Source organism: Leclercia sp. 119287 (assembly GCF_009734485.1).
Taxonomy (GTDB): Bacteria; Pseudomonadota; Gammaproteobacteria; order Enterobacterales; family Enterobacteriaceae; genus Enterobacter; species Enterobacter adecarboxylatus_C.
Genome location: NZ_CP046445.1, coordinates 1,667,616 through 1,725,286, shown reverse-complemented (window position 1 = coordinate 1,725,286; position 57,671 = coordinate 1,667,616). Strand labels below are relative to the sequence as shown.

Genomic DNA, 57,671 nt, shown 5'->3' with positions numbered 1-57,671 from the left:
CTTAATTGTGATCACCGGGGTGCTGTTTTTTGCGTTTCGCAATGTGCAGTACGCGCACGCCACCATGTTTATTACCCTGCTGGTGCTGCTCTGTTTCAACCTGCTTGGGGAAGGCTTTGAAGTAGCACTGCCGCGCATCATTGATACCCTGATCGGCTGCGCCATTGCCTGGGCTGCGGTGAGCTTTATCTGGCCGGACTGGCGGTTCCGTAATCTGCCGCGGGTACTCGATCAGGCGATGAATGCCAACTGCCGGTATCTGGACGCCATTCTCGAGCAGTATCACCAGGGCCGCGATAACCGCCTGGCGTATCGCATAGCCCGACGTGACGCCTATAATCGCGATGCAGAACTGGCTTCGGTGGTCTCGAATATGTCCACCGAGCCGCGAGCGACAGCGGAAACGCGGGAAGTCGCGTTCCGTCTGTTGTGCCTGAATCATACCTTTACCAGCTATATTTCGGCACTGGGCGCGCATCGCGAGCGGCTGACCAGTCCAGCCATCCTGGCCCTGCTTGATGACGCCGTTTGCTACGTGGATGATGCGCTTCATCAACGTCCGGCGGATGAACCTCGTGTTCAGCAGGCCCTGACCGAACTGGCGCAACGCATTTCGCATATTGAACCGGGTGCCGAGAGCAAAGCGCCGCTGGTGCTGCAGCAAATCGGTCTGCTTATCGCGTTGCTACCAGAAATATGTCGTTTACAGCAGCACGTTAATCAACTGCCGGAGTGAGTGCTGTTATCCACCGGCAGCCTTTTGTACCACTCCACCAGCTCCCGGCGCCTTGTCTCCGGGAGCGCAGCTTCATGCAATCCGACGATCGCCCCTTCCAGTGCGAACAGCACTTTGTAGCTCAGGTGCCTGTTAAGCTCTCTGATCTTCAGCCAGCACTGCTCGGCCCCGAGGGCGCGTAACGCCTCTTCGTTGGCGATGCCCGCCTCGTTCAGCAGGATCTCAAGCTGAAAGGTGAGATTGGGTAAATCTTTCAACCTGTCGCGCTTGTACCGTTCCCGGCGTTCCCGCCGCGCGGCCTCAAGCGCAAATGAGGAGAGCTGCAGGAGCTTATCCCGATCCTGCCAGAGCGCCTCATCGACGCGATAATAATTCAACAATACTGCGCGCCCCCGCTTCACCAGCGTTAAGTAAGAGGAGGCATTTTTGACGCAATACTGTGCGCTCTCTTCGCAAGCGCGCAGGTATAACTCCCCGTCTGACACCATCGCAAAGACCGCGTCATCCACCGCCAGAGTGTATCCACCAAACAGGGCACGATGCTCAACATCACCGAGAGGAGAAAGATATTTTGTTGATTGATAGATCCGCTCGTAAGATAACTTTTTCATGATATTTCCCTTGTAAATCATGGAGTAAAATTAAAGTTGTTTGTTAACGGATCCGTTAGCCAAAAAATAGGTAACTTACGATCGAACGGCAAGATGATTTTTCAATCCGCCTGAATAACAAACCAAATTTGCGAGGCGCTTTCAGAAAATGAGGTTGATCTTTAGACGCACAGCGGTTACTGTATATCCATACAGTAACTACAGGGCTGGATTGATTATGTACTCTTCAGGCTATGCAAACCGTTCAACAACTTTCTCTTCTTCCGCTGGTAAAAGTGCACGGAGTTCCGCTGCGTATATGTCCACCGGGTTGATTAGTGAAGTGCTTTACCGTGAAGACCAGCCCATGATGACGCAGCTGTTATTGCTGCCCCTGTTACAGCAGCTGGGTCAACAGTCTCGCTGGCAGCTGTGGCTGACGCCGCAACAGAAGTTGAGCCGGGAATGGGTGCAGTCCGCAGGCTTACCGCTGACTAAAGTGATGCAGGTTAGCCAGATGGATCCCTGCCATACTGTAGAATCGATGGTGAGAGCACTGCGTACCGGGAATTACAGCGTGGTGATTGGCTGGTTTACGGAAGAATTAACCGAAACGGAGCAACATCGTCTGGCTGAAGCGGCCGAAGAAGGTAATGCACTCGGCTTTATTATGCGTCCCGTTCGGATGAATGCTCTGGGCAACGGACACCTTTCTGGGCTAAAAATTCACTCGAATTTGTATCACTAAGTAAAAATAAGAGTTTTCCTGGAATTTATTTTGCAGGCTCTGTACGCCATTGGTTCCCTTTCTAAAAGCCGCGACAAGTCTTGTCTGCCGCGGCTTCCTCCAGTTTAGCATGCCCAAATCTTCGCCATAAATGTTAAATATTGTGTATACAAAACTTTTTTTTTCATATGCCTGACGGAGTTCACACTTGTAAGTTTTCAGGTACGTTGTAGACTTTACATCGCCAGGGGTGCTCGGCCTAAACCGAAGATATCGGTAGCTTTACTCTTTGTCCCCGCCCCCCGGTGAAGGATTTAACCGTGACTCTCATTGAGATTCTCATGGCGATTTTTGGATGATAACGAGGCGCAAAAAATGAAAAAGACAGCTATCGCGATTGCAGTGGCACTGGCAGGTTTCGCTACCGTAGCGCAGGCCGCTCCAAAAGATAATACCTGGTATGCAGGTGGTAAACTGGGCTGGTCTCAGTTCCATGACACCGGCTGGTATAACGACGCTCTGAACAACGACGGCCCAACTCACGAAAGCCAGCTGGGCGCAGGCGCGTTCGGTGGTTATCAGGTTAACCCGTACGTTGGTTTCGAAATGGGTTACGACTGGCTGGGCCGTATGCCTTACAAAGGCGACACCATTAACGGCGCATTCAAAGCACAGGGCGTTCAGCTGACTGCTAAACTGGGCTACCCAGTAAATGACGCTGTAGACATCTACACCCGTCTGGGCGGCATGGTATGGCGTGCAGACTCCAGCAACAGCATCGCTGGCGACGACCATGACACTGGCGTATCTCCAGTATTCGCAGGTGGCGTTGAGTGGGCAATGACCCGTGACGTTGCTACCCGTCTGGAATACCAGTGGGTTAACAACATCGGCGACGGCAACACCGTTGGTGTTCGTCCAGACAACGGCATGCTGAGCGTAGGTGTTTCCTACCGTTTCGGCCAGCAGGAAGAAGCAGCGCCAATCGTTGCTCCAGCTCCAGCACCAGCTCCAGAAGTACAGACCAAGCACTTCACTCTGAAGTCTGACGTTCTGTTCAACTTCAACAAAGCAACCCTGAAACCAGAAGGTCAGCAGGCACTGGATCAGCTGTACACCCAGCTGAGCAACCTGGATCCTAAAGACGGTTCCGTTGTGGTTCTGGGCTTCACCGACCGTATCGGTTCTGACGCTTACAACCAGGGTCTGTCCGAGAAACGTGCTCAGTCCGTTGTTGATTACCTGATCTCTAAAGGTATCCCGGCTAACAAGATCTCCCCACGTGGTATGGGCGAATCTAACCCAGTTACCGGTTCTACCTGTGACAACGTGAAACCTCGCGCTGCACTGATCGACTGCCTGGCACCAGATCGTCGCGTAGAGATCGAAGTTAAAGGCATCAAAGACGTTGTAACTCAGCCAGCGGCATAAGTTATCGTCTTATAAAAAAACCCCGCCATGTTGCGGGGTTTTTTATTACCTGAAGAAAAGTAAAACGCTACTTCTTATTGGCGAGCAGCGCCTGGAGATCGGTTTTCAGGGTCGACATCTGGTTGGCGTACTTCTCTTTATGTTCCGCATCTTCAATCAGCTGCACGATAGTCTCAGACAAGGTTTTTCCGCGGCGCTGGGCAAGCCCCGCCAGACGTTGCCAGACCATAAACTCCAGATCGATCGACTTCTTCCGGGTATGCTGGTGCTCAGCATTGAAATGCCGTTTTCGCCGCGCGCGGATGGTCTGCTTCATGCGGTTCAGGAGCGCCGGATTGATGTGTTTATCTATCCAGCCGTTGACCAGAATGGGTTCATTTTCGAGGGTCAGCAATAAATCTACAGCTTCTTTTGCAGCACTGGCTTCGAGGTAGCACGTGATCAATTCCCCTTCACGGTGTTTTTTGACCAGATACTTCCATTTCCAGCCGCTTTCGAGATTTTCCAGTTGTTGGTATTTCATTGCGATCTCAGTGTGACCGTGTAACTGTGTTCAGAATATCAGTTTTTTGGCAATCTGCTGAAAAGAAATCATATCCTGTGACACGCGGTGACGTATTCATCGCTGGAAACGCCCATTCCCTCATGGGCAGAGCCTGCGCCTTACGGTATACTCCATCGTTTTACTTCTGACTAAAAAACATCAACTTTGACCATTACGAAACTTGCATGGCGTGACCTGGTTCCGGATACCGATAGCTATCAGGAACTGTTTGCACAGCCAGATCTCGCGAAAGAACACGAATACATCCTCAGTGACACACAGCCCCGTTTGCATTACGCACTGGAGCAGGTGTTAAGCCCGTGGGCCACCTCACCGTTCATGTTGTTGAAAGCGCCAGACGAAGCGGAGTATCTGAGTCTTCTGGCGGATGCCATGCGGCAGCTGCAACCAGAAACCGGGACGGTCTTTGGGGGTGAGTACAACATTAACGGGCATACTGTTACCTTTGAACCGGCGACCGTACCCGATGGCCGTTTTGCTGTCACAGGCAACATTGTCCCGGCGGGCTGGACAGAAGCTGAACAGCTGTTCGGCTGCCTGCGTCAGTTTAACGGCGAGTTAACCCTGCATCCCGGCATGGTCCATCAGGCCAATGGCGGCGTGCTGCTCATCTCCCTGCGCACCCTTCTGGCACAGCCTCTGCTGTGGATGCGCCTGAAAAACAGCGTCAGCCAGCAGCAGTTTGACTGGGTGGCGTATGATGAGTCGCGCCCTCTTCCGGTTGCAGTGCCTTCTATGCCGCTCTCCCTGAAAGTGGTGCTGATTGGCGATCGCGAAGCGCTGGCCGATTTCCAGGAGATGGAACCCGAACTGGCGGACCAGGTGGTGTACAGCGAGTTTGAAGACAGCACGCAGATCGCGGATGCCGAAGATATGCTGCAATGGCTTCAGTGGGTGCATGCCGTCTGCGAACGTGCGCAGCTTCCAACCCTGGCGGCCGATGCCTGGCCGGTGCTGATCCGCGAAGCAGTGCGTTATACCGGCGATCAGGAGACCCTGCCGCTTTGCCCTCTCTGGCTTGGTAAGCAGCTGCGTGAAGCCGCGGCCATGACCGATGACGGCACCATTACCGGCGAGCAGCTCTCCCAGATGCTGCAGCAGCGTGAGTGGCGCGAAGGCTACCTTGCGGATCGCATGCAGGACGAGATCCTGCTGGAGCAGATCCTGGTCGAAACCGAAGGTGAACGCGTAGGGCAGATCAACGCCCTGTCGGTGATTGAGTTCCCTGGTCATCCGCGCGCCTTTGGCGAACCGTCTCGCATCAGCTGCGTCGTACACATCGGTGACGGTGAGTTTATCGATGTGGAACGTAAAGCCGAGCTCGGCGGGAATATTCATGCCAAGGGCATGATGATCATGCAGGCTTATCTGATGTCGGAACTGCAGCTTGAGCAGCAGATCCCCTTCACCGCCTCCCTGACCTTCGAGCAGTCCTACAGCGAAGTCGATGGCGATAGCGCCTCGATGGCAGAGCTGTGCGCGTTAATCAGCGCCCTGGCCGATGTGCCGGTGAATCAGAGCATTGCCATTACCGGTTCGGTGGATCAGTTTGGTCGCGCGCAGCCGGTCGGCGGGCTGAATGAGAAGATCGAAGGCTTCTTTACCGTTTGCCAGCAGCGCGGGCTGAACGGTAAACAGGGCGTCATTATCCCTCTGCCGAACGTCCGCCATCTTAGCCTCAGCCAGGAACTGCTGACAGCGGTAGAAGAGGAACAATTCACCCTCTGGGCGATCGAAGACATTGCTGATGCGCTACCCTTACTGACAAACCTGGAGTGGGATGCCGAAGGGCAGACGACGCTGATGCACACTATCCAGGAGCGTATTGCGCAGGCAACACAGCAGGAAGCACGTCATCGTTATCCCTGGCCGTTACGCTGGTTGAACTGGTTCACGCCTAACTGATCGGACTTGTTCAGCGTACACGTGTTAGCTATCCTGCGTCCTTCACTAAAATAAGGCATACTGAGAACATGGTAGATAAACGCGAATCCTATACAAAAGAAGATCTTCTTGCCTCTGGTCGCGGTGAACTGTTTGGCGAGAAAGGCCCGCAGTTACCGGCCCCGAACATGCTGATGATGGACCGTGTCGTGAAGATGACGGAAACCGGCGGCAACTTCGATAAGGGTTACGTAGAAGCAGAGCTCGATATCAACCCGGACCTGTGGTTCTTTGGTTGCCACTTTATTGGTGATCCGGTGATGCCAGGCTGCCTGGGTCTGGATGCGATGTGGCAGCTGGTTGGTTTCTACCTCGGCTGGCTGGGTGGCGAAGGTAAAGGCCGCGCCCTGGGCGTTGGTGAAGTGAAATTCACCGGTCAGGTTCTGCCAACCGCGAAAAAAGTTACCTACCGCATTCACTTCAAACGCATTGTTAACCGTCGCCTGATTATGGGCCTGGCGGATGGCGAAGTGCTGGTCGACGGTCGTCTGATCTATACCGCGAATGACCTGAAAGTGGGTCTGTTCCAGGATACTTCCGCATTCTGATTTTAGCTTTTCATAAGCATAAAACGGCGAAACCTCCGCACTGCGGAGGTTTCTTTTTTTAAAGAGACGCTATCAAGCAAGTACTGCCCTGTCTCCGATGGCTTCTCGCCAGCCCCCTAACCATTGCGACCTCTGATTGATGGTCTGATAGGGACACATTTCTTTAGAACGTCCGGCGATGCCAGCCTGATAACCACGTTGATGAGCCCTTTCAAGGCGATCTCGTTTCTGTCTCTTCATGCCTCGTTTCCCTCATTATTTGATCTGGTGGAAAAGAAAACAGTGATTACAAAATGTGCAACCACAGATAACGAATACCCTGATTACCGCTTAGCGTCAATGCGCAAAATTCACGCCAGTGTCATATTTGTGAGCTACTCAAAACTTCATTTGTACAAAAAGTGTGATGCGGCACAAGTAACGACCTGAGGTTAAAACGAAAAAAAAGCCGCAATTAGCGTGACGCTAACTGCGGCCTGGTGCGATGAATTTTACTTATGGCAGACGGGAAATCTCTCTGGCAATGCTGGCGGACTCCTGCGCCCACCCCTGTGCCAGTACTTTCACCATCTCATCGTAGCCATCTTTTTGCTGTTTCAACTCCAGGTGGAAAGGCCGCTTAATCAGCTGGCCCTGATGGTTCAGCAGCCATTCACCGCTGACAATCACCCTGCCATCATAGCGTCCATGGAAGTTGGTCACGTTGACGTTCAGCGTATCCTGATCGCTCCCCAACGGCTGCGACGCCACTACCCATCCCGGCAGCTGGCTACTGAGATTGGCGACCAGCGTGTTGCGCAGCTGCTGATCCAGCGGGCTGGCCCACAGGTTGTTGTTAGCGATGACATACTGCACATCGCTGGTTTGATAAACTACGCCATTACCCGCCAGGTAATCCGGCACCGCCACCTGCTCGACCCACAGCAGACGGTTCCCCTGGCTGGCGATGCTTTGCCCGCCCGCCTGCGCTGCCACAGGCAGCTGGTAATAGCTCTTGTTCTCTGCTGAGCTGCAGGCGGTCAGCAGCGCCACTGTGGCGATCGTTAGCCATTTTTTCATTATTTAGCCCCCTTCGGCTCAGGGTCCTTTTTGTCTTTCGCTTCGAATACCAGCGCGTTGCTCTTCGTGTTCAGCGTCTTCAGCACCGGCTGCAGTTCACGCAGAACCTGATCGAGGCGCTGCATATCTGCCACCATCTTGTTGTACGCCGCTGAGCCCGGCTGGAAGCCCTGCATACTGCGGTTCAGCTCGCGCAGCGTTTTCTGCATGTCCTGAGGCAGCTGCTGCATCGACTGGCTGGCGGTCAGCTTGTTGAGGTTATCCAGGGTAGTCTGCAGACGGCGCATCGTCGCCTGGCTCTCACTGAGCGTGTTGGTGGCCTGTTGGATCATCGGATTGAGCGGCAGATTGTTGATCTTATCCAGGGTCTCCATCAGACGCTGTTGGATCTGCGCCAGACCACTGCTTACGGTCGGGATGATTTTATAGCCCGAAAACTCGCGGATCTCTTTAACCGGCGGCTCTTTCGGGAAGAAGTCCATATCCACGTACAGCGCCCCGGTCACCAGGTTACCGGTTTTGAGCGAGCCGCGCAGGCCACGCTTCATCAACCCGTCGATATGCTGAGCGATATCAGGCGTGTCGCCCACCTGATTAATCAGACGCTCCGGCTCAATGCGGATCAGCACCGGAATACGGTAATCGTCATCCAGCACCTGACGCATGCCCGGCGCAAAGAACGGCACTTTGCCGACGGTACCAAGACGGATGCCGCGGAACTCCACCGGCGCTCCTGGCTGCAGGCCGCGCACAGAGTCCTTGAAGAACATCAGGTAATCGATATGGTCGGTATAGAGCGAATCCTGAATGCTCTTCTGGTCGTCATACAGTCTGAACGCGGTCTTTTGCGCCACCGGCTGGCCCTGATCCATCCCTTCCGGCACGTCAAAGCTAACGCCACCGCCGAACAGCGTGGAGAGTGATCCCATCTCGACGCGCATCCCCGCCGAGGTTAAATCCACGGCGATACCGCTGTCTTTCCAGAAACGGACGTTGCCGGTGACCAGACGATCGTTCGGCGCATTGATAAACAGCTGGTAACTGATGGTGCGTTTTTGCGTGTCAAAGGTGCTGGTTTCAACGGAGCCAACACGATAACCGCGGAACAGCACCGGATCGCCCGGGCTCAGCTGGCCGGCTTTTTTACTGTCGAGGGTCACGCGGATCCCCTTCGCATCCGGCGGCGCCAGCGGTGGAGAGTCCAGCAGCTGATACTGCCCCGGTTGAGATCCCTTTTTCCCCGGCTGCAGTTCGATATAGGCCCCGGACAACAGGGTTCCCAGGCCGCTGATGCCTTCGCGGCCCACCTGCGGTTTCACCACCCAGAACACCGAGTCGCCATGCAGCAGCTTCTCCATGCCGGCGTTGAGGCGGGCTGTGATTTCTACGTGCGTCAGGTCGTCGGTCAGGGTTGCACTCTCAACCACCCCCACATCCACGCTGCGGCTCTTGATGGTCGTTTTACCGCCCTCAATCCCCTCGGCGTTGGTGGTGATTAGCGTCACGACCGGGCCCTGATGGCTGTAATGATAAAACAGGATCCAGGCACCGATCAGCGCGGTCACGATGGGGAAAATCCACACCGGCGACCAGTTTTTGACCTTCTGCACTTTCGCCTCTCCACTCTTATTTTCCATGCTTTTCTTCATCCTCATGGCTCGACTCTGGCTCACGATCCCACGATAAACGCGGATCGAAGGTCATGGCCGCAAACATGGTCATAATCACGACCAATGCAAACATCAGCGCCCCTATTGCGGGGTAAATACTCATAAGCCCGCCTATCCGCACCAGTGCAGAAAGAACGGCAATCACAAACACGTCAATCATTGACCAGCGTCCGACAAACTCGACCACTTCATAAATCAAATGCATCCGCTCGCTATCACGCTTGCCGTGTCCTTTGGCATCCCAACAGAGCCAGGCAATGGCGATCATTTTGAGCGTAGGTACCATGATACTGGCGATAAAAATCACCAGCGCCACCGGATAGGATCCCTCCCCCCAGAGCAGAATTACCCCGGCCATAATGGTCGAGGGCATTTCATCGCCCAGCAGATTGGTGATCATAATCGGCAGGATGTTGGCGGGGAGATAGAGCATGATCGAGGTGACGAGCAGCGCCATCGTCCATTGAAGACTGTTTTTACGCCGCACGTGCCCTTTCGTTTCGCAACGCGGACAGATCTCCTGGTCGGCAGGGAGGATTGCCGTACAGCAGGAGCACAGGCGCAGATTCTGGTGAATCCCCGGCACGCCGACCTTCAATGCCTGCGGCAGCGCAGGCGCTGGGGCGATATCGTCCCATGCCCAGCGGCGGTCCACACACTGAAATGCCCGCAGCTGCAGGACGCAATAAAGACACCAGGGAATAAAGCTGCTGCCAACGCCCACGTCACCGTAGGCCATCAGTTTGACAAAGCTCACCAGGATCCCGGCAAGGAAGATCTCTGCCATCCCCCAGCTTTTTAACTGAAACAGGATCCGCGCCAGCCTGATTTTCAATGCCATGGGCATCTGCACGCGGTTCACGAGCAGCAAGATTACCACCAGGCAAAACGCCGGCACGATCTGGACGAAAAGCATAAAGAAGGTGCCCAGACTGGCGTAATCTTCCGAGAACATTACGCCAGGTATCTCCAGCAAATGCACTTCGCTGGTGATACCGCCCACTTTCATATAGATAAAGGGAAACAGGTTGGAGAGAAACAGCATGAACAGCGCAGCAATAGCATAAGCAGTGGGACGCTGCCGGGGCGCGTCCCACTTCGTTGTCAGCGTTGTCCCGCATCGCGGGCATGCCGCTTTATGTCCATGCTCGAGCGCGGGAAGCGCCACGAGCATATCGCACTGGGAGCATAAAATATGCCGATCGGCATGGTGATGTTCACACATACTGGCTCCATGTTTCACTTATGCGCCGTTTTTCAGAGCCTCAAGATATTCCCAGCGTTCGAATGCCTCTTCCAGCGCCTGCTCAGCCTGTGCCATATCGGCCAGGACTTTTTGCGTATGGTCATGCGGCTGGCTAAAGAATGACGCGTCGGCCACCTGAGCCTGCAAACCTTCCAGACTGGCTTCGAGCTCTTCCAGACGCTGCGGCAAGCCTTCCAGTTCGCGCTGCAGGTTATAGCTTAGTTTGTTACTGCTACGTTTGGCCGTTTCTGCTTTGGTGACAGCAACTTCTGCTTCACTCTTCACTTTTGACTGTTTCGTCGCCAGCGACTGCGCCTGCTGCCCACGGGCATCGTGGTAACCGCCCACATAGCGCCCGATACGCCCCTGGCCTTCGAAGATCCAGCACTCGGTAACGGTGTTGTCCACGAACTGACGATCGTGGCTGACCAACATGACCGTTCCCTGATAACTATCAATCAGTTCTTCAAGAAGTTCCAGCGTTTCGACATCAAGATCGTTCGTCGGTTCATCGAGGATCAGCAGGTTGCTGGGTTTCAGGAACAAACGCGCCAGCAGCAGGCGGTTACGCTCCCCGCCGGAGAGGGCACGAACCGGCGTCATCGCCCGTTTTGGATGGAACAGGAAGTCCTGCAGGTAGCCCAGCACATGGCGCGGTTTCCCGTTCACCATCACTTCCTGCTTACCTTCTGCGAGGTTATCCATCACCGTTTTGTCCGGATCCAGCTCGGCACGGTGCTGGTCGAAGTAGGCCACTTCCAGCTTGGTCCCGCAGTGGATGCGGCCGCTGTCGGCCTTCAGTTGATCCAGCATCAGCTTCAGCAGCGTGGTTTTGCCGCAGCCGTTCGGGCCGATCAGGGCGATTTTATCCCCACGCTGGACCTGGGCGGAGAAGTCTCTCACCAGCACTTTGCCGTCCACCTGGTAGTTGACGTTCTCCATCTCAAAGACGATTTTGCCGGAGCGGCTCGCCTCTTCCACCTGCATTCTGGCGCTGCCCATCACTTCCCGGCGCTCGCTGCGCTCACGGCGCATCGCTTTTAAAGCGCGGACGCGGCCTTCGTTACGGGTACGACGAGCTTTAATCCCCTGACGGATCCACACCTCTTCCTGGGCCAGCTTGCGGTCGAACTCGGCATTTTGCAGCTCTTCTACCCGCAGGTTTTCCTCTTTTTCCAGCAGATAGGTGTCGTAGTCGCCCGGATAGGTCACCAGCTTGCCGCGGTCGAGATCGACGATGCGGGTTGCCATATTGCGAATAAACGAACGGTCATGGGAGATAAAGATAATGGTGCCGCCGAAGGTTTTCAGGAACCCTTCCAGCCAGTCGATGGTTTCGATATCCAGGTGGTTAGTCGGTTCATCGAGCAGCAGCACTTTCGGCCCGCTGACCAGCGCCCGGCCCAGCGCGGCCTTACGCAGCCAGCCGCCGGAGAGGGAGGCCAGCGGCATGTCCGCTTCCAGACCCAGCTGGGCCAGCACTTCGTTGATGCGGTTTTCCAGCTGCCACAGGCCGTGATGATCCAGCAGCTCCTGCAGACGCGCCATCTCGTTGAGGTTTTTAGTGCTCGGGTCGGTCATCACCAGGTGCGAGATCTCGTGGTAGCCCTTCAGGTATTCCGCCTGCTCGGCGATCCCTTCGGCCACAAAATCATAGACGCTGCCCTGCACGTTACGCGGCGGATCCTGTTGCAGACGTGCCACCACCAGGTCCTGCTCGTAAACGATACGCCCGTCATCCAGCCCCTGCTCGCGGTTCAGGATCTTCATCAGGGTCGATTTACCGGCGCCGTTACGGCCTACCAGACAGACACGTTCGTTATCTTCGATATGCAGTTCTGCGTTATCGAGAAGCGGTGCGTCGCTGAATGAGAGCCACGCGCCATGCATGCTAATTAATGACATTTACTTTTCCTTTCAGGCGGCGGTGATCAGCCAGCAGTTGTGGATCTGACGGTTACGGGCAAAATCCTGGGACAGGGTTTTTTGACTGATTTCTTGTGCTTTCAGCCCCAGTTCTTCCAGCCCTTCGTGATCCATGCGGAAGCCGCGCTTGTTGTTCGAGAACATGATGGTGCCGCCTTTACGCAGCATCCGTTTAAGATCCTTCATCAGCGCCAGATGGTCGCGCTGAACGTCAAAAGACTCTTCCATGCGTTTGGAGTTGGAGAAGGTCGGCGGATCGATAAAGATCAGATCGAACTGCTCCTCCGATTCGCGCAGCCAGCCCAGCACGTCGGCCTGCAGCAGACGGTGTGCCCGGCCGGTCAGGCCGTTGAGACGCAGGTTGCGCTCTGCCCACTCCAGATAGGTGCGGGACATGTCCACGGTCGTGGTCGTGCGCGCGCCGCCCAGACCGGCATGCACGCTGGCGCTGCCGGTGTAGGAGAAGAGGTTCAGGAAATCCTTGCCTTTGCTCATCTGGCCCAGCATACGGCGGGCGATACGGTGGTCAAGGAACAGGCCGGTATCGAGGTAATCGGTCAGGTTGACCCACAGGCGCGCGTTATATTCGCCCACTTCGATAAACTCGCCCTTGCTGTTCATCTTCTCGTACTGGTTTTTCCCCTTCTGACGCTCACGCGTTTTCAGGATCAGCTTGTTCGGGGCGATGTTCAGCACGTTGATGGTCGCGGCAATGATATCCAGCATACGCTGACGCGCTTTCTGCGGATCGACGGTTTTTGGCGGGGCGTACTCCTGCACCACCACCCACTCGCCGTAGCGGTCGACCGCGACGTTGTACTCCGGCAGATCGGCGTCATACAGGCGATAGCACTCAATCCCTTCCTGCTTCGCCCATTTTTCAAATTTCTTCAGATTTTTACGCAGACGGTTGGCGTAATCTTCCGCAATGCTGGCCGGTTTGCTGTCGGCTTCTTTCTCGGCCAGATGGTAGTTCTTCTGCACGCAGTCCAGCGGGCCGTTTTTGGCCTTGAACTGACGCTCGGCGCGCAGCTGCAGGCAGCTCAGCAGCTCCGGCGAGGCGCTGAACAGGGAGAGGTTCCAGCCGCCAAACAGATCCTTCATGGTGCGGCCCAGCAGGCTGTGCAGGGCAATCAGCGCCGGCTCGCTGTCCAGACGTTCGCCGTAAGGCGGGTTGCTGATCACCGTCCCGTACGGACCTTTCGGCAGCGGGTTGGTGAGCTGGGAGACATCTTTCACCTCAAAGGAGACCAGCTCGCCAATCCCGGCGCGACGGGCGTTGCTGCGCGCGCGTTCAATCACGCGGGCATCGCTGTCAGAACCGTAGAAACGGGATTCATAGGCAGCCAGACCGGCACGGGCGCGGGTCTGAGCTTCGGCTTTCACTTCCTGCCAGGTGGCTTCGTCATGCTGTGCCCAGCCCTTGAAACCCCACTGGCCGCGGTGCAGACCCGGTGCGCGATCGGTCGCCAGCATGGCCGCTTCAATCAGCAGCGTACCGGAACCGCACATCGGATCGAGCAGCGGCGTGCCCGGCTGCCAGCCGGAACGCATGACAATGGCCGCCGCCAGGTTCTCTTTGATCGGCGCGATACCCGCCCGGTCGCGGTAGCCGCGCTGGTGCAGGCCTTCGCCACACAGATCCAGCGCGATACTGGCGATCTCTTTGTTCAGACGCACGTTAATGCGCAGATCCGGGTTTTCACGATCGACGTTCGGACGTTCCAGATTTTTGCGGGTGAAACTGTCGACGATGGCATCTTTGACCTTCAACGCGCCGTACTGGCTGTTGCGGATCTCGTCGTTGAGGCCGCTGAAGTGCACGGCAAAAGTGGCGCCCGGAGCAAAAATCTCTGTCCAGTCGATCGTCTGCACGCCCAGATAAAGATCGAGATCGCTGTAAACCTTACACTCTCTCATCGGCAACATGATGCGTGAGGCCAGGCGACTCCACATCAGGCTCTGGTAAATAAGCCGCGTGTCGCCCTGAAAATGGACACCACCCTGAACCACCTGGCACTCTTGCGCGCCCAGACTTTCCAGTTCAGTTTTTAACAGCTCTTCCAGCCCACGGGCCGTACTGGCAAACAGAGAATTCATATCGTCACTTTTACTCTAAGAAAATTGCTGCGCATTATAGCCAATCTGGGCTCTATGTCATAAAGTTGAGGGCTTATTTTCATTTGAGGGGACGGTGCCGTGGCGACGTTATCCAGGCTTTTCATTCATCCGGTCAAATCCATGCGCGGTATTGGGCTCACGCATGCCTTCGCAGACGTCAGCGGTTTTGCCTACGATCGCATTTTCATGGTCACCGAACCGGATGGCACGTTCATTACCGCCCGCCAGTTCCCGCAAATGGTTCGTTTCACTCCGGCCCCGGTTCAGGATGGTCTGCATCTCACCGCGCCGGACGGTTCCAGTAGTATCGTTCGCTTCAGCGATTTTGCGCCAGCGGATGCGCCTACCGAAGTGTGGGGCAACCACTTTACCGCGCGTATCGCCCCGGAGGCGATTAACCGCTGGCTGAGCGAGTTCTTTTCCCGCCCGGTACAGCTTCGCTGGGTCGGGCCTGAACTGACGCGACGCGTGAAAAATTTCGCCGGGGTGCCGCTGTCGTTTGCCGACGGCTTCCCGTTCCTGCTCACCAACGACGCCTCGCTGCGCGATCTGCAAAAGCGCTGCCCGGCAAGCGTGCAGATGGAGCAGTTCCGCCCGAATATGGTGGTCACAGGCGCAACGGCCTGGGAAGAAGACACCTGGAAAGTGATTCGCATCGGCGACGTTATCTTTGACGTGGTGAAACCCTGTAGCCGCTGCATCTTTACCACCGTCAGCCCGGAAAAGGGGCAGAAGCACCCCGCCGGCGAGCCGCTGAAAACGCTGCAATCCTTCCGCACCGCGCAGGATAACGGCGATGTTGATTTCGGCCAGAACCTGATCCCGCGCTCCAGCGGCGTGATCCGCGTGGGCGACGAGGTGGAGATCCTCTCGACCGGGCCAGGGCGGATCTACGGCGCAGGTGCGGAAGAAGAGACTCCAGAGGTGGAGATCCAGCCTGCCACGGCGGTGACCATTCAGTGGCAGGGTCAGACGATTCGCGGTAACAATCAGCAGGTGTTACTGGAGCAGCTTGAACAGGCCGGGATTCGCGTGCCCTATTCCTGTCGTGCGGGGATCTGCGGATGCTGTCGCATCACGCTGGTCGAAGGCGAAGTGAGCGCGTTGAAGAAATCGGCCATCGGCGGTGACGGCACTATTCTGTGCTGCAGCTGCGTACCGAAAACCTCGGTACAGCTGGAAGCCTAAACGGCCTGCTCGAGACTGAAGCTGACCGGCTGGGGTTTGAGTCGGTCATTCATCACTTTGATCGGGTCGCCCAGCTGCATGGTGCGCCCGGCAATAGTCACCGCCGGCTGCGCCAGTAAACAGAGCGCGGCGTTATCGCCCGGCTCCACCACCAGCAAATTCACCAGCTCGGCATTTTCGCTCAGGCTGACGCATGCGGCATCGCCGGTGACCGGCGACCAGCGCTCACCGTGAGCAAGAAAGTGCCAGCTTTTCGGCATCTGAGGTTTAAGGAAGCGGATCGCCACCAGCGCATTGAGCACCAGTTCGGCGCGTTGTTCTTTCGACAGATCCAGATCGCGGCACTTCTCTTCAAAGGAGAAATAGAGCGCGGCATCGTCGACGCAAAAACCGGTATCGGCAAAGGCGTCCGGGGTTAACATCCGGCGGGCAAAACGCGAACGAAACAACATACCATTGGCGAGATCGAGCATCATGCGATCGTGCTCGTCACAGAAATACCAGCGCCAGTTATCGTCAGGTTTAATTCGCATCTGTCTCTCCCGTTCCCGAAACGTCCTGTCGTAAGAAAGTCCTTATTTGCCGCTTCGCTTTTTTAACTTCAATAATCAAAGACTACAATGTCTAATAAAGCAACAGTCCGGGAATATAAAACAACCAGAGCTGGAAATAAAGCCCTGGTTGTAAGTCATGCTAAAAGATTAGATATGATTAACGATTTCTTTAATCAGCGGCGGGCCTTTGAAAATAAAGCCTGAATATATCTGCACCAGCGAAGCGCCAGCCGCCATTTTCTCGCGCGCGGCCATGACCGAATCAATACCGCCCACCCCAATAATCGGTAGGCGACCCTTTAATTCCTGCGACAGACGGCGAATAATTTCGGTGCTTTTTAACTGCACCGGACGCCCGCTCAGGCCACCCATTTCGTCGCAATATTTCATCCCCTGAACCAGCGAGCGATCGAGGGTGGTATTGGTGGCGATAACACCATCAATATTATGGCGAACTAAACTGTCGGCGACCTGTACCAGCTCTTCTTCAGTCAGATCCGGGGCAATTTTAACGGCCACCGGGACATATTTATGGTGCGTCGCCTGGAGTTCATTTTGCTTATTTTTAATGGCGAGTAATAAATCGTCGAGGGCTTCACCATATTGCAGCGTACGCAGGCCCGGGGTGTTCGGTGAAGAGATATTCACCGCAATATACCCGGCATAGGCGTAGACTTTTTCCATACAAATCAGGTAGTCATCTTTGCCCTGCTCGACCGGCGTGTCTTTATTTTTGCCGATATTAATGCCCAGAACGCCATCGAAATGGGCTTTCTTTACGTTCTCGACCAGATGATCGACGCCGAGGTTATTAAAGCCCATGCGGTTGATCAGCCCTTCGGCCTCAACCAGTCGGAACAGGCGCGGCTTGTCATTACCCGGCTGCGGGCGTGGCGTGACGGTGCCAATCTCGATGGAGCCAAAGCCCATCGCACCCAGTGCATCAATGCACTCACCATTTTTATCCAGCCCTGCCGCCAGACCCAGCGGGTTTTTAAAGGTTAATCCCATGCAGGTGACCGGCTTCTCCATCACTCGCTGGCGCACCAGCGCTTCAAGCGGGGTTCCCGTAATACGGCGTAATTGCTGGAATGTAAATTCATGAGCGCGCTCAGGGTCGAGCTGGAAAAGGGCTTTACGAACGAAGGGGTAGTACATGAACTCTCCTGGATTCCCGGTGTGCAAACCGGGGCCGAATTATCAGCGATCGCAGCGGGAAAGGGAATTGACCTGCGGCAAAAAAAACCTCACCAGACGCAATCGTTTACTTTTCACCCCTCCTTTATTCATTTTTTGGCATTTATCTTGCGGATAAATCATTTAGTGGAATAAGTCAGCGATGCCACACTGCCAACAAATGTTATCAATGTTAGATAAAAGCAAATAATTGGTTATAAGGAGCATCTATGCGCGTCATTACGTTGGCCGGCAGTCCGCGATTCCCTTCCCGCTCCAGCGCGCTGCTGGAGTATGCCCGGGAGCAACTGACTTCTCTGGATGTGGAAGTGTTCCACTGGAATCTGCATAACTTCGCCCCGGAAGATCTTCTCTATGCCCGCTTCGATAGCCCGGCGCTGAAGACCCTGAACGAGCAGCTTAAGGATGCCGACGGGCTGATCGTCGCCACCCCGGTGTATAAAGCCTCATTTTCCGGCGCTCTGAAAACCCTGCTCGATCTCCTGCCGGAGCGCGCCCTGGAGGGCAAAATTGTGCTGCCGCTGGCGACCGGTGGCACCGTCGCTCATCTGCTGGCGGTGGATTATGCCCTGAAACCGGTGCTCAGCGCCCTGAAGGCCCAGGAGATCCTGCACGGCGTGTTTGCCGATGACTCGCAGGTGATCGACTACCAGCACAAGCCGCACTTTACCCCGAACCTGCAAACCCGCCTCGACAGCGCGCTGGAAACTTTCTGGCAGGCGCTGCATCGCCGTGACGTTTAGGTTCCCGCCTTCGGTCTTCAGAAAGGAGTCGCCCATGTTTAAATCTCTTGCACGCCTGAGCCTGGCGGGTCTGGTGGCCCTCTCCGGCCTGGCCCACGCCGCCGATCCCGCCCCCGAGAGCCTGCGTATAGGCTACCAGAAAGGCAGCGTCAGCATGGTGCTGGCGAAAAGCCATCAACTGCTGGAAAAACGCTACCCGGACACCAAATTCTCCTGGGTGGAGTTCCCGGCAGGCCCGCAGATGCTGGAGGCGTTGAACGTCGGCAGTATCGACCTCGGCAGCACCGGCGATATCCCGCCGATTTTTGCTCAGGCCGCCGGCGCGGACCTGGTCTACGTTGGCGTGGAGCCACCAAAACCGAAAGCCGAAGTGATCCTGGTGCCTGAAGACAGCCCGATTAAAACCGTGGCGGATCTTAAAGGCCATAAAGTGGCTTTCCAGAAAGGTTCCAGCTCGCACAATCTTTTATTGCGCGCCCTGCAGCAGGCGGGTCTGACCTTTAAAGATATTCAGCCGGTTTATCTGTCCCCGGCGGATGCCCGCGCCGCCTTCCAGCAGAACAACGTCGATGCCTGGGCAATCTGGGATCCCTACTACTCCGCGGCCCTGCTGCAGGGTGGCGTGAAGGTGCTGAAAGACGGCGAAACCCTGAAACAGACCGGCTCCTTCTACCTTGCCGCTCGCCCTTATGCGGAGAAAAACGGTGAATTTGTTCAGGGCGTACTGAATACCTTTAGCGAAGCGGATGCCCTCACCCAGAGCCAGCGTCAGGCCTGTATTGCCCTGCTGGCAAAAACGATGGGCCTCCCGGAGCCGGTCATTGCCACCTACCTTGACCACCGCCCGCCAACCGTTATCAAACCGGTAGATGCCAGTACCGCCGTGTTGCAGCAGCAAACCGCTGACCTCTTCTATGACAATCGCCTGGTGCCGAAAAAAATCGATATTCGCGACCGTATCTGGCAACCCACAGCGCAAAAAGGAGCTAAATCATGAGTCTGAATCTGTTCTGGTTTTTACCTACCCACGGTGATGGTCATTATCTGGGTACCGACGAGGGCGCACGCCCGGTGGATCATGCTTATCTCCAGCAGATCGCCCAGGCCGCAGATCGGATTGGCTTTACCGGGGTGCTGATCCCGACCGGACGCTCCTGTGAGGATGCATGGCTGGTGGCGGCGTCGATGATCCCGGTGACCCAGCGCCTGAAGTTCCTGGTGGCCCTGCGCCCGAGCGTGACCTCTCCGACGGTAGCCGCCCGCCAGGCCGCCACCCTCGACCGCCTGTCGAACGGACGCGCGCTGTTTAACCTGGTGACCGGCAGCGATCCGCAGGAGCTGGCGGGAGACGGCGTCTTTCTGGATCACACCGAGCGTTACGAAGCCTCCGCTGAGTTCACCCACGTCTGGCGTCGTCTGCTGGAGGGGGAAAATGTGACCTTCGAGGGCAAACATATTCATGTTCGTGATGCCAAACTCTTCTTCCCGCCGATCCAGCAGCCGCGTCCACCGCTCTATTTTGGCGGTTCATCGGACGTCGCTCAGGATCTGGCCGCCGAGCAGGTGGATCTCTATCTCACCTGGGGCGAGCCGCCGGAGCTGGTCAAAGAGAAGATCGAACAGGTGCGCGCCAAAGCCGCGGCTCACGGTCGTAAGGTGCGCTTCGGGATCCGCCTGCATGTGATTGTGCGCGAAACCACTGAAGAGGCGTGGCAGGCCGCCGACCGCCTGATCGCCCATCTCGACGATGCCACCATTGAGAAAGCCCAGGCCGCCTTTGCCCGCACCGATTCCGTCGGGCAGCACCGGATGGCCTCCCTGCACAACGGCAAGCGAGAAAATCTGGAGATCAGCCCGAACCTGTGGGCGGGCGTGGGGCTGGTGCGCGGCGGCGCGGGTACGGCGTTAGTGGGGGATGGCCCGACCGTGGCGGCGCGAATTAATGAATACGCCGACCTCGGTATCGACAGCTTTATTCTGTCCGGTTATCCGCATCTGGAAGAGGCGTACAAGGTAGGCGAGCTGCTGTTCCCGCATCTGGATGTCGCCATTCCGCAGATACCGCAGCCGCAGCCCCTGTCGCAGCAGGGTGAGGCGGTCGCCAACGAATTTATCCCGCGTAAAGTCGCCCAGAGCTAAGGAGAACGCATGGCTAACCCTTCCCGAAAATGGCTGCTGCGCATTGCACCCTGGCTGCTCCCTGTGGGTATTGTCCTGATCTGGCAGCTGGCATCCTCCGTGGGTTGGCTGTCTAGCCGCATTCTGCCCTCCCCAGAGGGCGTGGTGGAGGCCTTCTGGTCCCTGAGCGCCAGCGGTGAGCTGTGGCAGCATCTGGCGATCAGCTCCTGGCGCGCGGTGATTGGTTTCTCCATCGGCGGGTCGATTGGCCTGACGCTGGGCCTGATCAGCGGTCTGTCCCGCTGGGGCGAGCGTCTGCTGGACACCTCCATCCAGATGCTGCGCAACGTGCCGCACCTGGCGCTGATCCCACTGGTGATCCTGTGGTTTGGTATCGACGAGACGGCGAAGATTTTTCTCGTCGCCCTTGGCACCCTGTTCCCGATCTACATCAACACCTGGCACGGCATTCGTAATATCGACCGCGGGCTGGTGGAGATGGCGCGCAGCTACGGTTTGTCCGGCTTCGCCCTGTTCATCCATGTGATCCTGCCGGGCGCCCTGCCCTCGATCATGGTCGGCGTGCGCTTCGCCCTCGGCCTGATGTGGCTGACGCTGATCGTAGCGGAGACCATCTCCGCTAACTCCGGTATCGGCTACCTGGCGATGAACGCCCGAGAATTCCTGCAGACCGACGTAGTGGTAGTGGCCATTGTTCTCTACGCCCTGCTCGGCAAACTGGCGGATGTCAGCGCCCAGTGGCTTGAACGCCGCTGGCTGCGCTGGAACCCGGCCTACGTAATTAAGGAGGCACACGCATGAATACGGCTCGCTTAAATCAGGGGACGCCGCTGCTGCTTAACGGCGTGACCAAACGCTACGGCGAAAACACCATTCTCAACGGCCTGGATCTGCACATTCCCGCCGGACAATTTGTGGCGGTGGTGGGCCGCAGCGGTGGCGGTAAAAGTACCCTGCTGCGCCTGCTGGCCGGGCTTGAAGCGCCAAACGACGGTGAACTGCTGGCCGGCAATACCCCGCTGGCGCAGATCCAGGAAGACACCCGAATGATGTTTCAGGACGCGCGTCTGCTGCCGTGGAAAACGGTGATTGATAACGTCGGGCTGGGGCTGAAAGGCAACTGGAAAGCGCAGGCCTTACAAGCCCTGGCCGCCGTCGGGCTGGACAATCGCGCGGGTGAGTGGCCTGCCGCCCTCTCCGGCGGACAAAAACAGCGCGTGGCGCTGGCCAGGGCGCTGATCCATCGCCCTGGGCTGCTGCTGCTGGATGAACCGCTGGGGGCGCTGGATGCGCTGACGCGGATCGAGATGCAGGATCTGATCGTTTCGCTATGGCAGGAGCACGGCTTTACGGTGCTGCTGGTGACGCATGACGTGAGCGAAGCCGTCGCGATGGCCGATCGGGTATTGCTGATTGAGGATGGCAAGATAGGGCTGGATCTGACGGTGGACCTTCCACGCCCTCGCCGGGTGGGTTCAGTGCGGCTGGCGGAGCTGGAAGCGGAGGTGCTGGATCGGGTGATGAAGCGTGGCGCAAATGAGGTGTCTGTCAGAAAGCACGGATAAAAATGCCGGGTGGCGGCTTCGCCTTACCCGGCCTAAAACATAACCGTAGGCCCGGTAAGCGTAGCGTCACCGGGCATCAGGCCGCACAGCATTGCCGGGTGGCGGGCTTCGCCTTACCCGGCCTACAAAACCGGCCCCAACTTTCTATCAGGCCAGCGCCTTACTGATCTTCTCGTACAGATCCCCGGACAGGTTTTCCAGCCCTTTCAGCTGCTCCAGCGCCGCACGCATCTTCGCCTGACGCTCTGCATCATAGCGTTTCAGACGGATCAGCGGCTCAATCAGACGCGACGCCACCTGCGGGTTACGGCTGTTAAGCTCCGTCAGCATCTCCACCATAAACTGGTAGCCGCTGCCATCCTCCGCATGGAAGGCGGCCGGGTTGCTGCTGGCGAAGGCGCCAATCAGGGAACGGACGCGGTTCGGGTTGCTCAGGGTGAATGAGCGGTGCTCAAGCAGGCTGCGCACCTTGTTCACCACGTCAGCGGCCGGGCTGGTGGACTGCAGAATGAACCACTTGTCCATCACCAGACCATCCTGATGCCATTTGTCGTCATACTCCTGCATCAGGGCATCACGGCACGGCAGTTCCGCGGCAACGCTTGCGGCCAGCGCGGCAAGAGCGTCGGTCATGTTGTCGGCAGTATGATACTGCTGGCTGACCAGTTCGTTAGCGAGCGCTGTTTCGCCAAACGCCAGATAGCGCAGGCAGGTGTTACGCAGCGCGCGCTTGCCGATATCGGCATGCTCAACGCGGTACGCATCCAGCTTGTGATGGTTGTAGATGGCGAGGAACTCATCCGCCAGCTCGGTCGCCAGGGTACGGGTCAGGGCTTCGCGCACGGCCACAATCGCAATCGGGTCAATAATCTCGAACAGCTCGGCGATTTCAGTCGCGGACGGCAGGGTCAGAATTTCAGCCGCCAGCGCCGGATCAATCTTCTCGTCCAGCAGAATGGCGCGGAAGGCATCCGCAACATGGACCGGCAGAGACAGCGGCTGGCCCTGTTGATGACGATTGACGTTCAGCTTGATGTAGGTTGCCAGCAGGCTCTGCGCGGCATCCCAGCGGGAGAAGTCGTTGCGCGCGTGACGCATCAGGAAGGTCAGCTGCTGATCGCTCCACTTGTACTCCAGCTTAACCGGCGCGGAGAATTCGCACAGCAGCGCAGGCACAGGCTGGAAGTAGACGTTATCAAAGACGAAGGTCTGTTCGGCCTGGGTCACGTTCAGCACGTTATGCACCGGATGACCGCCCTTTTGCAGCGGGATCGCTTTGCCTTCGTTATCGTACAACTCGATGGCAAACGGAATATGCAGCGGGTGCTTCTCTTCCTGCTCGGCCGTCGGCGGCGTGCGCTGGCTGATGGTCAGGGTATACTGCTCGGTTTCCGGGTTGTAGTCGTCTTTGACGGTCACAATCGGCGTACCGGCCTGGCTGTACCAGCGGCGGAAGTGGGACAGATCGATATTAGAGGCATCTTCCATCGCCTGCACGAAGTCGTCGCAGGTGGCGGCGCTGCCGTCATGGCGCTCGAAATAGAGCTGCATCCCTTTCTGGAAATTCACTTCGCCCAGCAGAGTGTGGATCATGCGGATGATTTCGGAACCCTTCTCATACACCGTCAGGGTGTAGAAGTTGTTCATCTCGATCACTTTGTCCGGGCGGATCGGGTGCGCCATCGGGCTGGCGTCTTCGGCAAACTGCAGGCCGCGCATGGTGCGCACGTTGTTGATGCGGTTAACCGCGCGTGAGCCGAGGTCAGAGCTGAACTCCTGATCGCGGAAGACGGTTAAACCCTCTTTCAGGCTCAGCTGGAACCAGTCGCGGCAGGTGACGCGGTTACCGGTCCAGTTATGGAAATATTCGTGGCCGATGACGCGCTCGATATCGAGGTAGTCTTTATCGGTGGCGGTATCGGTCCGCGCCAGCACGTACTTAGAGTTAAAGACGTTGAGGCCTTTGTTCTCCATCGCGCCCATATTAAAGAAGTCGACGGCGACGATCATATAGATGTCGAGGTCATACTCGAGGCCGAATCGCTCTTCGTCCCACTTCATGGAGTTGATAAGCGAGGTCATCGCCCACGGAGCGCGATCGAGGTTGCCGCGGTCGACAAACAGCTCCAGCGCCACTTCACGGCCAGAACGGGTGGTGAAGGTGTCGCGCAGAACGTCAAAATCGCCCGCCACCAGCGCAAACAGGTAGCACGGTTTTGGGAACGGATCCTGCCACTGCACCCAGTGACGGCCATTTTCCAGCTCGCCTTCACCGACGCGGTTGCCGTTGGAGAGCAGGAACGGATAGGTAGCTTTATCAGCAATGATTTTGGTGGTGAAGCGGGCCAACACATCCGGGCGATCGAGATACCAGGTAATGTGGCGGAAACCTTCGGCTTCGCACTGGGTACAGAGGGCGACACCCGACTGGTATAGCCCCTCCAGCGCGGTGTTGGACGCCGGGCTGATTTCGTTGACGATGCGTAAGGTAAAACGCTCCGGCAGGTTGTCGAGCACCAGCTGGTTGTTTTCTTCTTTATAGTCGGTCCATGCGGTGTCGTTGACGTGCACCGACACCAGGGTCAGATCTTCGCCATCAAGACGCAGCGGCACCGCCGTGGCGTTATGGCGGGTCACCTGGCTTACCGCCGTGACAACGGTTTTTGTGGCATCCAGGTCAAAAGTCAGATCGATATCGCTAATCAGGTAATCCGGCGCACGGTAGTCGTGGCGGTATTTGGCTTGAGGCTGTTGTGTCATAGAAAACCTTTTGCATCGTTTGTCGAATAACGAGTCAGTCTATTCCTGTTGTGTAAATCGCGCTATGCAGAATGTTCATCTTTTCAGTCACAAACACGCTATTTGCTACATTTGTATAACACGCGGCACGAAATGCACTCGACCCTGAACCAGGCTTATGGTGTGATCGGGGTTCAATAAATCGCTAAACAGGGTATACTCCAGCGGTTTCAATAGTTGTTTATTGTACTAAACGCTCCCGTGAGAGGATGCTATTGCGCGCCTATGACTCGATTCGCTTCACCTGTTCTGCATACGCTGCTGGATACCGACGCGTATAAACTGCATATGCAGCAAGCCGTTTTTCACCACTACCACGACGTACAGGTCGCGGCGGAGTTCCGCTGCCGTGGTGATGATTTGCTTGGGATCTATGCTGATGCCATTCGTGAGCAAGTCGACGCTATGCAGCATCTTCGTCTGCAAGATGATGAATTTCAGTGGCTTTCCGGCCTGCCTTTCTTTAAAGAAGACTATCTGCAGTGGCTGCGGAATTTCCGCTATGACCCGACCCAGGTCCAGATCAGCAATGATAACGGCAAGCTGCATATTCGCCTTGAAGGCCCGTGGCGGGAAGTGATCATGTGGGAAGTGCCGCTGCTGGCGGTGATCAGCGAGCTGGTGCACCGCTTCCGCTCCCCGGAGGCCGGCGTTGAGCAGGCGCTGGCCAACCTGGAACACAAGCTGGTTGATTTTGCCGGGCTTACCGAATCGTTGGATATGTCGCGTTTCCGGCTGATGGATTTTGGCACCCGCCGCCGTTTCTCTCGCGAGGTGCAGCAGGCCATCGTTGAGCGGTTGCAGCAGGAGCCATGGTTTGTCGGCACCAGCAATTACGATCTGGCCCGCCGTCTCAACCTGACGCCAATGGGCACCCAGGCGCATGAGTGGTTCCAGGCGCATCAGCAGATCAGCCCGGAACTGGCGACCAGCCAGCGTGCGGCGCTGGCGGCCTGGCTTGAGGAATACCCGAACCAGCTCGGCATCGCCTTAACCGACTGTATTACCATGGACGCCTTCCTGCGCGATTTCGGCCCGGAGTTCGCCACCGCCTATCAGGGGCTGCGCCACGACTCCGGCGATCCGCAGGAGTGGGGTGAGAAAGCCATTGCCCATTATCAGAAGCTGGGCATCGACCCGATGAGCAAAGTGCTGGTCTTCTCCGATAACCTCGACCTGCCAAAAGCGGTAGGCTTGTACCGCCACTTCTCCTCACGCATCAATCTGGGCTTTGGCATTGGCACCCGTTTGACCTGCGATATTCCTCAGGTAAAACCGCTGAATATCGTCATTAAACTGGTGGAATGTAACGGCAAGCCGGTAGCAAAACTCTCCGACAGCCCGGGTAAAACCATCTGCCATGACAAAGCCTTCGTGCGGGCGCTGCGCAAAGCGTTCGACCTGCCGCAAATTAAAATAGCCAGTTGATTTTCGCTAAAAAGGGCCCCTGCTGGGGCCCTTTTGTATTTCCTTGTTCTACAGCGGCAGACGGGTTCTGACGATCTCCGCAAAATACTCCGCGCCGGTCAGTAAAATCTCATCGTTGAAGTCATAGCAGGCATTGTGCAGCGGCGTATTGCCCTGCGGGTCCGACGCATCGCCATTGCCTAAAAAGACAAAGCAGCCGGGCACCTGCTGCAGGAAAGCGCCGAAATCTTCGGAAATCATCATCGGCGCGACGTTGCCCTCCACCCGCTCCGCGCCCACCACGTTTACCGCCGCGTTCACGGCCACATCCACACACTGCTGCCAGTTCACGGTCGGTGCGAACTCATGGGTGTAAATAAATTCGCACTGCGCCCCGTGCATGGCGCAAATCGCTTCGCTGATGGTGCGCATCCGTTCCTCGAGCAGGGCCTGCACCTCCGGGGAATCGCTGCGGGTATCGCCTTTGATTTCGACATGGGTCGGAATGGCATTGCGGATGCCGTCGGTATGCAGCTCCGTACAGGAGATCACCGCCGGGACGTTGGGATCGACGTTGCGCGAGACGATGGTTTGCAGGGCCAGAATAATCTCCGCCGCAATCACCAGCGGATCTTTGGCCATGTGCGGTCGCGCGGCATGCGCCCCCTGGCCGGTAATACGAATAATAAAGTTATCTTCGCTGGCCATAATGCCGCCAACCCGGGTGGCTATCGTTCCGGCCTTCATGCCCGGCATATTGTGCAGGCCATAAATCTCTTCAATGCCAAAGCGCTCGATAACCCCGTCCGCCATCATCGCCTTCGCACCGTAACCCGGCTCCTCGGCTGGCTGGAAGACAAAGCAGACGGTGCCGTTGAAATTCTGCCGCTGTAACAGCAGCTGCGCCGCCCCCAGCGCAATACAGGTATGACCGTCGTGACCGCAGCCGTGCATGCGTTCCGGCGTGTCCGAGCGATAAGACATCTCGCCCTTTTCCGTCAGTTGAATGGCGTCGATGTCGGCGCGGATCGCGATGACGCCCTGACCTTCCCCGCATTTCAGGACCCCAACCAGCCCGGTTTTGCCAATGTCACGATGCACCTCAATCCCCATGCTCTGGAGTTTTTCGGCAATAAACTGCGCGGTTTTTACCTCTTCAAAGGCGCTTTCCGGGTTGGCATGCAGATGGTGACGCCATGCGGTAAGCTGCTGTTTGAGCTGTTCCTGATTCATCATAATCTCCAGTTAAGGTTAAGCCGGGCGCTGGGCGCGCTGTAAAACCACCTGCAGCAGCACGTTGGCACCGGCAATCAGGTCTTTGGGATCGCTATGTTCGTTGACGTTATGACTGATGCCGTCGACGCAGGGGACGAAGATCATCCCGGCCGGACACACCGAGGCCATAAACTGCGCATCGTGGCCTGCGCCGCTCGGCAGCCGTCGTGCGCTCAGGCCCTGACGCTTCGCCTCGTCTTCCACGGCGTTGACGATATCATCGGCAAAAATAACCGGATTAAAACGTACCAGCGAACGGCTGGTAATTTTTACCCCTTCGTCGTGGGCCGTTGTGGCGATAAAGTCCGCCAGCTGCTGTTCGGCCAGTTTTAAGACCGCGTTATCGGTATTGCGTAGATCCACCGACATCACGACCTGGTTGGGAATGACGTTAATCAGATTGGGTTTGACGCTAATATGCCCCACCGTGGCGACCTGATCGCCGCCGAGGTTCAGCGCCAGTTCACGGACAAAGACGGCGATTTTTGCTGCCGCCAGACCGGCATCGTGACGCATAGACATCGGCGTCGTACCGGCGTGATTGGAGACGCCCGTCAGGGTAAGTTCCTGCCATGAGATCCCCTGCACCCCGGTAACCACACCGATATCGGTTCCCTCTTTGTCGAGGATTGGCCCTTGCTCAATATGCAGTTCGACGTAGCTATCCACCGACATATCGCCAGGCCTGCGTTCGCCCCTGTAACCAATCGCCCGCAGCGCCTCGTCAAGGGTAATGCCCTCGCGATCTTTCGCCGCCAGCGCTGCCTCCAGCGGATATTCTCCGGCAAACACCACGCTGCCCATCATATCGGGCTGGAAGCGCACCCCCTCTTCATTAGTAAAGAAGGTGACCGCCAGCGGACGCCTGGCACGGAGCCCCGCCTCCTGCAGCGTGGCAATCACCTCAAGCCCGGCCATGACGCCATAGTTGCCGTCATACAGGCCACCGGTGCCGACGGTATCAATATGCGAACCCATCATGACTATAGGCAGCGCCTCTTCCCCGGCATACACGCCGGTAACGTTGCCGATCGCATCAACACTGATATCCAGCCCCAGGGCCTTCATTCTGGCGACAACAAAATCTCTGCCCGCTTTGTCCTCTGCGGTGGCCGCGAGGCGACAGACACCCCCACCCTCCAGCGCGCCGCATTCGCCAAGAGCGAACAGAGAATCGATAAGCCGTTGGCCGTTAATCTGTAGATAATGATGCATATAAATCTCGCTATTGATCGTGGTTACTGGAACATGCCGTAAAAAATGGCGGATACGGTAATCAGCCCAATCAGGGTGACAAAAACGTTGCTGGCTTTGCCGCGGTACGGCGCCAGCGCGGGTAATTTATGGATGGCGTACATGGGTAACAGCAGGAGGATCACCGCCCCGGTGGGGCCGCTGATGTATTCAATAATGCCGAGGATGCTGGGGTTTTTATAAGCGGCGAACCAGCAGGTCAGCACCATAAAAATCAGGATCGCGGCGTCAACAGAGCGGATGGCCGGTTTTTTACCCCGCGCGCCGGCGGTTTCAACGATCAGATCGCGCAGCGATTCATAGGCCCCGATATAGTGGCCGAGGAAGGATTTTGTAATGGCGACAAAGGCGATAATCGGTGACAGCCAGGCGATAACCGGCGTATCAAACTGGTTAGCGAGGTACGAGAGGATGGAGAGATTTTGCCTCTTTGCCTCCGCCAGCTGCTGCGGCGACAGGCTTAACACGCAGCTCAGCACGAAAAACAGTACCACCAGGGTCATCAACAGGATCCCGTAGCGCTGGATCTGCCCGCATTTACGCTCGGCCAGTGCCAGGCCGTAGCGCTGCTTCTGGCGCACCACCATCGGGGAGATAATCGGATAGTGGTTAAAGGACATCACCAGCACCGGAAATGTCATCCACAGGGTCAATAACATGCCGTGCCCGTCACCCACCGTACTGAGATTCAGGGTATGCAGGATCGCTCCGTTCCAGTGAGGGATCAGAAACAGCGCCATAAAAATAAGCGAGAGAATAAAGGGGTAAACCAGCGCGCTCATCACCCGCATGATCAACCGCTGCCCCAGCCGGACGATAAACATCAGGCCGAGGATCAGTCCTATAGCCACCAGCGCCCGCGGCGGCTCCGCCATTCCCAGTTGATGCGTGATAAAACTCTGCGCGGTATTGGTTATCGCCACCGCATACATAATCAGAATGGTATAGACGGCGAAGAAATAGATAACGGTAAATACCTTCCCGGCCAGCGCGCCGAAATGCTCCCCTATCGCATCGGTAATGGTGCTTTCCGGGGTAGTCGACGAGTAAATAAATCGCGCCAGCCCGCGGTGTGCCAGATAGGTAATGGGAAAGGCGAGGACGAAAACGATCAGCAGCGGCCAGAAGCCGCCAATTCCGGCGTTTATCGGCAGAAACAGCACTCCGGCGCCAATTGCCGTTCCGAAAAGGCCAAGTACCCAGACGGTATCTTCGCTATGCCATTTTGCGGGATTACATCCTCTTTCTGTAACAGCATTTTCACTATTCATCGGTCATGTTCTCTCTGTGCATTACGCGATACCGCGTATGTTTTATTGTCAGAACGCGTGCCATACCGAGGGCCTGTAGGGTAGGTAAAATGGCCCTCTTGCTATTACCGGGGGCGATTAACCGTTACGGCCAAACCAGACGATCTCTTCATAGATGTCCGGGGAGGTGTCTCCTTCTGTGCTGATTAACAGGACGTGGGCATCGGTATTGAGGCGCAGGGATTCAGCCAGTTCGCGATGCTCCGGTTGGGTCATCAGGGCATGCAGCACCCCGGCACCGATAGCACCAGACTCCCCGGAAATAAAGGGCTCATCGGTACCGGGGCGCGGCGCAGCAAGCAGGCGCATGCCGTTGGCGGCAAGGCGATCGTCGGCAGAGATAAAACAGGTGGCGTGGTCGCGCAGCATCGGCCAGCTGGTAATATTCGGTTCCCCACAGGCCAGCCCGGCCATCAGGGTGGCCATATCGCCCCCCACGCTATGCGGTTGTCCGTCATTGATGACCACCGAGCGATACAGGCAGTTCGCCTGATGCGGTTCCACAATGACGATCGTCGGCGCCTGATGCTGCATCTTCTCGACAAAATAGCCCATGATGCTGCCCGCGAATGACCCCACGCCGGCCTGTAAAAAGAGGTGCGTCGGTAACGGCGTGCCGCTTTGCCGCAGCTGTTCCCAGGCTTCAACGGCAAGGGTCATATAGCCCTGCATAATCCAGGTGGGGATCTGCTCATAGCCCTGCCAGGCCGTATCCTGCAGCAGCACCCAACCCTGCTCGCGGGCCGCTTTGTCGGCCAGCCGCACGGTATCGTCGTAGTTGAGATCGGTGATGGTGCATTCGGCGCCGTGCTGGCGAATATTCTGCGCCCGCACCGGCGAAGAACCTTTTGGCATATAAACCACCGCCCGCAGGCCGAGCTGCTCTGCCGCCCAGGCGACACCGCGTCCATGATTACCATCGGTGGCGGTGACAAAGACAATATCCTTAATGCGGGCTTTTATTTCCGCTGAGTTAAGGTCGGCGAAACTCAGGGTATTAATGTCGCGTCCAAGCAGGTCGGCGAGATATTTCCCCATGGCATAAGACCCCCCAAGCCCTTTAAAGGCATTGAGGCCGAATCGCTGGGCTTCATCCTTAACATGTAACGACCCCAGCCCCAGACGTTGGCTTAAGTGGTCCAGCCGGCGCAGCGGCGTCACCTGATAAGCGGGAAATTTTTGATGAAAAGCAAGTACTTCGCCTCCGACCTGCTCATTGAGCAAGCTGAGGCTCACCCCCTTGCCATAGGCTTTGCGTCGGGCGTTAAAATGAAAATTAATCCTGTCCGTCATAAGTGCACCTTTATTGTGTGAAATCGCGTGGGCTGGCTATTTGAAGCGACTTAACGCTTTCCCGGTGATAGTGATGGTACACTTCGCCCGATGCGCAAATGGCGCAAAATTGCCCACTATTGCGCAATTTCCGCCCTTATTTACCTCATCAATGCAACAAAATTGCATTAGTGAGGCCGATCACACTGTTTAAAGGCTGCCAACACGATGAAACTGGATACCTGGGATAAAAAAATCCTCACGCTTTTACAGCAGACGAATCGCCTCTCGCAGCGGGAAATTGCCGATCGCGTTAGCCTGTCTGCCTCGGCGGTCAACAGGCGGATCGCCGCGCTGGAGGAGGCAGGCATTATCAAGGGCAGCGTCAGCGTGGTGGACGCCAGCAAGGTGGGCCGCCCGATCACCATCATGGCTCAGGTCACCATTGAGAACGAACGCCTGGATTTGCTGGAGGAAGATAAGCAGCGGTTCGTGAATTGTCCGCAGGTGCAGCAGGTGTATTACGTCACCGGAGATTTTGATTTTCTGCTGGTGATTAACGTGCGCGATATGGCGGAATACGAAGGGCTGACCCGCGAGCTGTTCTTCGCCTCGGGGAATATTAAGTCCTTCCGCACCATCGTTTCGATGCAAAATGCCAAGCAGGAGATGACGGTGGTGATTGAATAGTTTGCGTGAAAGGCAACGGCAGAGGGTAATGAATCTGTCCGCACCATTATTATTTCCGAAATCCGCTCTTTCATATGCGAATTCTACTTGTCTGATGGAAGATGACAGGTAACATAGATATCCCCCCATTGAAGGGGATACAGATTTTATTTTTGGACTACATAGAGAGACTATTATGAGCGTTGTGCCTGTAGCCGACGTACTCCAGGGCCGCGTTACCGTTGACAGCGAAGTCACCGTGCGCGGATGGGTGCGTACCCGCCGAGATTCAAAAGCTGGCTTTTCATTCCTCGCCGTTTATGACGGTTCCTGCTTTGATCCTGTACAGGCCGTTATTAATAATTCTCTGCCCAATTACAATCAGGAAGTGCTGCGTCTGACCACCGGCTGTTCCGTGGTCGTCACCGGCAAAATCGTGGCCTCTCAGGGCCAGGGTCAGAGCTATGAACTGCAGGCCACCTCGATTGAAGTGACCGGCTGGGTTGAAGATCCGGATACTTACCCGATGGCGGCAAAACGTCACAGCATCGAGTATCTGCGTGAAGTGGCTCACCTGCGCCCGCGTACCAATATGATTGGCGCCGTGGCCCGTGTCCGTCACACCCTCGCGCAGGCGCTGCACCGTTTCTTTGACGAGCAGGGTTACTTCTGGGTCTCCACCCCGCTGATCACCGCCTCCGACACCGAAGGCGCTGGCGAGATGTTCCGCGTCTCCACGCTGGACATGGAAAACCTGCCGCGCACGCCGGAAGGCAAAGTGGACTATGACAAAGATTTCTTTGGTAAAGAGTCCTTCCTGACCGTATCTGGCCAGCTGAACGGCGAAACCTACGCCTGCGCACTGTCCAAAATTTACACCTTCGGCCCAACCTTCCGCGCTGAAAACTCCAACACCAGCCGCCACCTGGCGGAGTTCTGGATGCTGGAGCCAGAAGTGGCCTTTGCCAACCTCGACGACGTGGCCGGCCTGGCGGAAGCGATGCTGAAGTACGTCTTTAATGCCGTACTGACCGAGCGCGCAGATGACATGAAGTTCTTCGCCGAGCGCGTGGACAGCGATGCTATCTCCCGTCTGGAGCGTTTCGTCTCTGCCGATTTTGCGCAGGTGGATTACACCGATGCGGTGACCATTCTCGAAAACTGCGGCCAGAAATTCGAGAATCCGGTGTACTGGGGTGTTGACCTCTCCTCCGAGCACGAACGCTATCTCGCCGAGAAACACTTCAAAGCCCCGGTGGTCGTGAAAAACTATCCGAAAGACATTAAGGCGTTCTATATGCGCCTTAACGAAGACGGTAAAACCGTTGCCGCGATGGACGTACTTGCCCCGGGCATCGGTGAAATCATCGGTGGTTCTCAGCGTGAAGAGCGTCTGGATGTGCTGGATGCGCGTATGGCTGAGATGGGCCTCAACAAAGAGGACTACTGGTGGTACCGCGATTTACGTCGTTACGGCACCGTTCCGCACTCCGGTTTCGGTCTCGGCTTCGAACGTCTGATCGCTTACGTGACCGGCGTACAGAACGTGCGTGATGTGATCCCATTCCCGCGTACCCCGCGCAGCGCCACCTTCTGATTTAATAACATTTAATGGCCAGCTTATGCTGGCCATTATTTTATTCTGCACTGTCAACTTATGTCAGTCGAAAGTCATTATCCTTAAAGAGCAACCCCGCAAGATCCTCTCCACTGTTACGCTTTATTTCTATGAAATATCTTTGCACAAAAAATAAACCATAGTCTTATTGCGCCTAATACACTTCTCAAGCTTTAGCACAATTTTCAACCAAACAACTGGCTATCCAGAAGTCCATTTACAGAAATAAGAAAAACAGTGCGCAAATGGTTCGCAGCATAAAAAAAGTCGTTAGATAAAATTATAATAAGTAATTCATATAGATAGAAATGAGAAAGGTTTAATTTTCGCCACTCAACTCTGAAGTTTGAGATAGTTCACAAAGTTCCTTAAAATACATGTGTTGTTACACATATTTTCTTTTTGTAACTGTATCTTGATGTTTGTAGCACTTTCAGGGTGGCGAAACGGTAATTTGAATGGAAAGATGCCTGTCAGACACATAAAGACACCAAACTCTCATCAATAGTTCCGGAAATATTTATTGACGAAATTTATTGGCGGCAGTGGCGAGTGTCATAAAAAAACAAATGAGGGTAATAAATAATGATGAAGCGCAATATCCTGGCAGTGGTTATCCCTGCTCTGCTGGTAGCCGGTGCAGCTAACGCTGCTGAGATCTATAACAAAAACGCCAACAAACTGGATCTGTACGGCAAAGTTGTTGGTAAACACATCTGGGATAAATCTGGCGGCGACAACAACAGCGCTGACGACTCTTATGCTCGTATTGGCTTCAAGGGCGAAACTCAGGTAAATGACCAACTGGCTGGTTACGGTCAGTGGGAATACAACCTGAACGCAAGCAAAGCTGAAGGTTCTCAGGACACCAGAACCCGTCTGGCCTTCGCAGGTCTGAAAGCGGGCGACTACGGCTCATTCGACTACGGCCGTAACTATGGCGTGTTCTATGATGCGCTGGCATCTACCGATATGCTGGTTGAATACGGCGGCGACACCCTGTGCCAGACTGACAACTTCATGACCTGCCGTACCACTGGCGTTGCGACCTATCGTAACTCCAACTTCTTCGGCCTGGTTGATGGCCTGTCTCTGGGTCTGCAATACCAGGGCAAAAACGTTAACGGTCACGGCGTTGAGCGCCAGAACGGCGACGGCAACAGCTACTCTTTAGGCTATGACTTCCTGGATGGCTTCAACGTCACCGCGGCATACACCAACTCTGATCGTACTAACGGTCAAGAAGCTGATGGCCAGGGTTCTCGCGCTGAAGGTTGGGCAACATCTGCTAAGTATGATGCCAACAACCTGTACGCTGCGGTTATGTACGGCGAATCAAACAACATGACTCGTGAAAACGATGATACGTTCGCCAACAAAACCCAGAACTTCGAAGCTGTGGTTCAGTACCAGTTCGATTTCGGCCTGCGTCCATCCGTGGGTTACGTTCAGTCCAAAGGTAAAGACCTGGCTGCACGTGGCACCTTCAACGGTGGCGATGCTGACCTGGTGAAATACGTAGAAGTGGGCTCATGGTACTACTTCAACAAGAACATGAACGTGTACGGTGCATACCGCTTCAACCTGCTGGATGACAATAGCTACACCAGCAGCGTTAAGCTGGCAACAGACGACACCTACGTTCTGGGTCTGGTATACCAGTTCTAATCAGTACACCACTTTGTTATATGTCTAAAAAACAGGGCTTCGGCCCTGTTTTTTTATGCCCGAAAGCTAAAAATGGCGACTTTTGAAAAGCAGCACGCTTTTTGTAGCAAACGGTTGGCATTTTGTAGAACTATCGTTAACCTGATAGCGGATTTCACTTCCGTAACCACAATGGAACTTCGTCATGTTTGAGAACATTACCGCCGCCCCTGCCGACCCGATTCTGGGCCTGGCCGATCTGTTTCGTGCCGATGACCGCCCTGGAAAAATCAACCTGGGTATTGGTGTCTATAAAGATGAGACCGGCAAGACCCCGGTACTGACCAGCGTTAAAAAAGCTGAGCAGTATCTGCTGGAAAACGAAAATACCAAAAACTACCTCGGCATCGACGGCATCCCGGAATTTGGTCGTTGCACTCAGGAGCTGCTGTTCGGCAAAGGCAACGCAATTATCAGCGATAAACGTGCCCGCACCGCACAGACCCCTGGCGGTACTGGTGCACTGCGCGTGGCGGCGGATTTTCTCGCCAAAAATACCAGCGTAAAAACCGTCTGGGTGAGCAACCCAAGCTGGCCGAACCATAAGAGCGTCTTCAACTCTGCCGGTCTGGAAGTGCGTGAATACGCTTACTACGACGCGGCTAATCACGCTCTCGACTTTGACGGTCTGCTGGCAAGCCTGAGCGAAGCGCAGGCGGGCGATGTGGTCCTGTTCCACGGCTGCTGCCATAACCCAACCGGCATCGATCCGACGCTGGAACAGTGGGAACAGCTGGCGAAACTGTCCGTCGAAAAAGGCTGGCTGCCGCTGTTTGACTTCGCCTACCAGGGCTTTGCCCGTGGTCTGGAAGAAGATGCTGAAGGCCTGCGTGCATTCGCTGCGCTGCATAAAGAGCTAATTGTTGCCAGCTCCTACTCCAAGAACTTCGGTCTGTACAATGAGCGCGTAGGCGCCTGTACGCTGGTGGCTGCCGACGAGCAGACCGTCGATCGTGCGTTCAGCCAGATGAAATCCGTTATTCGTGCTAACTACTCCAACCCACCGGCTCACGGTGCGTCTGTAGTGGCAACCATTCTCAGCAACGATGCGCTGCGCGCCATCTGGGAACAGGAACTGAACGACATGCGTCAGCGTATTCAGCGCATGCGCCTGCTGTTCGTGAACACCCTGGCGGAAAAAGGCGCAGATCGCGACTTTAGCTTCATCATCAAGCAGAACGGCATGTTCTCATTCAGCGGCCTGACCAAAGAGCAGGTTCTACGTCTGCGTGAAGAGTTTGGCGTGTACGCGGTGGCTTCTGGTCGTGTTAACGTGGCGGGTATGACGCCGGATAACATGGCGCCGCTGTGCGAAGCGATTGTGGCTGTGCTGTAAAAAACTGTCGGGGGGCGCTTGCGCTTACCCGACCTACAAAAGCCTCGTAGGCCCGCGCAAGCGTAGCGCCGCCGGGCAAAAAAAAGCCTGCTTAAAGCAGGTTTTTTTATTGTTCGTTACCAGACCGGCAGTTCATCCTGCAGGAAGGGGTTGTGCAGCCGCTCATAGCCCAGCGTCGACATTGGGCCGTGGCCGGAGATAAAGGTCACATCATCCCCCAGCGGCAATAACTTCTCTTTAATCGAGCGAATCAGCTGACCGTGATCGCCACGTGGGAAATCACTGCGCCCTACTCCGCCTTTAAAGATCACGTCGCCGGAAATCAGCAAGCGGGACTGGTCATCAAAGAAGACAATGTGGCCTGGCGTATGGCCCGGGCAATGCAACACCTGTAAGGTCACATTGCCGACGCTGACGGTTTCACCTTCGTTCAGCCAGCGATCCGGCGTCAGCGGCAGACACTCATCCAGACCAAACATGCGGCTTTGTGCCGGCAATCCCTGCAGCCAGAACTCGTCTTCTTTTTCCGGACCCACGATCGGCACACCGTAGTGTTGCGCCAGCTCGGCCGCAGCCCCCACGTGATCGAGATGACCGTGGGTGAGTAAAATCTGCATTAAGGTCACGCCAGCGGCGGTGACTTCCTGTTTGATCTTCTCTGCATCACCACCCGGGTCGACCAGGGCGGCCAGTTTGGTTTGTTCGCACCAGATAATCGAACAGTTCTGGGAGAACGCGGTGACCGGAATAATACGATAGTTCATACTGCTCCTGATTTCGTTATTACCAGTGCCGCAGTGGCCCGGTATCAATATGCACAAAGTTGCTACGTGGGTAATATCCTACACCACCTGCGCGCATAGATAACGCAGCTTTGCGAACATTGGCTAACGAAACGCCTTCAATATGAAAATCCATCGCTTGCCCTTTGGTGTGATAACTTTTTTTAGCAACTCCACGGCTGCGGGCGCGTAATTCGTTATTGGTATCAAGGGAGCGGTAACCAGAGATAAGCTGGACCGGTTTACGGGTTCCCAGCAGGCCCTGCAGGCGGTAAAGCTGATCGAATAATCCTGGATCGATGGCTTTAATCTTATTTGCGCGGAAATCACGGAAAAAATGATTAAGCTTTGCTAATTCATCCTGAATATAGCCCCGGCCATCAAAAAACTCGGCTTTTATTGACTCACCTGTATGCAGGTTATTAAGCGTCAAAATGCGTGGTCGTGGGGTAGAGAGCGTGGCAAATGATGGCGTCGGTAAGATGGCAGCGCCCAGCGCAATGCCCCCTAACGCCAGCAACTTACGGCGATTAGCGTCGAATTTATCCATGGTAATCAGGTCTACAGGTCAGTGTTATCGTATAAATGCAATACAGCGCACGAAGGGCACATTACCGGGCAAACCTGTCAGCGTCAAGGCAGCAAAACCAGGAAATACGGGGCTTGCAGCCGCAAGCCCCGTTTCTTTTTCTTCCTCAGGCTACCAGAATTTTCCGAACTTCTTCATTTACCTGATCAATTGCTCTGCCTTGGGCAGAATCTGAGTGTTCGATCGGGCAATCTCATCATAATTGTAAATATCTGTACGATACTGGGTCCGGCCGTCCTTACCCACGAATGCGGTCAGATAGTACAGATTAACCGGAATATTTTGGCGGATATTCACATAACGCGTGTCGCCCTGCTTCAGCGCGTCGGAGATTCGTGTGTCGTTCCAGCCTGCATCCTGTAACAGCATGTTAGCCAGTTCTGACGCCTTGTTTACACGCACGCAGCCGGAGCTGAGCGCACGAGCATCTTTCTGGAACAGGTTGTGGTTAGGCGTATCGTGCAGATAGATAGCGTCCGAACTCGGCATATTGAATTTATAACGCCCCAGAGAGTTATGCGCCCCGGGAGCCTGCTGGAAACGGAACGGCAGATTCGCTGGCGTAATGGTCGCCCAGTCTACCCGCCACGGATCGATAGCCTCTTTACTGTTCCAGCCCCGCAGGACGGTATAGTTGTGGCGCTCAAGATATCCCGGGTCATCCCACAGTTTCGGCAGAATGTCTTTGCGCGCCAGCGTCGGCGGCACGTTCCACGGCGGGTTGACCACCACGTTATTTAGCGCGCTGCTCATCATCGGCGTTTTGCGATCCGGACGACCGACAATCACTCTCGATGCCAGCACTTCATTGCCGTTCTGATAATAGACCAGCGAAAAGGCCGGGATATTCACCATAATGCCGGTGGAGAGCGTTCCCGGCAGCAGGCGCAGACGCTGGATATTCAGCGCCAGCACGCCGGCACGCTGGGCAGGGGTGAGATTCAGCGCGTCACGCGTTGCCGGGCCGATCACGCCATCCGCGCCCAGCCCCTGGGTGGTCTGGAAGGCTTTGACCGCCTCAACAAGGCTACGGTCATAGGAGGCCGGCTTGCTGGAGACGGGCTTCGTTTTCTTCTCAACCGGCGGGGCTGACGGGCTGACAACCGCGCTTTGCGGATCGTCACCCGGCAGGGCAATTTTCGGCCCACCGTCAATCACGCCGGAGCGTTTCAGGATTTCGCGCAGGGCCGGAACGTCGCTGCTCCACTGCCCCAGACTCAGTTTGGCGGTTCCCTGCAGCTGTGGCCAGGGTTGCGTATCGGCCACCAGCTGCAGCAGCGACTGGTGCATCACCGCATACTGCGGATGCGTCGGTGCAAGTCCGGCAATAAAATTCGGTACCGTCCCGTTATCCAGCGCCAGCTGCCACTGGTTGATGACCGACAGCGGCGGCGTCGCCATCTTGTAGGGTTTGGTGCTGTAGAGCCAGCGGTTACCGTTGACCGGGATCCCCGCCACAAACTGCAGATAGCCCATCATCGCATCCGACAGGACCACGTCCCGCGCCATACCGGTTATCGCAGGCTGGGTCAGCAGTTCCACCCAGGCGGTAAACTGCGGCTGGAAACCGGCGATAGCGACTTCAGCAAGCTGTTGCTGGAACGCCCGCACGGCATCGCGATCGTCCCACATGGGTTTCATGTCGCGTGCGGCATACAGCAGCGTAAGCTGATTGAGATAGACCGGGGAGTAACCCGCCGGCAGAGCTGATAGTAGCTGCTCGCGGCGTTGTTCCGCTGTGACATCGGCAGGCAGCGGTCGGATACCGGCCATAATGGCGGTGGCTGGCGATTGTTCCAGCGGTTGTGACAGCGACGTAGGCTGCGCGCCCATGGTGGCGGAGCTGTCGACAGGAACCAGTTCGGGCTCATCGGCCCGGGCAGAAAACAGTGGAGCCACTACTACCGTCAGGCACAAACTTAGCGCCGACAGCTGACGACCATACATTTTATTCAGCAACATCCCTTGCCCCCTGTTTGCTTTACGTCGCGCCCTCATCACCGGGGCTTCATTTCATTATAGGAAGACAGACCGGCACCAGCCTTGCCTTATGTAAAGAAGTTTAAAGTTAACGCAGCCGCCAGTACAAGCTCAAGGAATAAAAAAAGGCGGCCCGGGGGCCGCCATGGTTCACTTTCAGATTCATCAGGAGGCGTCAGCCGTCCCCGGGAGAGATTCAGGCGGCTGCGGGGCAAAGCCGCGCAGGCCGACAACGTGAACGTGCTCGCTGTTCTGGTAGACCTTACGCACCAGTTTATAGGTGGTACCTTTCTCCGGACTGATGTTCTCCGGCGCCGCGATAATCAGCTGCATATCCAGACGGTCGCACAGCTCAAACAGCGTGGCGATCGAACGGGCATCCAGACGCGCCGCTTCATCGAGGAACAGCAGGCGGCATGGAGAGATATCCTTGCCGCGCAGACGCCGGGATTCATCCTCCCAGCTCTGCACCACCATCACCAGAATCGACATCCCGGTACCGATCGCTTCCCCGGTTGACAGGGCGCCGGATTCCGCACGCAGCCAGCCGTCGGAACCACGGTTAACTTCCACTTCCATCTCCAGATAGTTGCGGTAGTCCAGCAGCTCCTCACCGATGGTTTGCGGCGTGCGCTGGCCCATGTCGATCTGCGGGTTCAGACGCTGATACAGCTTCGCCAGCGCTTCGGAGAAAGTGAGGCGGTTGCTGTTGAACAGATCCTGATGCTGCTCGTGCTGCTCAGCCAGTACGTCCAGCAGCGTGGCGTGGGCTTCACGCACGTTGACGTTCAGTCGTACGCTGTTAACCTGGCCGAACGACACGCTTTGCAGGCCCTGGTTCAGCTGGCGGATACGGTTCTGCTCGCGCTGAATCGTCTTGCGGATAATATTCGCCACGCTGCGGGAGCTGATTGCCAGCTTCTGCTCGCGGGAAGTCAGCTCTTCCGTCAGACGGCCCAGCTCGATCTCCATTTGTTCGATGGCTTCGACCGGATCGTCGGTACGGATGATGTCCTGGCGGATACGCTCGCGCAGGTGCTGATAGACCGCCACAAAGAACTGAATTTTGCGCTCAGGGCGTTTCGGATCTTCCGACATGCGCAGGACATCGCGCAGGTGTTCGTTATCCGCCACCGCCAGACGCAGCGCGCCGAGCGCCTTATCCGACATAGAGCGCAGTTCATCTCCGGAAAGATAGGCCAGCTCGCGGCGGTGCAGACGACGTTCAACCCCGTTGTCTTTCACCATTCGCATCACGGCACACCAGCCCGCTTTGGCGGTAACCACCTGCTCGCGCTTCTCGTGGTAGTCGCGTTCCAGCTTGCGCAGACGACGGGTCAGGTTATCCATCTCCGCTTCGCAGAAGGTCAGCGCTTTTTCCAGCTGGTTGCGGCGCGCGCGGTTGTTGCTGAGCTGGGCATGCAGTTCGTCGCGACGAATACGCGCCCGCTCCTCTGCGCCGCTATCGGCACGTACGCCGATATCCTGCAGCTCTTTGTGCAGGTCGGTCAGCAGCTCTTTCTTGGTATCAAACGAGCTTTTCAGCGACGCCAGCACCTGGCTGTACTGGCTCAGCTGCGCGGCATGGCTACGCATCGCTTCACGGGCGCGGGTACGTTCTGCTTCTGCCTGCTCCAGACGCTGACGCAGTTTCTCGTTCAGATCGCTGTTGCCGTTCAACATTTCCGCCGAGTCGGAGTAGCTAAAGTGCGCCCGACGCTGGGCCACTTCGGTCAGGGCAAAGGCCTGCTGACGGGCTTCGCGCTGAACCTGTTGCGACCAGGCATAATCTTCTTTCAGCTGTTCGAACTGCTCCGGGTCGCTCTGCAGGACGGAGAGCATCGGTTCCAGCTTCGCCAGCTGATTGCCGTACTGCTGCACGAAGCGCGCGGCTTCCTGCGCTTCGTCGAGACGCTCCTGGATCTCATCCACCCGATCGGCGAGGGTGTCATCCGCCAGCAGGTTCAGACGCGGCAGAATACGGTTCAGGGCAGCGACGCCCTCTTTGGCCTGCTCGAACTGGACGCGGCTCTGCTGGTTGTCGTTCTCGTGGGCGGACAGCGCGCGTTCAAGCTCGGTACGACGGGTGGTGAACTTGCGGATCTCCGCTTCCGGATCGGCTTCAAATGCGACGGCCAGATGGCTACCGATAAAGCGGCTGAACGCCTGGTGCAGACGCTGGGTTTTCTGCACATCGAAAGAGAGCGTGGCAAAGCGTTCGGAGAGCGCCTCGCGCTCGGCGTGCAGACTTTCAATGCGACTTTCACGCGCGGCACGGCCAAACAGCGGCAGCGACGGGAAGCGCGAATAACGCCACTGGCGGTCGGCGATTTTCACTACCACCGCTTTTTCCAGCTCGTCGACGCCAAAGACGCTGTCATCGAACGACTGCGGATCCCCTTCGATCAGATAGAGATCTTCCGGGCAATCTTCCAGCCCTTCGAGCTGGTCAGCAATCAGGGAGAGATCCGGCACCACGATAGCGTGGCGGGACGGGCCATACAGCGCAGAGTAGTAAGGCGCATCTTCGAGGCTGACGTCGTCGTAGATTTCGGACAGCAGCACGCCGCCAAAACGCTCTGCCAGGGTGTTCAGGCGCGCGTCTTCTGCACCGCCCGGCTGGCTTAAACGCTCAATTTCTTCGTCGACCGCGCGTTTGCGCGCGCCCACTTCATCACGCTCAACAATCGCTTCGCGTTCACGCTCCAGCAGCTGCTGGAGGTACTCCGTAACGTCCTGGCTGGATTCGAACTCCTCCCCACACTGCTCGCTGAGCTGGCTGAGGCTGCTCTGGGCTGCCAGCCAGATCGGCGCGCGCTGCATCAGCGTCTGAATACGCGACTGCAGCTGCTCCAGCTCCTGGCGCAACGCCATGCGTTGTTCGCTGGCGCTGGAGACGCTGTCAGACAGCGACGCGATGCGGGCTTCCAGCTCCTGATGCAGGGACTCGAGATCGTCAATATCGACCCGTTTGCCCTGACGCTTGCAGAATTCAGCCAGCAGACGTTCCGCCTCCTGCTGTTCGCGCAGGCGTTGCTCCAGCTCGTTCAGACGCATACGCAGCGGCTGAACCTGTTCCGCCTGATGACGCTGATTGACGCCGTCACGCAGCAGCTCGCGGGCCACTTCCCACGCCTCGGCGCGCGCCAGCGGGCCGTTAATAGCCGCCACCAGCTGGTAAGCCTGCTCAAACTGGCTGTGGGCGGTTTGCGCCACGCTCATCTTCTGGTCGAGGTTGAGCAGCTTCTCAGTCGCTTCCTGCTCTTTAGCCTGGAAGGTTTCCAGCCATTGATCGGCGCTCTCCGGGGTCAGATCCGGTAAATGGCAGAGATCTTTCGCGCGCTGCAGGGCCTGCAACGCCTGGTTGTACTGAATGGCGCGGGTCTGCTGGACGTCCAGCGCCTGCTGATAGTCGGCAAGCTGGCTTTTCAGCTCATCCACTTCCAGTTCGGCGGCTTCGGCGCGGCCTTCGTTCTCTTCCTGCTTGTCGGCGGCTTCGGCCACCACTTCGTTCTGCTCTTCCAGACGAATTTGCAGTTCATCGAGATCTGCTTCGTAGCGCTCAATTTTTTCCTGCTGGCGCAGCGCGGTCTGCACCAGGTTCAGGTGATCGCTGGCGGCCTGGTAATCAGCCTCCAGATCCCCTTCCGCCCCATTATGCTCGGACAACTCACGCGCCATCTCGACGTGCTTGTACTGCTCGGACGCCAGCTGCTGACGCGAGGTAAAGAGTTCGCGGCGATACTCAAGAGCCTGATCCAGATGGATGCGGCGCTCGTTGGCGTGGCGCATATAGTCAGCAGCCACATAGTTGGTGGCTTCGCTGATCAGATGCTTAAACAGATCGCGATCCGACTGGGTCACGCGAATCGCTTCCAGCGTCATGCGGTTTTCACGCAGCGCCGCTTCCATGTCCTGGAAGGCTTTGCGCACGCCGCTGTTCTCCGGCAACAGGTAGTCGCGCAGGGAGCGAGTAATGGCGCTGGAGATCCCGCCGTACAGCGAGGCTTCAATCAGGCGATAGTACTTACTACGATCCGACGCCGAGCGCAGACGACGCGCGACCACGCCCAGATCGAACATCAGCGAGTGGTATTCGGTAATGGAGTTGAACTGCTTAAACTGCACGCCTTCGATGGCTTCCAGCTTGTCTTTCAGCTCCTGCAGCGTCAGCACGCGCGCCTGGCGGTCGTTGAGGGTTTCCGTTAACAGCGAGGTTGGCTGAACGGAGGTGGGCAGCCCCTGAATGGCGAACGGCTTGATATCCACCTTACGGTCACGCCCGGCGACCTGTTGCAGACGCACGCCAACGACCACGCGCTGGTGACGGGAGTTGATCACGTCCAGCACGGAGTAACAGACACCCGCCTTCAGCTTACCGTGCAGACCCTTATCGCGGGAGCCACTGGTGGCACCGGCTTCGGTGGTGTTACGGAAGTGCAGCAGCGTCAGATCCGGGATCAGGGCGGTGACGAACGCCGCCATGGTGGTGGACTTCCCTGCCCCGTTACCGCCCGAGAGCGTGGTCACCAGCTCATCGAGATCAAAGGTGCGGGCAAAGAAACCGTTCCAGTTAATCAGCGTTAGTGAGCGAAATTTACCGCGTTCAATCATTACTCTTCCTCCCCGCTATCCGGCTGATTGTCTTCATGCTCATCATTGAGCTGCAGATGGTTTTCCACCGGCATCGCTTCGCCATCGCGGATCATGCGCAGCTGCGCTTCACGGGCGTCATCGCCCACGCGCACGTCGGCGCCGAAGCGGAATACCGATTCCGTGATGCGGAATTTACTGCTGTCATGCCCCATAAACCACACCATGCCCAGACGACGCAGGCGGTTCAGGGAGGAGCGCACTTTTTCCTGTAACTTCTGACGGTCCACGTCGGAACCGGTAGAGCGGTTGTTCACCAGCTTCAGCAGTTTGCCTTCGTCCGCCAGCGTCAGCAGCTCGTCATAGAGCTCCTGCTGGGTGAAGATGCCTTCGTTAGCCAGACGCTCCGGGCTGAGATAGAGGTAGCAGAGGATCTTGCCGACCATCATATCCAGTTCGGACAGCACCGAGCGCGGAATAAGCGTGGTGGAGCGCGGGCGCAGGTAGAAGAAACCTTCCGGGGCGCGGATCAGCTCCACGTTATAGCGGGCGTAAAACTCTTCCAGGTATTCCTGAAAATCCATCAAAAAGGCGTGATTATCCAGCTCGTCGAGACCAATGTGACGACCGGCACGCAGCTGGCTGTCCAGCGCCGGAAAGATCGGATTTGCCAGCGCCTGGGCCAGCTTAACTGGCATCACGTGTTCAATATTTGTCAATGACATGCGCCTGTACCTTGGCTCCGTAATCGTTAATCGGCTGCCACTTCGGCGGCAGGCCGGTGAAATCTGCTTGCGCGACGCCCAGGCGTACCGCCTGATCGACCACGATGCGGGCAATATCGAAATGGCGCGCACGTGGGTATTGCGCGAGGTAGTCGCGCACCACCAGGCCGAGATCGAGTGGTGTGTTTTTGGCTTTGAAGATCGCCAGCTGCTCCTCGATCATCGCCGCAAGCTGTTCCCGTATTTCGTTAAATTCTTCATATTCCAGGTCTGCCGGCAGTTCGCCGGTCACCTCTTCGTCACGCAGGCTCATCTCTTCGTCACGCATATCGAGCAGACGGTCGGCACTGGCGTAGGTCAGCGCCCATGGCGCATCGAAGTAGGTCTGGACCGACTGGCGCAGGCGCTGAGCAAAGACGCGGTTTTTATCCATATCAATGGCGGTACGGATAAATTTATGCACGTGGCGGTCATAGCCGATCCACAGGTCGATTGCCTGCTGGCCCCAGCTGATAATGCGGTCGAGTTTGCTTTGCAGATCGAAAACCAGACGATCGACAAAATGCAGGTTGTCATGGGCCAGCGTCGCATCCTGAATGCGCAGCAGGTTAGCCTGCAGCTTGTCCCCCGCGGCTTCGAGCGTATCCTGCAGTTCACGCAGGGTGCCGGAGGTTTCTGACAGCAGCATTTCGCAGCTGGAAATCGCCGCCCGCCAGTCTTTGTTCAGCAGTTGGGCGATATCGTCTTTGACCAGCTGCTGCTGCTCATCCATGATGCGCTGGGTCAGATCGATGCTGTCGAAAATCTCGGCCACCGAATATTTCAGCGGCGCGTAGACGTTGCGGTGCCAGTGGAACTCGTCGCCGTTCTCGTCAGCGGCATCGGCCGCACGCTTCAGTTCGCCCGCCACAATAGAGAGCTGCATAGAGAGGCGCAGGGTCGAGAATTCGCGCTGGCGAATGTAGTAGTCGGTGATACCAATGCCCAGCGGCGTCAGGCGATAGATGGCATTCCCTTCCGCCAGCTCGCTGGTAAAGCGGTTCAGCAGACGTTGACGCACCATATCGTTAATCGCGTTATTGGCACGCACATTAATGGTTTCGCTGGTTTGCTCAAACGCATCACTGACATGGCGGAACGCATCCACCAGTTCGCCCTCGCTCATTTCTCCATCCATCCGTTCGCTGTTCAGCGTAGCCACCGCCAGCAGAAAAGAGAGTCTGTCTACCGGCAGCGAGAGGGAGAAATCGTTTTTTCGGGCCCAGGCAACCAGTTCGGGGACTGTCTGGGAAAATTCACTCATAAGTTATCCTTGCTCTGCGGCTTGTGCGCGGTGACGTGTATGTAACGGCCAAGGCTGATCCAGGGTTCCTGGCGACAGTACCGCGTCTCTAATTCTGTCAGGGCGTCAAAGCACTCATGCTGCTTTTGTTTATCACGCAGATAATCGTGAAACACCCTGATGCCGGTTTTCCCGGCGATCTGCCAGCCCATCGCTTCCAGCCAGCCATAGACCTGCTGCGGATCGCGCGGAAAGTCCGGTGAAAGCGTGCGCCGTTTCTTTTTGTACATGCCCTGCTGCACGTAGCCGAAATTGCCCACCAGCACGTTACGCATTAGCAGGCCGTTGGCGTTGTAGAACATCAGCGACAGCGCACCGCCGGGGCAGAGTATCGACCACAGCGTCTGCAACAGCGCCTGGGGATCGGCCACCCACTCCAGCACCGCATGAGACAATATCAGATCAACCGGGCTTTCCAAATGTTGAGCGATGTCCTGAGCGGCGCAATGTATAAATTGCATGTTATCGCTCACACCTTTCTGTGCCGCGGCGCTTTCGGCACGGGCGATCATCTCTGCCGACAGGTCGCACAGGATGACATGGTGTCCGCGCTCGGCCATTTTTATCGCCGTCTGACCTTCACCGCCGCCAGCGTCGAGAACACGCAACTTTTTTGAGCCAAAGCGGGCGAGCAGGATGTCCAGATCCTGCCAGAGGATCGTTTGACGCAGCTGGCCCTTGGTCGTGCCATAAATATTGCGGGCAAACTTTTCCGCGATGTCATCAAAATTGCGATCCCGCATTGGGAGAGCTCCACCCGCTAACAACAAAACCGCTATTTTGTCACAGCCGGGCGGAGAATGAACCTCTCTGGTGTAATATCGCTGACAATCCTCAGCTGTATGGTCAAAAAAGGAGCCAGAAAGGATGCTTTTTACCCTAAAAAAATATATTGGCGGCATGATGCTTCCCCTCCCTCTTCTTCTGCTGTGTATCGCGCTGGGCCTGGGGTTGTTGTGGTTCAGCCGCTTCCAGAAAACCGGCAAAATTTTTGCGACGGCAGGCTGGCTGGTGCTGCTGCTGCTGAGCCTGCAGCCGGTGGCTGACGGGCTGTTACGTCCGGTGGAAAATAAGTACCCCACCTGGCAGGGAAATCAGAAGGTTGCGTACATTGTGGTGCTGGGTGGCGGCTATACCTGGGATCCGGACTGGGCGCCCAGCTCGAATCTCATCAACAACAGCCTGCCGCGACTCAATGAAGGGATGCGTCTGTGGCTGGCCAATCCCGGTTCGAAGATGATCTTCACCGGCGCGGCGGCGCAAAGCAATCCGGTGAGCACGGCAGAAGCAGGTGCACGCGTGGCCCAGTCGCTGGGGGTGCCGCGCGAGGCCATTATCACCCTCGACAGCCCAAAAGATACCGAAGAGGAAGCCGCAGCGGTGAAGCAGGCGATCGGCGATGCCCCGTTCCTGCTGGTGACCTCCGCCTCACATCTGCCGCGGGCGATGATCTTCTTTGAACGCGAGGGTCTGCACCCGCTGCCTGCCCCGGCCAACCAGCTGGCGATTAGCGCCCCGCTCAACCCCTGGGAACGGATTATTCCGTCCCCGGTCTGGCTGATGCACAGCGATCGTGTTGGCTACGAGACGCTGGGGCGCGTCTGGCAATGGCTGAAAGGCCTGTCAGGCGAGCCACGGGAGGAGTGATTTCGACGCCAGATCGACGTTAGCGCGGTTAAAGCGCCCGGTATTCACCAGCTGCGCCACTTCGTCCCACAACATATACAGCCAGCGCCGCCAGAGGAAGGACTCTGAGACCGGCGCCCGCTGCAGATAGTACCAGAGGAGATCCTCAGCGAGCCCGCTCTCGCTGAGCCGAAACAGCTCGTACTCCCGCGGGGCCCACAGCATTACCCCTGGCCCAACCATCGCCAGCAGCTGATCGCTGCGCGGATCCTTGAGCATACTGCGCAGGGTAAAGTTGCCGTGGATGAGCACGCTGTTGTCATTGAAGCCTTCAAACAGGGCGGGCAGACATTCACGGGTCCGAAACAGGATCCGTTTGTCCTGCATGGTCAGGCCGGTGTTGTGATACTGATTCAGCGTTCCCCACAGGACCTCGACCCGCTGGCGATACCAGAGCGGCCAGAGGTTCTCCTGAGTACTGTCCACCGCACCGACTAATCCTCCACTATCCATCCGGTGCCAGGCCAGCAGCGCTTCAACAATCTGGTCTTTCAGCTGTTCCCAGCGTTCCGGCGTGCGGGCCGGTGCTTCAACCGGGACACCGCGCAGGCGCTCAAGCAGCAGGACGTCAGGGCCCGGATGCTCTTCGTGGGTCATTACGCCATATACGGTCGGCATTCTGACCGTACCGCTGCGTGCCAGCATGGAGATTTTCCACGCCAGCTGTCGGGCAACATCCGGTGAAGAGAAGCTTCGCGCCAGTAACGGCATGGGGTTTCCATGGCTGTCATATAACGACCACAGGGTGGTATCCGCCTTTTCATGCACGCATTCCAGGCGGCTCAGTTTTTCACCCAGCAGATGGCTGAGCTCAACACGCAGCTGTTCCATTTGATATTACCCACATTAAGACTACTGCTTTTATAATGAGCGCGTGGCGGGCGGATGTCACTCTTGTGAGGCGATTCTGATGAAGAAATTCGGAAGAAAAGCATCCCCCCGGATGAGGGGATGACGGGGATTAACGAAGCTCGGCGCGAACGCGGGCGAGATCCTCTGGTGTATCAACGCCTGTACCAGGGACTTCCTGCGCGACGGCAACATGGATCTTCTCGCCGTACCACAGCACGCGCAGCTGCTCGAGCATCTCGATGTTCTCCAGCGGGCTCGGCTGCCAGGTTACGTAACGGCGAATAAAGCCGGCGCGATAGCCATAAATACCCAGATGACGCAGGATACTGTCGCCAATCTCATCGCGGGAGGCTGCAAAGCGATCGCGATCCCACGGGATAGTCGCGCGGGAGAAATAGAGCGCGTAGCCTTCGCCGTCCAGCACCACTTTCACGGCGTTGGGGTTGAACGCCTCTTCGGCACTGTGCACCGGCACGGCCAGCGTCGCCATGCCCACCTGACGCTGGGCGAGGTTCTCTGCCACCTGGCGAATAATGACCGCCGGGATCATCGGCTCATCGCCCTGCACGTTGACAATCACCGTGTCGTCGCTGAAACCGCATTTCTCAACCACTTCCGCCAGACGCTCGGTACCGGACTGGTGATCGGCGCGGGTCATGCACACTTCGCCACCCGCCGCTTCAACCGCACGCGCCACGTCGTCGTGATCGGTGGCGACAATAATCCGTTCAGCGCCGGACTCGCGCGCACGCTCCAGCACATGGACAATCATCGGCTTACCGTTGATGTCGACCAGCGGTTTACCCGGCAGACGCGTGGAGGCGAAGCGCGCCGGAATAATGACAACAAAACTCATGGTTTGCTCTCTTCTGCCGCCAGCGAACGGGCTTCGGTTTCCAGCAGGACGGGAATGCCGTCGCGCAGGGGGAAGGCAAGGCTGTCCAGTTTGCAGATTAACTCCTGCTTATCCTGGCTGTAGTAGAGTTTGCCGTTGCACACCGGGCAGGCAATAATTTCCAGTAAACGGTGATCCATAGTTCCTCCGTATCAATGATCGGTAAAGCTTACCATATTCCTTTTTCAGACCGCGTCTATTTCCCAGCCACTTCGACAGGCGGCAAAAAGTCCGTCGGGAAGATGGCCCAGCGCGATCCGTGTTGCCCCCTGCCAGCCCGCAAAATCGCTGATGGCGGCAGTGAGCCCCTTCTCCAGCGCGGCGCTGACCCGGACGCCCTCTTCCAGATAAAGGGCGATAATTTGCAGCTCACCGGTTTTACGGTGCATTTTGGCATCCATCCGCCCGACCAGCTGTCCTTTGTGCAGCAGCGGCAGGACGAAATAGCCGTACTGGCGTTTCGGGGCTGGGGTATAACACTCCAGCCGGTAGCTGAAGTTAAACAGCTGCTCGGCGCGCTTGCGATCCCAGACCACCGGATCAAACGGCGACAGGACGGCACTATGGGTGGCAGTGAGTTTTCCCTCTTCGGCGAGGGGAAGCAGCGGCAGCAGATCGGCATGCAGCCACATCTCGCCCAGAGACTCCACCTCGACGCGCACCACCTGCTGCTGCGCCTGCCAGCGTTCAAGCAGCGGAGCCAGCGCTGGCTGGCGCAGACGATAATAATCGGGTAACCACCGGGGGCGAAAAATGCCTAAGCTACGGGCGCTGTTTTCCAGCATCACGGCTTCGGCCGCCGCCTGGGTCAGCATATCCCGGCTGTCATCCCACTCCGGCATCACCCGGTGGGTGAGATCGTAAACGCGCTGGAAATTACGCCTTTCGACCACCATTACTTTCCCGGCGGTAAACAGCCCCTCAAGATGGCGTTTGTGCGGCTTCCACTCCCACCATCCGCTGGCCCCTTTACGGGGGTGTTCAAAATCGGCGGAACGTACCGGACCCTTTTCATGGATATGGGCGATAAGCTGGTCAATCTCCTCCGCGTGCTCCTGCATCCAGGCCTGGCGGTATTTCCAGCCCATGTTGTCGGGGGAGAGCATCCGGTGACGCACCAGGGCAAAATCGCTGCGCGGCAGGAAGCACGCCTCGTGCGCCCAGTACTCCATCAGCTCGCCCTGACGCAGGGCATTATCCAACCATTCGGGCTGATAGTGACCGAGACGGCTGAACAGCACCAGATACGGGCTGCGGGCGACGATATTAATGGTGTCAATTTGCAGCAGCGACATGCGCTGGATGGTGGTAAGAATATCGGCGGGCTGCGCGCGGCGGCGGGGCTTTTTCAAAAGCCCCTGCGCGGCGAGATGAAGATGACGTGCGGCTGAAAGCGTGAGTTGCGGTAAAGCCATGCCATGTCCTGTCAGTTAGTGCGCGGGTGAAACCCCGTTACCCCCTCCTGCGAGGGCAATCAGTTCCTGTAGCAGTCGTTCAGGCTGTTCGCCCTGCAGCTCAGCATCAACCGGTAAATACCACCAGTTGTCGCGGGCAAACGACCGGCATTTCACCGCATCTTTTTCGGTCATGATCAGCGTCTGGCCGGGTGCGGTAAAACCTGCAACCTGCGACAGGCTCAGCGCCTGATGATCGGCCAGCGGCACCCTGTTGAGAAGCCGGGCACCGCAGGCTTCGAGAGTAGAGAAAAAGCGCGGGGGATGACCAATACCGGCCATTGCCACCAGACCAGGGAGTTCAGCGACATCACGTCGCTCGCCGGTCAGCAGATTCACGGCCAGGCCAGGGCGCAGCTGCATCGGGATCTCTCCCGCCTGCGCCGTACCGCCGTTGACGATGACCGCATCCACAGAACGTAAGCGAGACGCGCGCTCGCGCATCGGCCCGGCGGGTAACCACCAGCCGTTACCAAAGCGGCGCACGCCGTCAATCACCACAATCTCTTTGTCCCGGGCCAGGGCGTAGTGCTGCAGCCCGTCGTCGGTGATAACAATCTGCACATCCGTCTGGTTCAGCAGAGCCTGAACCGCCTCGCTACGCACCGGCGAGACCGCCACCGGCGCACCGGTGCGCTGAAAGATCAGCACCGGCTCATCCCCCGCTTCTGCGGTGGTGGTTTGCGGGGTCAACAGCAGTGGATAGCGCTCCGCCTTACCGCCGTATCCCCGGGAGACAACCCCCACGCGGATACCGCGTCTGGTCAGCTGTTCCACCAGCCAGATCACCACCGGCGTTTTGCCGTTGCCGCCGGCGGTGAGGTTACCCACCACTACCACCGGTACCGGGGCACGCCAAGCCCGTTTGAGCCCCGCTTTATAGCTGAGACGAATCAGGCCGCTGACCAGGCCATACAGCCAGGAGAGCGGCAACAGCAGCAGCCAGAGCGGAGACTCACCGGACCATATACGGGCAATCATGCGCCAAACTGCATCTTATGAAGTTGCGCATACACGCCCTGATGCGCCAGCAGATCGGTATGGCTGCCGCGCTCGACGATGTAGCCATCTTCCACCACCACGATTTCGTCGGCTTTTTCGATGGTCGACAGGCGGTGTGCGATTACCAGCGAAGTACGGTTCTTCTGCAGCTCATCCAGCGCAGACTGGATGGCGCGTTCGGATTCCGTATCCAGCGCCGAGGTGGCTTCATCGAGGATCAGGATCGGGCTGTCACGCAACAGCGCACGGGCAATGGCGATACGCTGGCGCTGACCGCCGGAGAGCAGCACGCCATTTTCACCGATAATAGTATCCAGGCCGTTATCCATCTTATTGATGAAGTCCATGGCGTAGGCCATTCGCGCCGCCGCTTCAATCTGCTCACGGCTGTACTCTTCGTTACGGGCATACGCAATGTTATTGGCGACGGTGTCGTTGAACAAATGCACATTCTGGGAGACCAGGGCGACCTGATTACGCAGCGACCTCAGGGTGTACTCCCGCAGATCGTGGCCATCAATCAGGATCTCACCCTCATCAATATCGTAGAAGCGGGTGATCAGGCTGGCGATGGTCGATTTACCCGAGCCAGAGCGGCCCACCAGCGCCACGGTCTTCCCTGCCGGGATCTTCAGATTGATGTTACGCAAGGCAGGCGCATCACGACCCGGATAGGTAAAGGTCACGTTGCGGAATTCAACATCGCCGGTTGAACGCTCGATCACGCGTTTGCCTTCGTCTTTTTCCTGTTCGGAATCGAGGATCGCAAACAGCGTCTGACAGGCGGCCATCCCGCGCTGGAACTGGGCGTTAACGTTGGTTAACGACTTCAGCGGGCGCATCAGGGCGATCATCGACGAGAAGACGACGGTAATGGTACCGGCGGTTAAGGTTTCCATCACGCTCGGGAAGCTGGCGGCATACAGTACAAAGGCCAGTGCCAGAGAGGCGATAAGCTGAATAATCGGATCGGAGATGGAAGAGGCGGAAACCATCTTCATCCCCTGCAGGCGCATCTTATTGCTGACCTTATCGAAGCGTTTGGTCTCCACTTCCTGACCACCAAAAATGAGCACCTCTTTGTGCCCTTTCAGCATCTGCTCCGCGCTGGTAGTTACCTGCCCCATCGTGTTCTGCATGTTCTTACTGATGCTGCGGAAACGTTTGGAGACAACGCGGATCGCTATCGACACAATCGGCGCCAGTACGATAAGGATCAGCGACAGCTGCCAGCTGTACCAGAACATCAGGACGAACAGGCCAATGATTGAGGCCCCTTCACGCACGACGGTGATCAGCGCGCTGGAGGAGGAGGAGGCAACCTGCTCGGAGTCGTAGGTAATACGCGACAGCAAGGTACCGGTGGACTGCTTGTCGAAAAACGCTACCGGCATGCCCATCATGTGGCTGAACAGGCGACGGCGCATGGTCATGACGACTTTGCCCGATACCCAGGAGAGGCAGTAGCTGGAGATATAGCTGGTGATGCCGCGTAAAATCATCAGGCCGATAACCACCAGTGGCATCCAGAGCAACACTGAGCGGTCCGTTTTACCAAAACCGTCGTCCAGTAACGGTTTGAGGAGCGATAACATGAAGGTATCGCTGGCTGCGTTGAGGATTAACGCTACGCCCGCCACGATAAGGCCCGTTCTGAAGGGTGCAATCACCGGCCAGAGTCGGCGGAAGGTCTGCCACGTGGAGAGATCTTTGTCGTTATGCATTCAAAAAACCAGCATTTGTTGAAATAGCCGCATATTCTACCCGTTATCTCCGGGCGCGCCAAACCACTGATGATACCAACGGGGTAAAATTTGATCCCGTAAGCGTTGGATTTGCCAGCCATGTTGCGAAAAGGAAACCGTGATTTGCCCGGATCGGGGGGTTGTTAGCCAGAGATACCCCTCCTTTCTGTAACGGCGAGCCACCTTGTTCGAGGGCAGTCGCCACGCGTTGTAGCGGGATGCCGACACCAGAGCGATACGCCCACCTACGCGCTGCACCAGAGGAAGTGACGACGAGGTATTACTGCCGTGGTGCGGCACCTGGATAAGTGTAGACGCAAGATATTGCCAGTGACGACTGAGCATCGCTTTTTCTCCCTGCGCCTCAATATCCCCGGTTAACAACAAGCTATGGGTACCATCCTCAATTTTGACCACGCAGGAACCGTTGTTGCCGCGCTGCGGAGCGGTGGCAAGGGGCCAGTGCGCGCTGAAGGTCAGCCCCTGCCATTGCCAGCGTTCGCCGCGAAAACAGGGATCATGTCCGTCCCGGCGCAGCGGGCTACGTATCCACATGTTCGGCCACGCCTCGCGTAGCGATGCCAGCCCACCGATATGGTCCAGGTGTTCATGGCTGACAATCACCCCCTCCGGACGCAAGTGATGCCAGCGTAGCCAGGGGATAATCAGCCGTTGCCCGCTGTCCCCGCCCGGCCACGCCGGACCGGTGTCATATAAAATCGCTTTCCCCTGTCGCTCAATAACCACTGCCAGCCCCTGCCCGACATCCAGCATATGCACCGCCCAGCCTTCCGTTTTGTTCGCCCGCCATAACGGACTGGCCGCCAGCACCAGTGCCGAGACACAGACAACCGGACAGGCTTTTGTGCCGCGCATCCGCCAGGCGATAATGGCTCCCCAGGGTAGCAGGGTCAGCCACAGCCAGCGTTTATCGACCGGGATCCAGCCGTCGGGCAGCGTAGTTAAGAAATCAAACAACAGGGACAGTGAGCCATCTGCCAGCGTCCAGACCCTATGTTCCGCGAGGGGCCATATCCCGAGATGCAACCACATCCCCAGCAAAATGAGCGGTACAGAGATGAAGGTCACCAGCGGTACCGCGACCAGGTTCGCCACCAGCGATGACAGGCTAAACCCGTGAAAGACCAGCACCTGCACCGGCAGCAACAGTAAAAGCATGCCGAGCTGCAGGTGCAGTAGATTCACCACTGCCCTGACTACCCACGGCCCGGATAAAAGGGGTCTGGGCATCCACTGATACCAGAAAATCAGTCCCGCCACCGCAAAGGCCGACAGCATAAGGCTATGGGATAATACCGCCAGCGGATCGACCAGCAGAATGGCGGCAATACAGATCCGCCATACCTGCCAGGGCGACCACAGACGGCCGCTCAGCTGCAGCGCCAGATATACCCCCAGCGAGACGACGGTGCGCAGCGCGGGGGGCTGCATCCCGGTGAGCCAGGCATAAAAAGCGGCAAAACAGAATCCTGCCACCAGGGGGGCTCGCCAGCCCACCCAGCGGACCGGAATAAAATACTGCCCACCCCGCACCAGCAGCCAGATGACCGACGCCGCCAGCGCAATGTGCAATCCCGAGCTCGCCATCAGATGCGACGTGCCCGTTTCCCGCATCAGATTTTTAATGTCAGGCGTCACCGACAGACGCTCCCCCATGCCCAGCCCCAGCAGGACCGGGCCCCAGGTATAAGACGAGAGCCTGGCTGTCAGGGTGGCAAGATATCGGGCGCGTAAGCTGCAGCGGGCATCGACCACGTCTGCGTGGGTAAAACGTCCGGTCAGCGGCTGATGCTGCGTCAGGGCATAGCGCTGGGCATCGAATCCTCCTTCGTTGAGCTGCCCATGAACGGGCCTTAAGGACAGGGTCATCTTCCAGCGTTGTCCCGCACAGCCGGGTTGCGGCAGCGCGTTGCCATACAGCGTAACGCCCACCGCGGGCAGCATCGTTCTGCCATTAAGCCGGACAATGCGGGCCTGGTACATCGTGTCGCTCCCGGTCGCCAGGATCTCCAGTTCAGCCTTCTGCGGCCCGCTGGTCAGATGCTGCATCGGCCAGACTTCGCCCAGCGCGGCAAGCCCGCCCCAGGCAAAAAAGAGCAGCCAGAAGCCCAGATAGCGCGCAATCTGATGACGAATTAAAGCCAGCGGGACCCCGACGACGATTATGGCCTGAAGTACCGTCAACTCCGGCAGCGCGGGCAACCACAGCAGCGGTAAGATGGCCAAGATCAGACATGTCGCGAGCGTTGACAAACACATTCACACCTCCCTGTATCAGGGCAGTGTGCGGCGGGTCGCGTGGCTTGTCAGGCAGGGAAATGTGAGGTTGCGGCGCAGACTGGCGGGAAACGATCGGTTTGCAGCAACCGACCGCAAAACTTGCAGCGTCGATTCAGGATCGGCAAAACAGAAACAAAAAAAGCACCCGCAGGTGCTTTCTTGAGGTTACTCAGTTTCGCCCGCAGGCCAAACTCAGTCGCCGTAAATATTGGCGCGATCGCGCAGTTCTTTACCCGGCTTAAAGTGTGGAACGTATTTACCTTCCAGCTCTACTTTGTCGCCAGTCTTCGGGTTACGCCCGGTGCGTGGAGCACGATAGTGCAGAGAAAAACTACCGAAACCGCGGATTTCAATGCGCTCGCCCTGTGCAAGAGTGGTCGCCATATGCTCCAGCATCTCTTTTACGGCATCTTCCACTGCTTTAGCAGGTATGTGCGATTGCTGGCTGGCAAGTCTTTCAATCAATTCTGACTTGGTCATGATTCCTCCGGTTCCTTCAAACCCATTAGCTAAACAGCTTAAACAAGGGCGGCCGTAGCCGCCCTTTGTTATTGATTACAGGACGAATCCTGCAATCTGTCAAGTTACTCTACGAGTAACTTATTCGCCTTTAGCTGCTTTGAAAGCTTCAGCCATTGCGTTGTTAGAGAAGTTTGCATCTTCCTGTTTGTTAACAGTTGCGATTGCATCTTTCTCATCAGCTTCGTCTTTAGCACGAACAGACAGGCTGATTGCACGGTTTTTGCGGTCAACACCGGTGAATTTAGCTTCAACGTCGTCGCCTACGCTCAGAACCAGAGTTGCATCTTCAACGCGGTCACGTGAAGCTTCAGAAGCGCGCAGGTAACCTTCAACGCCGTCAGCCAGTTCTACGGTTGCGCCTTTCGCGTCAACTGCAGTCACTTTACCGTTTACGATTGCGCCTTTCTTGTTCAGTGCAACCCAGTTGTTGAACGGATCTTCTGCGAGCTGTTTAACGCCCAGGGAGATACGCTCACGCTCTGCGTCAACCTGCAGAACAACTGCTGCGATTTCGTCGCCTTTTTTGTATTCACGTACTGCTTCTTCGCCTGCAACGTTCCAGGAGATGTCAGACAGGTGAACCAGGCCGTCGATGCCGCCGTCCAGG

47 protein-coding genes and 1 pseudogene (2 of these 48 cut by a window edge) are annotated in these 57,671 nt (G+C 56.9%); 17 read left to right on the top strand and 31 right to left on the bottom strand.

Annotated elements, in window-relative coordinates:
• Positions 1-736: the 3' end of a YccS family putative transporter gene (yccS, locus tag GNG27_RS08275; RefSeq protein ID WP_156263358.1), read on the top strand. The gene continues 1,400 nt to the left of window position 1, outside the view; only the last 736 of its 2,136 coding nucleotides appear in the window; the start codon falls outside the window, past its left edge; its stop codon occupies positions 734-736.
• On the opposite strand, the gene GNG27_RS08270 is transcribed toward yccS, so the two are convergent.
• Positions 721-1,347 (bottom strand): TfoX/Sxy family DNA transformation protein, encoded by a 627-nt coding sequence (locus GNG27_RS08270; protein ID WP_142488957.1) that lies wholly within the window; start codon positions 1,345-1,347, stop codon positions 721-723. The genes yccS and GNG27_RS08270 overlap by 16 nt on opposite strands.
• Positions 1,348-1,564: 217 nt before the next feature.
• Between GNG27_RS08270 and sulA the strand changes: the two genes are divergently transcribed.
• Entirely contained in the window at positions 1,565-2,074 is a 510-nt protein-coding gene (gene sulA, locus GNG27_RS08265) for an SOS-induced cell division inhibitor SulA (protein ID WP_142488956.1), read from the top strand.
• Between the two features lie 354 nt (positions 2,075-2,428).
• Entirely contained in the window at positions 2,429-3,484 is a 1,056-nt protein-coding gene (gene ompA / locus GNG27_RS08260; RefSeq protein WP_156263357.1) for a porin OmpA, read from the top strand.
• Between the two features lie 67 nt (positions 3,485-3,551).
• Here the strand turns inward: ompA and matP are convergent, their stop codons facing one another.
• Complete coding sequence (matP, locus tag GNG27_RS08255) at positions 3,552-4,007, bottom strand: macrodomain Ter protein MatP (protein WP_142488954.1); 456 nt, start codon at positions 4,005-4,007, stop codon at positions 3,552-3,554.
• 186 nt (positions 4,008-4,193) lie between these two features.
• On the opposite strand from matP, the gene GNG27_RS08250 reads away from it, so the two are divergent.
• Together GNG27_RS08250 and fabA are read left to right on the top strand one after the other, a co-directional pair.
• Positions 4,194-5,954 carry a Lon protease family protein gene (locus GNG27_RS08250; RefSeq protein ID WP_156263356.1) on the top strand — a complete coding sequence of 587 codons (1,761 nt, stop codon included), beginning with the start codon at positions 4,194-4,196 and terminating at the stop codon, positions 5,952-5,954.
• Between the two features lie 68 nt (positions 5,955-6,022).
• Entirely contained in the window at positions 6,023-6,541 is a 519-nt protein-coding gene (gene fabA, locus GNG27_RS08245) for a bifunctional 3-hydroxydecanoyl-ACP dehydratase/trans-2-decenoyl-ACP isomerase (RefSeq protein WP_032617398.1), read from the top strand.
• 72 nt (positions 6,542-6,613) lie between these two features.
• Here the strand turns inward: fabA and rmf are convergent, their stop codons facing one another.
• From rmf to rlmKL, 6 genes are all read right to left on the bottom strand, one after another.
• The gene (rmf, locus tag GNG27_RS08240; protein ID WP_032617397.1) at positions 6,614-6,781 is read right to left on the bottom strand and encodes a ribosome modulation factor; all 168 of its coding nucleotides are present in this window, start codon (positions 6,779-6,781) and stop codon (positions 6,614-6,616) included.
• A gap of 255 nt (positions 6,782-7,036) precedes the next feature.
• Positions 7,037-7,600, bottom strand: coding sequence for a membrane integrity-associated transporter subunit PqiC (gene pqiC / locus GNG27_RS08235; protein WP_142488952.1), 564 nt, complete (start codon positions 7,598-7,600; stop codon positions 7,037-7,039).
• Complete coding sequence (gene pqiB, locus GNG27_RS08230) at positions 7,600-9,237, bottom strand: intermembrane transport protein PqiB (protein ID WP_142488951.1); 1,638 nt, start codon at positions 9,235-9,237, stop codon at positions 7,600-7,602. The genes pqiC and pqiB overlap by 1 nt, the downstream gene beginning before the upstream one ends.
• A complete protein-coding gene (pqiA, locus tag GNG27_RS08225) occupies positions 9,227-10,495 on the bottom strand; it encodes a membrane integrity-associated transporter subunit PqiA (RefSeq protein ID WP_142488950.1) in 1,269 nt (422 codons plus the stop codon). Before pqiA ends, pqiB begins: the two co-directional genes overlap by 11 nt.
• 18 nt (positions 10,496-10,513) lie before the next feature.
• Positions 10,514-12,421, bottom strand: coding sequence for an ABC transporter ATP-binding protein (locus tag GNG27_RS08220; protein WP_142488949.1), 1,908 nt, complete (start codon positions 12,419-12,421; stop codon positions 10,514-10,516).
• A gap of 12 nt (positions 12,422-12,433) precedes the next feature.
• Entirely contained in the window at positions 12,434-14,542 is a 2,109-nt protein-coding gene (rlmKL, locus tag GNG27_RS08215) for a bifunctional 23S rRNA (guanine(2069)-N(7))-methyltransferase RlmK/23S rRNA (guanine(2445)-N(2))-methyltransferase RlmL (protein ID WP_142488948.1), read from the bottom strand.
• A 99-nt stretch (positions 14,543-14,641) separates the two neighbouring features.
• On the opposite strand from rlmKL, the gene GNG27_RS08210 reads away from it, so the two are divergent.
• On the top strand, positions 14,642-15,751 hold the full coding sequence (locus GNG27_RS08210) for a YcbX family protein (RefSeq protein WP_156263355.1): 1,110 nt from the start codon (positions 14,642-14,644) through the stop codon (positions 15,749-15,751).
• Here GNG27_RS08210 and zapC read toward each other — a convergent pair.
• A complete protein-coding gene (zapC, locus tag GNG27_RS08205) occupies positions 15,748-16,284 on the bottom strand; it encodes a cell division protein ZapC (RefSeq protein ID WP_142488946.1) in 537 nt (178 codons plus the stop codon). The genes GNG27_RS08210 and zapC overlap by 4 nt on opposite strands.
• 168 nt (positions 16,285-16,452) lie before the next feature.
• Positions 16,453-17,463: a quinone-dependent dihydroorotate dehydrogenase gene (pyrD, locus tag GNG27_RS08200; protein WP_156263354.1), complete on the bottom strand. Its 1,011-nt coding sequence runs from the start codon at positions 17,461-17,463 to the stop codon at positions 16,453-16,455.
• Between the two features lie 248 nt (positions 17,464-17,711).
• Here pyrD and ssuE point away from each other — a divergent pair, with 248 nt between their 5' ends.
• The 5 genes and pseudogenes from ssuE to ssuB all read left to right on the top strand — a co-directional run bounded on the left by ssuE (position 17,712) and on the right by ssuB (position 21,949).
• Complete coding sequence (gene ssuE / locus GNG27_RS08195) at positions 17,712-18,245, top strand: NADPH-dependent FMN reductase (RefSeq protein WP_156263353.1); 534 nt, start codon at positions 17,712-17,714, stop codon at positions 18,243-18,245.
• A gap of 34 nt (positions 18,246-18,279) precedes the next feature.
• Positions 18,280-19,279: pseudogene (locus GNG27_RS08190) on the top strand (sulfonate ABC transporter substrate-binding protein).
• Complete coding sequence (gene ssuD / locus GNG27_RS08185) at positions 19,239-20,384, top strand: FMNH2-dependent alkanesulfonate monooxygenase (RefSeq protein WP_142488943.1); 1,146 nt, start codon at positions 19,239-19,241, stop codon at positions 20,382-20,384. Before GNG27_RS08190 ends, ssuD begins: the two are co-directional and overlap by 41 nt.
• A 9-nt stretch (positions 20,385-20,393) precedes the next feature.
• Entirely contained in the window at positions 20,394-21,185 is a 792-nt protein-coding gene (gene ssuC, locus GNG27_RS08180; RefSeq protein ID WP_142488942.1) for an aliphatic sulfonate ABC transporter permease SsuC, read from the top strand.
• On the top strand, positions 21,182-21,949 hold the full coding sequence (gene ssuB, locus GNG27_RS08175) for an aliphatic sulfonates ABC transporter ATP-binding protein (protein WP_142488941.1): 768 nt from the start codon (positions 21,182-21,184) through the stop codon (positions 21,947-21,949). The genes ssuC and ssuB overlap by 4 nt, the downstream gene beginning before the upstream one ends.
• A gap of 147 nt (positions 21,950-22,096) precedes the next feature.
• Here ssuB and pepN read toward each other — a convergent pair whose 3' ends face one another.
• Positions 22,097-24,709 (bottom strand): aminopeptidase N, encoded by a 2,613-nt coding sequence (gene pepN / locus GNG27_RS08170; RefSeq protein WP_156263351.1) that lies wholly within the window; start codon positions 24,707-24,709, stop codon positions 22,097-22,099.
• Between the two features lie 264 nt (positions 24,710-24,973).
• On the opposite strand from pepN, the gene pncB reads away from it, so the two are divergent.
• Entirely contained in the window at positions 24,974-26,176 is a 1,203-nt protein-coding gene (pncB, locus tag GNG27_RS08165) for a nicotinate phosphoribosyltransferase (RefSeq protein ID WP_156263350.1), read from the top strand.
• Positions 26,177-26,224: 48 nt separating this feature from the next.
• On the opposite strand, the gene GNG27_RS08160 is transcribed toward pncB, so the two are convergent.
• From GNG27_RS08160 to dpaL, 4 genes are all read right to left on the bottom strand, one after another.
• Entirely contained in the window at positions 26,225-27,388 is a 1,164-nt protein-coding gene (locus GNG27_RS08160) for a M20 aminoacylase family protein (RefSeq protein ID WP_142488938.1), read from the bottom strand.
• A gap of 18 nt (positions 27,389-27,406) precedes the next feature.
• Positions 27,407-28,645 carry a Zn-dependent hydrolase gene (locus tag GNG27_RS08155; RefSeq protein ID WP_142488937.1) on the bottom strand — a complete coding sequence of 413 codons (1,239 nt, stop codon included), beginning with the start codon at positions 28,643-28,645 and terminating at the stop codon, positions 27,407-27,409.
• 23 nt (positions 28,646-28,668) lie between these two features.
• Entirely contained in the window at positions 28,669-29,955 is a 1,287-nt protein-coding gene (locus tag GNG27_RS08150) for an aromatic amino acid transport family protein (RefSeq protein WP_156263349.1), read from the bottom strand.
• A gap of 117 nt (positions 29,956-30,072) precedes the next feature.
• On the bottom strand, positions 30,073-31,287 hold the full coding sequence (gene dpaL, locus GNG27_RS08145) for a diaminopropionate ammonia-lyase (protein WP_156263348.1): 1,215 nt from the start codon (positions 31,285-31,287) through the stop codon (positions 30,073-30,075).
• A 207-nt stretch (positions 31,288-31,494) separates the two neighbouring features.
• Here dpaL and GNG27_RS08140 point away from each other — a divergent pair, with 207 nt between their 5' ends.
• From GNG27_RS08140 to GNG27_RS08125, 4 genes are all read left to right on the top strand, one after another.
• Positions 31,495-31,956 carry an Lrp/AsnC family transcriptional regulator gene (locus GNG27_RS08140; RefSeq protein WP_142488934.1) on the top strand — a complete coding sequence of 154 codons (462 nt, stop codon included), beginning with the start codon at positions 31,495-31,497 and terminating at the stop codon, positions 31,954-31,956.
• Positions 31,957-32,131: 175 nt separating this feature from the next.
• On the top strand, positions 32,132-33,532 hold the full coding sequence (asnS, locus tag GNG27_RS08135) for an asparagine--tRNA ligase (RefSeq protein ID WP_156263347.1): 1,401 nt from the start codon (positions 32,132-32,134) through the stop codon (positions 33,530-33,532).
• Positions 33,533-34,138: 606 nt separating this feature from the next.
• On the top strand, positions 34,139-35,221 hold the full coding sequence (locus tag GNG27_RS08130) for a porin (RefSeq protein WP_285131210.1): 1,083 nt from the start codon (positions 34,139-34,141) through the stop codon (positions 35,219-35,221).
• A gap of 184 nt (positions 35,222-35,405) precedes the next feature.
• Positions 35,406-36,596: an amino acid aminotransferase gene (locus tag GNG27_RS08125; RefSeq protein WP_156263346.1), complete on the top strand. Its 1,191-nt coding sequence runs from the start codon at positions 35,406-35,408 to the stop codon at positions 36,594-36,596.
• 116 nt (positions 36,597-36,712) lie between these two features.
• Here the strand turns inward: GNG27_RS08125 and GNG27_RS08120 are convergent, their stop codons facing one another.
• From GNG27_RS08120 to cmoM, 7 genes are all read right to left on the bottom strand, one after another.
• Positions 36,713-37,360 (bottom strand): MBL fold metallo-hydrolase, encoded by a 648-nt coding sequence (locus GNG27_RS08120; RefSeq protein WP_156263345.1) that lies wholly within the window; start codon positions 37,358-37,360, stop codon positions 36,713-36,715.
• Between the two features lie 19 nt (positions 37,361-37,379).
• Positions 37,380-37,928: a YcbK family protein gene (locus tag GNG27_RS08115; protein WP_142488930.1), complete on the bottom strand. Its 549-nt coding sequence runs from the start codon at positions 37,926-37,928 to the stop codon at positions 37,380-37,382.
• 177 nt (positions 37,929-38,105) lie between these two features.
• On the bottom strand, positions 38,106-39,929 hold the full coding sequence (gene ldtD / locus GNG27_RS08110; RefSeq protein ID WP_156263344.1) for a L,D-transpeptidase: 1,824 nt from the start codon (positions 39,927-39,929) through the stop codon (positions 38,106-38,108).
• A gap of 183 nt (positions 39,930-40,112) precedes the next feature.
• Positions 40,113-44,561 (bottom strand): chromosome partition protein MukB, encoded by a 4,449-nt coding sequence (gene mukB / locus GNG27_RS08105; RefSeq protein ID WP_156263343.1) that lies wholly within the window; start codon positions 44,559-44,561, stop codon positions 40,113-40,115.
• Positions 44,561-45,265: a chromosome partition protein MukE gene (mukE, locus tag GNG27_RS08100; protein ID WP_142488927.1), complete on the bottom strand. Its 705-nt coding sequence runs from the start codon at positions 45,263-45,265 to the stop codon at positions 44,561-44,563. Before mukE ends, mukB begins: the two co-directional genes overlap by 1 nt.
• Complete coding sequence (gene mukF / locus GNG27_RS08095) at positions 45,246-46,568, bottom strand: chromosome partition protein MukF (protein WP_142488926.1); 1,323 nt, start codon at positions 46,566-46,568, stop codon at positions 45,246-45,248. Before mukF ends, mukE begins: the two co-directional genes overlap by 20 nt.
• Complete coding sequence (gene cmoM / locus GNG27_RS08090) at positions 46,565-47,350, bottom strand: tRNA uridine 5-oxyacetic acid(34) methyltransferase CmoM (protein WP_142488925.1); 786 nt, start codon at positions 47,348-47,350, stop codon at positions 46,565-46,567. Before cmoM ends, mukF begins: the two co-directional genes overlap by 4 nt.
• A 124-nt stretch (positions 47,351-47,474) precedes the next feature.
• On the opposite strand from cmoM, the gene elyC reads away from it, so the two are divergent.
• Positions 47,475-48,254, top strand: a complete 780-nt coding sequence (gene elyC, locus GNG27_RS08085) for an envelope biogenesis factor ElyC (RefSeq protein ID WP_156263342.1) — start codon at positions 47,475-47,477, stop codon at positions 48,252-48,254.
• Here elyC and GNG27_RS08080 read toward each other — a convergent pair.
• From GNG27_RS08080 to rpsA, 9 genes are all read right to left on the bottom strand, one after another.
• Positions 48,231-49,124 carry a YcbJ family phosphotransferase gene (locus tag GNG27_RS08080; protein WP_142488923.1) on the bottom strand — a complete coding sequence of 298 codons (894 nt, stop codon included), beginning with the start codon at positions 49,122-49,124 and terminating at the stop codon, positions 48,231-48,233. The two genes, elyC and GNG27_RS08080, sit on opposite strands and share 24 nt — an antisense overlap.
• Before the next feature lie 130 nt (positions 49,125-49,254).
• Entirely contained in the window at positions 49,255-50,001 is a 747-nt protein-coding gene (kdsB, locus tag GNG27_RS08075) for a 3-deoxy-manno-octulosonate cytidylyltransferase (protein ID WP_142488922.1), read from the bottom strand.
• Positions 49,998-50,180 carry a protein YcaR gene (gene ycaR, locus GNG27_RS08070; protein WP_039029479.1) on the bottom strand — a complete coding sequence of 61 codons (183 nt, stop codon included), beginning with the start codon at positions 50,178-50,180 and terminating at the stop codon, positions 49,998-50,000. Before ycaR ends, kdsB begins: the two co-directional genes overlap by 4 nt.
• A 45-nt stretch (positions 50,181-50,225) precedes the next feature.
• Positions 50,226-51,455, bottom strand: coding sequence for a winged helix-turn-helix domain-containing protein (locus GNG27_RS08065; RefSeq protein ID WP_156263341.1), 1,230 nt, complete (start codon positions 51,453-51,455; stop codon positions 50,226-50,228).
• 15 nt (positions 51,456-51,470) lie between these two features.
• Positions 51,471-52,475: a tetraacyldisaccharide 4'-kinase gene (lpxK, locus tag GNG27_RS08060; RefSeq protein ID WP_156263340.1), complete on the bottom strand. Its 1,005-nt coding sequence runs from the start codon at positions 52,473-52,475 to the stop codon at positions 51,471-51,473.
• Positions 52,472-54,220 carry a lipid A ABC transporter ATP-binding protein/permease MsbA gene (gene msbA / locus GNG27_RS08055; RefSeq protein ID WP_032617360.1) on the bottom strand — a complete coding sequence of 583 codons (1,749 nt, stop codon included), beginning with the start codon at positions 54,218-54,220 and terminating at the stop codon, positions 52,472-52,474. Before msbA ends, lpxK begins: the two co-directional genes overlap by 4 nt.
• Positions 54,221-54,256: 36 nt before the next feature.
• Positions 54,257-56,521 carry a ComEC family protein gene (locus tag GNG27_RS08050; RefSeq protein WP_156263339.1) on the bottom strand — a complete coding sequence of 755 codons (2,265 nt, stop codon included), beginning with the start codon at positions 56,519-56,521 and terminating at the stop codon, positions 54,257-54,259.
• Positions 56,522-56,734: 213 nt separating this feature from the next.
• Entirely contained in the window at positions 56,735-57,022 is a 288-nt protein-coding gene (ihfB, locus tag GNG27_RS08045) for an integration host factor subunit beta (RefSeq protein WP_032617358.1), read from the bottom strand.
• A gap of 120 nt (positions 57,023-57,142) precedes the next feature.
• A protein-coding gene (rpsA, locus tag GNG27_RS08040; RefSeq protein WP_032617357.1) for a 30S ribosomal protein S1 crosses the window boundary here: on the bottom strand, positions 57,143-57,671 show its 3' end. It continues 1,145 nt past the right edge of the window; the window shows 529 of its 1,674 coding nt (coding positions 1,146-1,674); the start codon falls outside the window, past its right edge — the gene reads right to left on this strand; it ends in the stop codon at positions 57,143-57,145.

What these genes read in the sequence shown, in the direction of transcription:
- elyC (WP_156263342.1), top strand. Translation starts at nt 47,475, where the DNA reads ATGCTTTTTACCCTAAAAAAATATATTGGCGGCATGATGCTTCCCCTC.
- GNG27_RS08155 (WP_142488937.1), bottom strand. Translation starts at nt 28,645, where the DNA reads ATGCATCATTATCTACAGATTAACGGCCAACGGCTTATCGATTCTCTG.
- rlmKL (WP_142488948.1), bottom strand. Translation starts at nt 14,542, where the DNA reads ATGAATTCTCTGTTTGCCAGTACGGCCCGTGGGCTGGAAGAGCTGTTA.
- ycaR (WP_039029479.1), bottom strand. Translation starts at nt 50,180, where the DNA reads ATGGATCACCGTTTACTGGAAATTATTGCCTGCCCGGTGTGCAACGGC.
- lpxK (WP_156263340.1), bottom strand. Translation starts at nt 52,475, where the DNA reads ATGATTGCCCGTATATGGTCCGGTGAGTCTCCGCTCTGGCTGCTGCTG.
- GNG27_RS08270 (WP_142488957.1), bottom strand. Translation starts at nt 1,347, where the DNA reads ATGAAAAAGTTATCTTACGAGCGGATCTATCAATCAACAAAATATCTT.
- GNG27_RS08160 (WP_142488938.1), bottom strand. Translation starts at nt 27,388, where the DNA reads ATGAATCAGGAACAGCTCAAACAGCAGCTTACCGCATGGCGTCACCAT.
- pqiC (WP_142488952.1), bottom strand. Translation starts at nt 7,600, where the DNA reads ATGAAAAAATGGCTAACGATCGCCACAGTGGCGCTGCTGACCGCCTGC.
- pncB (WP_156263350.1), top strand. Translation starts at nt 24,974, where the DNA reads ATGACTCGATTCGCTTCACCTGTTCTGCATACGCTGCTGGATACCGAC.
- ssuE (WP_156263353.1), top strand. Translation starts at nt 17,712, where the DNA reads ATGCGCGTCATTACGTTGGCCGGCAGTCCGCGATTCCCTTCCCGCTCC.
- mukE (WP_142488927.1), bottom strand. Translation starts at nt 45,265, where the DNA reads ATGTCATTGACAAATATTGAACACGTGATGCCAGTTAAGCTGGCCCAG.
- GNG27_RS08130 (WP_285131210.1), top strand. Translation starts at nt 34,139, where the DNA reads ATGATGAAGCGCAATATCCTGGCAGTGGTTATCCCTGCTCTGCTGGTA.
- pyrD (WP_156263354.1), bottom strand. Translation starts at nt 17,463, where the DNA reads ATGTACTACCCCTTCGTTCGTAAAGCCCTTTTCCAGCTCGACCCTGAG.
- fabA (WP_032617398.1), top strand. Translation starts at nt 6,023, where the DNA reads ATGGTAGATAAACGCGAATCCTATACAAAAGAAGATCTTCTTGCCTCT.
- ssuD (WP_142488943.1), top strand. Translation starts at nt 19,239, where the DNA reads ATGAGTCTGAATCTGTTCTGGTTTTTACCTACCCACGGTGATGGTCAT.
- pqiB (WP_142488951.1), bottom strand. Translation starts at nt 9,237, where the DNA reads ATGGAAAATAAGAGTGGAGAGGCGAAAGTGCAGAAGGTCAAAAACTGG.
- matP (WP_142488954.1), bottom strand. Translation starts at nt 4,007, where the DNA reads ATGAAATACCAACAACTGGAAAATCTCGAAAGCGGCTGGAAATGGAAG.
- GNG27_RS08150 (WP_156263349.1), bottom strand. Translation starts at nt 29,955, where the DNA reads ATGAATAGTGAAAATGCTGTTACAGAAAGAGGATGTAATCCCGCAAAA.
- GNG27_RS08140 (WP_142488934.1), top strand. Translation starts at nt 31,495, where the DNA reads ATGAAACTGGATACCTGGGATAAAAAAATCCTCACGCTTTTACAGCAG.
- GNG27_RS08115 (WP_142488930.1), bottom strand. Translation starts at nt 37,928, where the DNA reads ATGGATAAATTCGACGCTAATCGCCGTAAGTTGCTGGCGTTAGGGGGC.
- sulA (WP_142488956.1), top strand. Translation starts at nt 1,565, where the DNA reads ATGTACTCTTCAGGCTATGCAAACCGTTCAACAACTTTCTCTTCTTCC.
- ssuB (WP_142488941.1), top strand. Translation starts at nt 21,182, where the DNA reads ATGAATACGGCTCGCTTAAATCAGGGGACGCCGCTGCTGCTTAACGGC.
- GNG27_RS08120 (WP_156263345.1), bottom strand. Translation starts at nt 37,360, where the DNA reads ATGAACTATCGTATTATTCCGGTCACCGCGTTCTCCCAGAACTGTTCG.
- cmoM (WP_142488925.1), bottom strand. Translation starts at nt 47,350, where the DNA reads ATGCGGGATCGCAATTTTGATGACATCGCGGAAAAGTTTGCCCGCAAT.
- mukB (WP_156263343.1), bottom strand. Translation starts at nt 44,561, where the DNA reads ATGATTGAACGCGGTAAATTTCGCTCACTAACGCTGATTAACTGGAAC.
- pepN (WP_156263351.1), bottom strand. Translation starts at nt 24,709, where the DNA reads ATGACACAACAGCCTCAAGCCAAATACCGCCACGACTACCGTGCGCCG.
- zapC (WP_142488946.1), bottom strand. Translation starts at nt 16,284, where the DNA reads ATGCGAATTAAACCTGACGATAACTGGCGCTGGTATTTCTGTGACGAG.
- msbA (WP_032617360.1), bottom strand. Translation starts at nt 54,220, where the DNA reads ATGCATAACGACAAAGATCTCTCCACGTGGCAGACCTTCCGCCGACTC.
- dpaL (WP_156263348.1), bottom strand. Translation starts at nt 31,287, where the DNA reads ATGACGGACAGGATTAATTTTCATTTTAACGCCCGACGCAAAGCCTAT.
- GNG27_RS08050 (WP_156263339.1), bottom strand. Translation starts at nt 56,521, where the DNA reads ATGTGTTTGTCAACGCTCGCGACATGTCTGATCTTGGCCATCTTACCG.
- ompA (WP_156263357.1), top strand. Translation starts at nt 2,429, where the DNA reads ATGAAAAAGACAGCTATCGCGATTGCAGTGGCACTGGCAGGTTTCGCT.
- GNG27_RS08065 (WP_156263341.1), bottom strand. Translation starts at nt 51,455, where the DNA reads ATGGCTTTACCGCAACTCACGCTTTCAGCCGCACGTCATCTTCATCTC.
- pqiA (WP_142488950.1), bottom strand. Translation starts at nt 10,495, where the DNA reads ATGTGTGAACATCACCATGCCGATCGGCATATTTTATGCTCCCAGTGC.
- ldtD (WP_156263344.1), bottom strand. Translation starts at nt 39,929, where the DNA reads ATGTTGCTGAATAAAATGTATGGTCGTCAGCTGTCGGCGCTAAGTTTG.
- ihfB (WP_032617358.1), bottom strand. Translation starts at nt 57,022, where the DNA reads ATGACCAAGTCAGAATTGATTGAAAGACTTGCCAGCCAGCAATCGCAC.
- kdsB (WP_142488922.1), bottom strand. Translation starts at nt 50,001, where the DNA reads ATGAGTTTTGTTGTCATTATTCCGGCGCGCTTCGCCTCCACGCGTCTG.
- GNG27_RS08220 (WP_142488949.1), bottom strand. Translation starts at nt 12,421, where the DNA reads ATGTCATTAATTAGCATGCATGGCGCGTGGCTCTCATTCAGCGACGCA.
- mukF (WP_142488926.1), bottom strand. Translation starts at nt 46,568, where the DNA reads ATGAGTGAATTTTCCCAGACAGTCCCCGAACTGGTTGCCTGGGCCCGA.
- GNG27_RS08125 (WP_156263346.1), top strand. Translation starts at nt 35,406, where the DNA reads ATGTTTGAGAACATTACCGCCGCCCCTGCCGACCCGATTCTGGGCCTG.
- rmf (WP_032617397.1), bottom strand. Translation starts at nt 6,781, where the DNA reads ATGAAGAGACAGAAACGAGATCGCCTTGAAAGGGCTCATCAACGTGGT.
- asnS (WP_156263347.1), top strand. Translation starts at nt 32,132, where the DNA reads ATGAGCGTTGTGCCTGTAGCCGACGTACTCCAGGGCCGCGTTACCGTT.
- ssuC (WP_142488942.1), top strand. Translation starts at nt 20,394, where the DNA reads ATGGCTAACCCTTCCCGAAAATGGCTGCTGCGCATTGCACCCTGGCTG.
- GNG27_RS08080 (WP_142488923.1), bottom strand. Translation starts at nt 49,124, where the DNA reads ATGGAACAGCTGCGTGTTGAGCTCAGCCATCTGCTGGGTGAAAAACTG.